Origin of the sequence: Epilithonimonas pallida, assembly GCF_900182975.1 — a bacterium.
GTDB classification, from domain to species: Bacteria; Bacteroidota; Bacteroidia; order Flavobacteriales; family Weeksellaceae; genus Epilithonimonas; species Epilithonimonas pallida.
The window spans coordinates 173015-230685 of sequence record NZ_FXUO01000007.1; the positions used below are offsets into that span (position 1 = coordinate 173015).

The 57671-nt window shown below is 36.5% G+C and carries 61 protein-coding genes (2 of these 61 running past the window's edge); 27 read left to right on the forward strand and 34 right to left on the reverse strand.

Annotated features, from left to right (window positions below; all coding sequences use genetic code 11):
• Nucleotides 1-579: the 3' portion of a Crp/Fnr family transcriptional regulator gene (locus QOL71_RS14170; RefSeq protein ID WP_283417568.1), read on the forward strand. It extends 18 nt beyond the left edge of the window; 579 of the gene's 597 nt are visible here — the last part of the coding sequence; its start codon lies beyond the left edge, outside the window; its stop codon occupies nt 577-579.
• A 279-nt stretch (nt 580-858) separates the two neighbouring features.
• A complete protein-coding gene (locus QOL71_RS14175; protein WP_283417569.1) occupies nt 859-1347 on the forward strand; it encodes a DUF421 domain-containing protein in 489 nt (162 codons plus the stop codon).
• A gap of 32 nt (nt 1348-1379) precedes the next feature.
• On the opposite strand, the gene QOL71_RS14180 is transcribed toward QOL71_RS14175, so the two are convergent.
• From QOL71_RS14180 to QOL71_RS14245, 15 genes are all read right to left on the reverse strand, one after another.
• Nucleotides 1380-1841: a hypothetical protein gene (locus tag QOL71_RS14180; protein WP_283417570.1), complete on the reverse strand. Its 462-nt coding sequence runs from the start codon at nt 1839-1841 to the stop codon at nt 1380-1382.
• A gap of 93 nt (nt 1842-1934) precedes the next feature.
• On the reverse strand, nt 1935-2549 hold the full coding sequence (locus QOL71_RS14185) for a hypothetical protein (RefSeq protein WP_283417571.1): 615 nt from the start codon (nt 2547-2549) through the stop codon (nt 1935-1937).
• Between the two features lie 12 nt (nt 2550-2561).
• Nucleotides 2562-2759, reverse strand: coding sequence for a hypothetical protein (locus QOL71_RS14190; protein ID WP_283417572.1), 198 nt, complete (start codon nt 2757-2759; stop codon nt 2562-2564).
• Between the two features lie 90 nt (nt 2760-2849).
• On the reverse strand, nt 2850-3245 hold the full coding sequence (locus QOL71_RS14195) for a hypothetical protein (protein ID WP_283417573.1): 396 nt from the start codon (nt 3243-3245) through the stop codon (nt 2850-2852).
• A gap of 33 nt (nt 3246-3278) precedes the next feature.
• Nucleotides 3279-3854, reverse strand: a complete 576-nt coding sequence (locus tag QOL71_RS14200) for a YciE/YciF ferroxidase family protein (RefSeq protein WP_283417574.1) — start codon at nt 3852-3854, stop codon at nt 3279-3281.
• A 196-nt stretch (nt 3855-4050) separates the two neighbouring features.
• A complete protein-coding gene (locus QOL71_RS17680; protein ID WP_346772103.1) occupies nt 4051-4212 on the reverse strand; it encodes a DUF6766 family protein in 162 nt (53 codons plus the stop codon).
• The gene (locus QOL71_RS14205) at nt 4196-4708 is read right to left on the reverse strand and encodes a DUF6766 family protein (protein ID WP_283417575.1); all 513 of its coding nucleotides are present in this window, start codon (nt 4706-4708) and stop codon (nt 4196-4198) included. The genes QOL71_RS17680 and QOL71_RS14205 overlap by 17 nt, the downstream gene beginning before the upstream one ends.
• Nucleotides 4709-4723: 15 nt before the next feature.
• Nucleotides 4724-6241 carry an FAD-dependent oxidoreductase gene (locus QOL71_RS14210; protein WP_283417576.1) on the reverse strand — a complete coding sequence of 506 codons (1518 nt, stop codon included), beginning with the start codon at nt 6239-6241 and terminating at the stop codon, nt 4724-4726.
• Nucleotides 6242-6254: 13 nt separating this feature from the next.
• Nucleotides 6255-7742 carry an alpha-amylase gene (locus QOL71_RS14215; protein WP_283417577.1) on the reverse strand — a complete coding sequence of 496 codons (1488 nt, stop codon included), beginning with the start codon at nt 7740-7742 and terminating at the stop codon, nt 6255-6257.
• 17 nt (nt 7743-7759) lie between these two features.
• Nucleotides 7760-8521, reverse strand: a complete 762-nt coding sequence (locus QOL71_RS14220; protein ID WP_283417578.1) for an SDR family oxidoreductase — start codon at nt 8519-8521, stop codon at nt 7760-7762.
• 6 nt (nt 8522-8527) lie between these two features.
• Complete coding sequence (locus QOL71_RS14225) at nt 8528-9325, reverse strand: SDR family NAD(P)-dependent oxidoreductase (protein ID WP_283417579.1); 798 nt, start codon at nt 9323-9325, stop codon at nt 8528-8530.
• 12 nt (nt 9326-9337) lie between these two features.
• A complete protein-coding gene (locus QOL71_RS14230; RefSeq protein ID WP_283417580.1) occupies nt 9338-9844 on the reverse strand; it encodes a CinA family protein in 507 nt (168 codons plus the stop codon).
• Nucleotides 9845-9890: 46 nt separating this feature from the next.
• On the reverse strand, nt 9891-10340 hold the full coding sequence (locus QOL71_RS14235) for a low affinity iron permease family protein (protein WP_283417581.1): 450 nt from the start codon (nt 10338-10340) through the stop codon (nt 9891-9893).
• A 10-nt stretch (nt 10341-10350) separates the two neighbouring features.
• A complete protein-coding gene (locus tag QOL71_RS14240) occupies nt 10351-12495 on the reverse strand; it encodes a catalase (protein WP_283417582.1) in 2145 nt (714 codons plus the stop codon).
• 139 nt (nt 12496-12634) lie between these two features.
• On the reverse strand, nt 12635-12859 hold the full coding sequence (locus QOL71_RS14245; RefSeq protein ID WP_283417583.1) for a hypothetical protein: 225 nt from the start codon (nt 12857-12859) through the stop codon (nt 12635-12637).
• Between the two features lie 148 nt (nt 12860-13007).
• Here QOL71_RS14245 and QOL71_RS14250 point away from each other — a divergent pair, with 148 nt between their 5' ends.
• Together QOL71_RS14250 and QOL71_RS14255 are read left to right on the forward strand one after the other, a co-directional pair.
• Nucleotides 13008-13475, forward strand: a complete 468-nt coding sequence (locus QOL71_RS14250; RefSeq protein WP_283417584.1) for a PA2169 family four-helix-bundle protein — start codon at nt 13008-13010, stop codon at nt 13473-13475.
• Nucleotides 13476-13548: 73 nt separating this feature from the next.
• Nucleotides 13549-13698: a hypothetical protein gene (locus QOL71_RS14255; RefSeq protein ID WP_283417585.1), complete on the forward strand. Its 150-nt coding sequence runs from the start codon at nt 13549-13551 to the stop codon at nt 13696-13698.
• Nucleotides 13699-13711: 13 nt separating this feature from the next.
• Here QOL71_RS14255 and QOL71_RS14260 read toward each other — a convergent pair whose 3' ends face one another.
• Nucleotides 13712-13882 carry a hypothetical protein gene (locus tag QOL71_RS14260; RefSeq protein ID WP_283417586.1) on the reverse strand — a complete coding sequence of 57 codons (171 nt, stop codon included), beginning with the start codon at nt 13880-13882 and terminating at the stop codon, nt 13712-13714.
• Between the two features lie 37 nt (nt 13883-13919).
• Nucleotides 13920-15191, reverse strand: a complete 1272-nt coding sequence (locus QOL71_RS14265; protein WP_283417587.1) for an NAD(P)/FAD-dependent oxidoreductase — start codon at nt 15189-15191, stop codon at nt 13920-13922.
• A 458-nt stretch (nt 15192-15649) separates the two neighbouring features.
• Here QOL71_RS14265 and QOL71_RS14270 point away from each other — a divergent pair, with 458 nt between their 5' ends.
• The 4 genes from QOL71_RS14270 (at nt 15650) to QOL71_RS14285 (ending at nt 20662) form a co-directional block, all read left to right on the forward strand.
• Nucleotides 15650-16186, forward strand: a complete 537-nt coding sequence (locus QOL71_RS14270; RefSeq protein ID WP_283417588.1) for a YceI family protein — start codon at nt 15650-15652, stop codon at nt 16184-16186.
• Nucleotides 16187-16213: 27 nt separating this feature from the next.
• Nucleotides 16214-17500, forward strand: coding sequence for a hypothetical protein (locus QOL71_RS14275; protein WP_283417589.1), 1287 nt, complete (start codon nt 16214-16216; stop codon nt 17498-17500).
• A gap of 62 nt (nt 17501-17562) precedes the next feature.
• Complete coding sequence (locus tag QOL71_RS14280; protein WP_283417590.1) at nt 17563-18063, forward strand: YceI family protein; 501 nt, start codon at nt 17563-17565, stop codon at nt 18061-18063.
• Between the two features lie 457 nt (nt 18064-18520).
• Nucleotides 18521-20662 (forward strand): endonuclease MutS2, encoded by a 2142-nt coding sequence (locus QOL71_RS14285; protein ID WP_283417591.1) that lies wholly within the window; start codon nt 18521-18523, stop codon nt 20660-20662.
• Nucleotides 20663-20690: 28 nt separating this feature from the next.
• Here the strand turns inward: QOL71_RS14285 and QOL71_RS14290 are convergent, their stop codons facing one another.
• From QOL71_RS14290 to QOL71_RS14315, 6 genes are all read right to left on the reverse strand, one after another.
• Nucleotides 20691-21068 (reverse strand): hypothetical protein, encoded by a 378-nt coding sequence (locus QOL71_RS14290; protein ID WP_283417592.1) that lies wholly within the window; start codon nt 21066-21068, stop codon nt 20691-20693.
• Between the two features lie 66 nt (nt 21069-21134).
• Nucleotides 21135-21749 (reverse strand): DUF1684 domain-containing protein, encoded by a 615-nt coding sequence (locus QOL71_RS14295; protein ID WP_283417593.1) that lies wholly within the window; start codon nt 21747-21749, stop codon nt 21135-21137.
• A gap of 179 nt (nt 21750-21928) precedes the next feature.
• Nucleotides 21929-23074 carry an AI-2E family transporter gene (locus QOL71_RS14300; RefSeq protein WP_283417594.1) on the reverse strand — a complete coding sequence of 382 codons (1146 nt, stop codon included), beginning with the start codon at nt 23072-23074 and terminating at the stop codon, nt 21929-21931.
• Between the two features lie 40 nt (nt 23075-23114).
• The gene (locus QOL71_RS14305) at nt 23115-23813 is read right to left on the reverse strand and encodes an SAM-dependent methyltransferase (protein ID WP_283417595.1); all 699 of its coding nucleotides are present in this window, start codon (nt 23811-23813) and stop codon (nt 23115-23117) included.
• Between the two features lie 279 nt (nt 23814-24092).
• Nucleotides 24093-25370 carry a dicarboxylate/amino acid:cation symporter gene (locus QOL71_RS14310; RefSeq protein ID WP_283417596.1) on the reverse strand — a complete coding sequence of 426 codons (1278 nt, stop codon included), beginning with the start codon at nt 25368-25370 and terminating at the stop codon, nt 24093-24095.
• 38 nt (nt 25371-25408) lie between these two features.
• Nucleotides 25409-25849, reverse strand: a complete 441-nt coding sequence (locus QOL71_RS14315) for a low molecular weight protein-tyrosine-phosphatase (protein WP_283417597.1) — start codon at nt 25847-25849, stop codon at nt 25409-25411.
• Nucleotides 25850-25963: 114 nt separating this feature from the next.
• Between QOL71_RS14315 and QOL71_RS14320 the strand changes: the two genes are divergently transcribed.
• From QOL71_RS14320 to QOL71_RS14335, 4 genes are all read left to right on the forward strand, one after another.
• Nucleotides 25964-26290 carry an ArsR/SmtB family transcription factor gene (locus tag QOL71_RS14320; RefSeq protein ID WP_283417598.1) on the forward strand — a complete coding sequence of 109 codons (327 nt, stop codon included), beginning with the start codon at nt 25964-25966 and terminating at the stop codon, nt 26288-26290.
• 70 nt (nt 26291-26360) lie between these two features.
• Nucleotides 26361-26831 carry a DUF6428 family protein gene (locus tag QOL71_RS14325; protein ID WP_283417599.1) on the forward strand — a complete coding sequence of 157 codons (471 nt, stop codon included), beginning with the start codon at nt 26361-26363 and terminating at the stop codon, nt 26829-26831.
• A 20-nt stretch (nt 26832-26851) separates the two neighbouring features.
• Nucleotides 26852-27268 (forward strand): arsenate reductase ArsC, encoded by a 417-nt coding sequence (locus tag QOL71_RS14330; protein WP_283417600.1) that lies wholly within the window; start codon nt 26852-26854, stop codon nt 27266-27268.
• The gene (locus tag QOL71_RS14335; protein ID WP_283417601.1) at nt 27268-27759 is read left to right on the forward strand and encodes a GNAT family N-acetyltransferase; all 492 of its coding nucleotides are present in this window, start codon (nt 27268-27270) and stop codon (nt 27757-27759) included. Before QOL71_RS14330 ends, QOL71_RS14335 begins: the two co-directional genes overlap by 1 nt.
• Nucleotides 27760-27795: 36 nt before the next feature.
• Here QOL71_RS14335 and dnaA read toward each other — a convergent pair whose 3' ends face one another.
• Complete coding sequence (dnaA, locus tag QOL71_RS14340; RefSeq protein WP_283417602.1) at nt 27796-29250, reverse strand: chromosomal replication initiator protein DnaA; 1455 nt, start codon at nt 29248-29250, stop codon at nt 27796-27798.
• Between the two features lie 135 nt (nt 29251-29385).
• On the opposite strand from dnaA, the gene QOL71_RS14345 reads away from it, so the two are divergent.
• From QOL71_RS14345 to QOL71_RS14405, 13 genes are all read left to right on the forward strand, one after another.
• Nucleotides 29386-29796: an acyl-CoA thioesterase gene (locus QOL71_RS14345; protein ID WP_283417603.1), complete on the forward strand. Its 411-nt coding sequence runs from the start codon at nt 29386-29388 to the stop codon at nt 29794-29796.
• A gap of 67 nt (nt 29797-29863) precedes the next feature.
• Entirely contained in the window at nt 29864-30385 is a 522-nt protein-coding gene (locus QOL71_RS14350; protein ID WP_283417604.1) for a hypothetical protein, read from the forward strand.
• A gap of 7 nt (nt 30386-30392) precedes the next feature.
• Entirely contained in the window at nt 30393-32147 is a 1755-nt protein-coding gene (locus QOL71_RS14355) for a discoidin domain-containing protein (protein WP_283417605.1), read from the forward strand.
• Nucleotides 32148-32378: 231 nt separating this feature from the next.
• Nucleotides 32379-33506: an alpha/beta hydrolase gene (locus QOL71_RS14360; protein ID WP_283417606.1), complete on the forward strand. Its 1128-nt coding sequence runs from the start codon at nt 32379-32381 to the stop codon at nt 33504-33506.
• Entirely contained in the window at nt 33499-34905 is a 1407-nt protein-coding gene (locus QOL71_RS14365; RefSeq protein ID WP_283417607.1) for a M17 family metallopeptidase, read from the forward strand. The genes QOL71_RS14360 and QOL71_RS14365 overlap by 8 nt, the downstream gene beginning before the upstream one ends.
• Nucleotides 34906-34948: 43 nt before the next feature.
• Complete coding sequence (locus tag QOL71_RS14370; protein ID WP_283417608.1) at nt 34949-36154, forward strand: ATP-grasp domain-containing protein; 1206 nt, start codon at nt 34949-34951, stop codon at nt 36152-36154.
• Nucleotides 36155-36224: 70 nt separating this feature from the next.
• Nucleotides 36225-36938 carry an alpha/beta hydrolase-fold protein gene (locus tag QOL71_RS14375; protein WP_283417609.1) on the forward strand — a complete coding sequence of 238 codons (714 nt, stop codon included), beginning with the start codon at nt 36225-36227 and terminating at the stop codon, nt 36936-36938.
• A gap of 166 nt (nt 36939-37104) precedes the next feature.
• Nucleotides 37105-38055 (forward strand): ATP-grasp domain-containing protein, encoded by a 951-nt coding sequence (locus QOL71_RS14380; protein ID WP_283417610.1) that lies wholly within the window; start codon nt 37105-37107, stop codon nt 38053-38055.
• 36 nt (nt 38056-38091) lie between these two features.
• A complete protein-coding gene (locus tag QOL71_RS14385) occupies nt 38092-39195 on the forward strand; it encodes a carboxylate-amine ligase (protein ID WP_283417611.1) in 1104 nt (367 codons plus the stop codon).
• Nucleotides 39196-39457: 262 nt separating this feature from the next.
• Nucleotides 39458-40294: a type 1 glutamine amidotransferase gene (locus tag QOL71_RS14390; protein ID WP_283417612.1), complete on the forward strand. Its 837-nt coding sequence runs from the start codon at nt 39458-39460 to the stop codon at nt 40292-40294.
• Between the two features lie 39 nt (nt 40295-40333).
• Nucleotides 40334-41515 (forward strand): hypothetical protein, encoded by a 1182-nt coding sequence (locus tag QOL71_RS14395; protein WP_283417613.1) that lies wholly within the window; start codon nt 40334-40336, stop codon nt 41513-41515.
• 40 nt (nt 41516-41555) lie between these two features.
• The gene (locus QOL71_RS14400; RefSeq protein ID WP_283417614.1) at nt 41556-42509 is read left to right on the forward strand and encodes a Fic family protein; all 954 of its coding nucleotides are present in this window, start codon (nt 41556-41558) and stop codon (nt 42507-42509) included.
• Nucleotides 42510-42582: 73 nt separating this feature from the next.
• Nucleotides 42583-43269 carry a DUF421 domain-containing protein gene (locus QOL71_RS14405; protein ID WP_283417615.1) on the forward strand — a complete coding sequence of 229 codons (687 nt, stop codon included), beginning with the start codon at nt 42583-42585 and terminating at the stop codon, nt 43267-43269.
• On the opposite strand, the gene QOL71_RS14410 is transcribed toward QOL71_RS14405, so the two are convergent.
• The 3 genes from QOL71_RS14410 to QOL71_RS14420 form a co-directional block, all read right to left on the reverse strand.
• Entirely contained in the window at nt 43266-43919 is a 654-nt protein-coding gene (locus QOL71_RS14410; RefSeq protein ID WP_283417616.1) for an HAD family hydrolase, read from the reverse strand. The genes QOL71_RS14405 and QOL71_RS14410 overlap by 4 nt on opposite strands.
• A gap of 161 nt (nt 43920-44080) precedes the next feature.
• Complete coding sequence (locus QOL71_RS14415) at nt 44081-45103, reverse strand: WD40/YVTN/BNR-like repeat-containing protein (RefSeq protein ID WP_283417617.1); 1023 nt, start codon at nt 45101-45103, stop codon at nt 44081-44083.
• A gap of 224 nt (nt 45104-45327) precedes the next feature.
• Nucleotides 45328-46869, reverse strand: a complete 1542-nt coding sequence (locus QOL71_RS14420) for an APC family permease (protein ID WP_229728454.1) — start codon at nt 46867-46869, stop codon at nt 45328-45330.
• A gap of 184 nt (nt 46870-47053) precedes the next feature.
• On the opposite strand from QOL71_RS14420, the gene pnuC reads away from it, so the two are divergent.
• Entirely contained in the window at nt 47054-47716 is a 663-nt protein-coding gene (pnuC, locus tag QOL71_RS14425) for a nicotinamide riboside transporter PnuC (protein WP_283417618.1), read from the forward strand.
• Here the strand turns inward: pnuC and QOL71_RS14430 are convergent.
• The 7 genes from QOL71_RS14430 to QOL71_RS14460 all read right to left on the reverse strand — a co-directional run bounded on the left by QOL71_RS14430 (nt 47702) and on the right by QOL71_RS14460 (nt 57017).
• On the reverse strand, nt 47702-47938 hold the full coding sequence (locus QOL71_RS14430) for a hypothetical protein (protein WP_283417619.1): 237 nt from the start codon (nt 47936-47938) through the stop codon (nt 47702-47704). The two genes, pnuC and QOL71_RS14430, sit on opposite strands and share 15 nt — an antisense overlap.
• A 50-nt stretch (nt 47939-47988) precedes the next feature.
• Nucleotides 47989-48417, reverse strand: coding sequence for a DUF4268 domain-containing protein (locus QOL71_RS14435; protein WP_283417620.1), 429 nt, complete (start codon nt 48415-48417; stop codon nt 47989-47991).
• A 136-nt stretch (nt 48418-48553) separates the two neighbouring features.
• A complete protein-coding gene (locus QOL71_RS14440) occupies nt 48554-49489 on the reverse strand; it encodes an NAD(P)H-dependent flavin oxidoreductase (protein WP_283417632.1) in 936 nt (311 codons plus the stop codon).
• A gap of 248 nt (nt 49490-49737) precedes the next feature.
• Nucleotides 49738-51420 (reverse strand): T9SS type A sorting domain-containing protein, encoded by a 1683-nt coding sequence (locus QOL71_RS14445; protein ID WP_283417621.1) that lies wholly within the window; start codon nt 51418-51420, stop codon nt 49738-49740.
• 126 nt (nt 51421-51546) lie between these two features.
• Nucleotides 51547-52197: a response regulator transcription factor gene (locus tag QOL71_RS14450; protein WP_283417622.1), complete on the reverse strand. Its 651-nt coding sequence runs from the start codon at nt 52195-52197 to the stop codon at nt 51547-51549.
• On the reverse strand, nt 52190-53881 hold the full coding sequence (locus QOL71_RS14455; protein ID WP_283417623.1) for a sensor histidine kinase: 1692 nt from the start codon (nt 53879-53881) through the stop codon (nt 52190-52192). Before QOL71_RS14455 ends, QOL71_RS14450 begins: the two co-directional genes overlap by 8 nt.
• Before the next feature lie 196 nt (nt 53882-54077).
• Nucleotides 54078-57017 carry a T9SS-dependent choice-of-anchor J family protein gene (locus QOL71_RS14460; RefSeq protein WP_283417624.1) on the reverse strand — a complete coding sequence of 980 codons (2940 nt, stop codon included), beginning with the start codon at nt 57015-57017 and terminating at the stop codon, nt 54078-54080.
• 271 nt (nt 57018-57288) lie between these two features.
• Here QOL71_RS14460 and QOL71_RS14465 point away from each other — a divergent pair, with 271 nt between their 5' ends.
• A protein-coding gene (locus QOL71_RS14465; protein ID WP_283417625.1) for a HipA family kinase crosses the window boundary here: on the forward strand, nt 57289-57671 show its beginning. It continues 406 nt past the right edge of the window; the window shows 383 of its 789 coding nt (coding positions 1-383); its start codon is at nt 57289-57291; its stop codon lies beyond the right edge, outside the window.

Here is a 57671-nt window from a genome sequence, read left to right on the forward strand (position 1 = left end):
CTTCTGTTAAATTATGGTGCCGAAACCGAAACGTTTGATTCCGGTGATATTATTTTCAATGAAGGGGAAACTCCCAAATTCTATTACCAGGTACTCTCCGGAAGGGTTAAGCTGAACCATTTCAATGAGGAAGGAAAGGAATTAATTCTGGCTATATTATCCAAAGGTCTCAGCGTGTGTGAACTTTTGCTTTTTATTGATGAAAAATATCCTGTCAATGCAGTTGTCTTTGAACCATGCAGTGTTCTAAAACTTTCCAAGACCAGCTTTACACAGCTTGTAAAAGAGAATCCCGACATATCAAGAGATATTAATAAATTTTTATCCGAACGTCTTTATTACAAATATATCATGCTTAAAAATAATTCCTCTTTATACGCTGATATAAGAATCAAAGGTGTGCTGGATTATCATAAAAGTTTCGATCATAATCAGGAACAATTTTCTTTTGAAGTGCCTCTTACAAGACAGCAATTAGCATCGATGACCGGCTTAAGAGTTGAAACGGTGATAAGAACAATAAAAAAAATGGAGCAGCAAAATATTGTTAAGATAATTAATCGAAAGATTTATTATTAATTTTAATTCTTGCTATGTAGAATAGAACAAAAACTCTCCAAAGAAGTCATAATTAAATAAAAGCGGAAAAGGGAACAACTTCAGTTTTCAACTTTTATCTTAAATTTTAATTTTATTCTCAACAAATAAACCGGAGATCATATTTGAAAAAAGCTAACTGTAACAAATATTATCTTTAAAAACAGCTGCTTTATATAAATGTTTTTATTGTTATTAACAACTAATTTAATTTCCAGTTTTTTATTAATACTGAGGAATAATTTTTGTTCAAATCAAAACATGGAAATTCTTGATGACATTTGGGGAAAAGGCAATACATTAACATCTCTTCAAATGGGATGCAGGGCGATTGTTATCTTTATAATTGCATTATTGTTAATAAGATTATCCGGTCGCCGATCGTTCGGAATGAAAACCGCTTCGGACAATATTATTGTTATACTTTTGGGAGCAATACTTTCAAGAGCAGTTGTTGGCGCTTCTCCATTTTTACCAATCGTAACAGCCAGCTTTATCATTGCTTTTTCGCATCGCTTATTAAGCTATATCAAAGTCATAATAAAAGACTCGGGGAAATGGATTGACGGTAAGAAAATTCTGCTATATGATGAGGGAGAATTTTTGTTAAAAAACATGCATCGCGCATTGGTATCTTACGAGGACATTCTCCAGGCGATCCGCTTATCCGCCGGAAATGAAGATTTTTCACAGATCTCGAAAATCTATATGGAACAAAATGGGGAAATGAGTATCATTAAAAAGATTTGACCGCTCATTGCAAATCCTAAAAAAAAACAGATCTAAAAATTTTTATCATCAACAGTGAAAACAAGCTTGCTTTTAACCACAAATAAAGAATAATATGCATTCTGTTTCCTGTATCTCACGCCATAGCTGGCATTAGAATTCATATTTTCCGAACTCAGTAATAATCTGAATTCCGAAAGCGACAAATCATTTTCTTTTATAATGCCATTATCAAATATTGCCTTCACAAATTGTAAAGATTCATCCGCTTGCATCGAATCAAAATATCTCTTCCATTGATAATTCGCTTTAATATGATTTTCATTAATCTGAAACACAAATATTTCTCCTATCTTACCACTGTTGCTTCTATGCTCTTCTATGCCAATATGATGATTATATAACTCATAAACAATCCGCTGGATACCGGCATCTGAATGGCTGGCCGATGGTTCTGCATTTATAAACCCCTTGAATTCATCAATATTTTTACCATAATAATGAGCATATTTCATAAGCTCCTCATAGCTCTGGCCAAAGCAGAAGGAACTAAAAAAAAGAAAATATAAAATCTTTTTATGCATAAACTAAATTGATAATTAATTGATTCAAAAGTCCAGCAATCCGTCCGTTAAGCTTTTCCACTGGATTTTCGTCAACCTGGAAAAGCCTCCGAGAGAAACCAAAAAGTTCCTGATTTTCGCAAAAATTCCCTTATCGGATAAATTAGCAATCTCATTGCGCCCATACACACCAACTTTTATATAATCCTCACCTCGGGAAATAATGAAAGTGGAAGAAGACTCACGGGAATAGAAATGAGCAACATTTCCATTTCTATTTCTCCCCGGCGGTTCAGACGGCCTGCAGGAAATCAGATATCTTTCCAATTCATCATTATAACAACGATCATCAACCATTACGACCTCCACCCAATCATAACCTTTGGCTTCGGGATCTCCTGGCCCGGGAATATCAATCCTCACAAAATCGCCTATTTCCGGGACTCTGTCAATAGGAAACCCTTGGCTGTTATAAAGCTTGAATTCCGAAGATAAATCTCCGCAATAATCTTTCCAATGATTGATAGAAAAAAAACGTTCCTTCAAAATTCCGAATTGTTGTGCTGCAAGCTCGCTTACAATAAAGTTTTTTTGACTTTCGGTGTCATGGAACGCTCCTTTTTTTTGTTCAGGAACCCCTGGTATTTTCTTAGCTTCCATTGGTAATTTGATTTAGAATAGTTTCTTTCTTCTCATTATGTTGCGTTCTCTAATGTCTTTTGATACTTTGACCGTATCTTTTCCTGCCCGACTGGAAGACATTTTGCCATCTGTCATCATAAGACAATCTTTATTTGTTTCGTGATCCGTATTATTTTTTGAACAACTGAAAATCAGCCCTGTTAAAGAGATGAGTAATAAATTTTTCATTTAATCCATTTCAATATCCTCAAAGCTATAAAACCAAGCCTTTTTAATTTATGATCTTAGTCATAAGGCATTTTCAAAAAAAGAGAGCAATTAATTGCTCTCCACTTTCAATTCTTTTCCAGTCAGTACAAAATGAAGATTTTGCAGCTGATGCAGATAAGGACATCTTATGTAGTTTCCGAAATATAAAAAGCCTTCCAGAATCTTATCTTTTGTAAGATCAAAGTCATACTTTCCAAAATTCGGCAAATCATAACGGATCCTGGTATCTGAACGGTAACTCTCCCGGAAACCAAATTTGGAAAGCCATTCGCTTGTAAGTTTGATCGGCCTCAGTTTTTCCGAATGTATGGGAATTTTGACATTCCCTTGCTGGATCTCCACCAAACTTTGATTCGCTTCTTTATCCAAATTGAATCCCACTACAGGTACTACATCATTCTTATATTGAAGTAGATTGTGAAGTCTGAGTTCTTGTACTTTCATAATTATTAATTTAGCAAGTTTTTATTTTTAAACTTATACTGCTTTGGAATTGAGATTAATATCCGCAAGATTAGTCAAAAGTTCATCGCATTTTTTCTCTTCTTCCAGAGTTTTAAGAAGGATTTTTAATGGTTCTGATTCTTGCAGGATTTTAGCAAACGCTGCTAATGTACCATAAGTGGCAATCTCATAATGCTCCACTTTTTGTGCCGCAGCGATAATGCCAGCATCTCTTACAGTTCCAGGTTCTGTTTCTTCTATGATACTGTTACCTTCGTCCAGAAGACCCTGCATCGCATCACATTTTTTAGCCTGCGCTTTCTTGCCCATAGATTCAAAAATTTCTTCCAAACGAGAAACGTGAGTTTCTGTTTCACCAAGATGTTTCTCGATAGCAGCTTTTAACTTTTCGTTAGTTGCATTTTTCATCATTTTCGGTAAAGCCTTTACTAAAGCTTTTTCTGCCCAATAGATGTCTTTTAAACTATCTTCAAAAAGATCGCTTAGGTCTTTGGCAGCATCTTTTTTTGCAGGTGCTTTCCTTGTTGATGTTGAACTTTTGACAGTTGTTTTTGTTTTCGTAGCTGTAGCTGATTTTGTAGTTGCCATAATTTTTTATTTTTGTATTAATTAATGTTAATAAATCAAATATTACAATCATTATACCAAAACAAAACAAATATATTTTATTATAAATGAATTATTAATAAAATAAACATTTAATTATTATGCATAATGCATCAGAAGTTGTTTTACAAACAACCTCTAAGAAAATAAGGTAAAATAAAAACTCAATTAAAACACATCAGGGTGTTTCGTCGTGAGCCATATCGACAGGTTTGGATTCGGGTGAACCTTTTTCCCTAAGCCATATTGACAAAAGCACTATAGATGCCACAGCCAGAAATTCGCTTTGCCAGTTCTGAAAAGATTCAAACCAAAACCTGGATTCAAAAAAAATAATCACTCACACCAACTGCCGGTTGATTTTTTATCATCTGCTCCGAATTGAAATCTTTATAGCTGCCATAAAAATGAAGAACAAAACTGATCAGAAATAAAACACCAAAAGCCAGAGACAAAGAATGTTTGTAAATCTTCAGCCAAATCCCACCTTTTTTCACAGCCCAAGGTGCGTCTGGATGCGGTTTCGGTTCTTTATCGACATCTTCCTGTTCACTTAAGGATTTGGATTCACTGGAACCTTTCTGCCTTAAAGAAACTGTCAGTAAAACATAAAGCATCATCTGCAGAAATTCGCTTTCCCAATTCTCAAACGTGGCCTGTATAAAATGTCCGCTCTGAACATATTGTCCAAAACTTAATAACCTTCGCCCCTCTTCCGCCAATTCTTTATTTTCAGTTTTCCAACCTGTGAAAAATTGCCCTGCCCAGAAAATCAGCATTAATAAAATCAATACAATACTTAAACTATTCCGGTAAAAGAAACTATTCTTAGACATCATCTCAAATTTTAGTTATAAATCTTTTTCTCTGATTCTAGCAAGATCAGTCACAGAAGGCGCCGTCAAAACTTCGCCATTCACACTGAAGCGAGACCCGTGGCAAGGGCAATCCCAGGAGATTTCCGCACTATTCCACCGCACCTCACATTTGGCATGCGGACAGGTACTTTTCAGCACATGAACCCGTCCGCCTTTTTCTTTATAAATCGCATAGGACTCGCCTTCGTATGCTACAACTTTTCCTTCGCCTTCATTGATTTCCGCCAAAGACGAAACTTTTTCAACAAATAATTTATCCTTGATAAAATCTGTTACAACCGTTGCCGTTTCCCTTACAAATTCCGTAAAACATGCAATTGGTGTAACCCTGGAAAGGCTGAATAATTTTTTATACGGACTATTTCCGGTCAGAATTAATTCAGAAATAATTTTTGACGATATTGTTCCGAATATCATTCCGTTCCCGCGAAAACCCGTTGCCGTGTAAACATTGGACGTTCCCGGCATCTTTCCGATGTAAGGAAAACCATCCACTGGTTCGTAATATTGACTGGACCAACTGTATTTTACAACATCAACATCAAAATATTGTCTGACATAATTTTCCAGATTGGTAAAGCAAACGCCCGTATCTTCGGAATGTCCCGTTTTGTGATCTTCCCCACCAGCAATTAAGAGTTTTTCTCCGTTGATCTCGTGAACTCTGTAATAATGGTAAGGATCCATCAGATCATAGCCAAGTTCCTTGGGATAATTCTGATTTTTTAATGTGAAAGCCATTGCATAACTCCGGTAAGGCGCATTGGTAAAATGTAACATATTGACACCCGGCGGAATGTGGGTTGCATAAATCAGATTTCTGGCTCTGATAGTTCCTTTTGAGGTTTTGACCACAATCCACTCCTCTTCTTCCGAATGATTTTTACAAAAGCAATTATCTACAATAGTTCCACCGAAATTAAGAAAGCTACGACACAACGCATCAATATATTTAATTGGATGGAATTGTGCCTGACCGGGAATTTCCACTGCTCTTACAAAAGGAATCGGAAATGAAATATTATTAATTAAATTCATTTGACAACCGACTTTTTCGGCACCTTCCAAAATATCGTCCAGCTGTTTTGACTGCTTGTCATCCAAAGCAAATAATTGTGCCGTTTTCTTTTCGAAATCACAATCAATTTGATTATCGCTGATATTTTTTTCAATAACACCAATCGCATCAACTGTTGACTGATAAAGAAGCACGGCATCTTCTAGACCAAATTTACTTGTCGCTTCGGAATAGGTAGTATCCAGAAAGTTATTGATGTGAGCTGTGGTTCCTCCAGTAGTCCCGAATCCGATATTAGCCGCCTCGATTAAGATGCATTTTTTTCCCGATTTTTGCAACTGATAAGCTGTAGAAACGCCTGTAATTCCACCGCCAATAATAGCGACATCATATTCGGTTTCAAAATTAATAGCTGCAGGAAAAGGCTTGATCTCTTCCTGCCAGATACTTTTCCTAACGCCGTCTCTGTTCATAACTTTTATTTTTTTAGATTGATTGGTCCTGATTTTTTATCCAGACACTTACCGATGCTGCATTAACCCAAAAAGTTCCTTTACCGTCCTCATCCAACTCAATGGTTTCTTTCCGAAATCCCAGAAAATCTGTAAACTTTGCTGATGCATTTTCTTTTCCAAGATCCATTTCTTTATAACCTTCTTCGCTGTTTGAAATCAGAACAACACAACCCTTGTGATTTTCATTTCCTTTCCTGATCCAGGCAATACAATTCGGATGATCGAAATAATTGACCTGCTCTCCGTAAGCAAATTCCCGACGAGCCCGCATCAAAAGTGGAAGAATTTCTACTTTCGGTATTACAATTTTTTCATCAATGCCATCTGTATTTTTATCGATATATTCCGCTCCGAACAAATCCGGATAGAACACACACGGATAAGCATTCTCTGATAACAAAATAATTGCATAAGCCATCGGTCTGAACCAATCTTCTACTGTTGATTCCAAAGCCTGAAGCTTTTGCGTATCGTGATTTCCTACGAATGACACCGAGCATTCCGGGTTGCAATCGAGGAAAGTTCCTTTCAGTATTTCACTCAGGTTGTAATTCTGCTTTTCCTGTGATGCTCTGAAAAAATTGAAATGTAAAGGCACATCAAAGGAACAGATGCGATGATCCATCTTTTCGGAGAATCCTGTGATCTTGTCAACATTATCTTTCCAGAATTCGCCGACCATAAAGAAATCTTCATTGATTTCGGATTTGATGTAATCGATCCATTCCTTCAGGAATTCGGTTGAGATGTGTTTCAATGCGTCCATTCTCAAACCGTCAACTTTGGTTGTGTCGATATACCATTTGATCCAGCGTTTCAGTTCTTCCACAACATAAGGATTACGGAATTCGACATCAGCGCCCATCAGATAATCATAATTTCCGAATTGATGACTCACGTGCTCGTTCCACACAGTTCCATATTCGTTATAGATTTTGAAAATCCCATTCTGTTCTTCATCTCCGGTCTTAACTTTATCAATACCGCTAAAACACTGATAATCCCAAATGAAATCAGAATATTTTCCATTTCTCCCAGGAAATGTAAACTTGGTCATTGCACCCGCCTGGAAAGCTTCACGAATAACCTCGTTCCGGTTCTCCTCATTCACCTGATGAACCGTTACAGTTTCCATCTCATCAGCTCCCATCCTGTGATTGAGAACAATATCCGCATAAACTTCCATTCCAACCTCGTGTGCTTTTTCTATTGTCCTGAGATATTCTTCCTTGGTTCCATATCTTGTAGGAATCCCACCTTTCTGATCAAATTCACCAAGATCATACAGATCATATACATCATAACCACGCCCTTCTTTTCCTAAAGTACATTTGATTGCCGGCGGAAACCAAACCGATGTGAAGCCGAGGCTTTTTAGATATTCTGCTTTATCAATAAATTCATTCCATAGTTTCCCAGGGTGATACCAATGGAAAAACTGCAAGATAACGCCGTTCATAGTTTTAAAAAATTTAATTAGCCATTTACGATCAATCCACCGTTCGGATGCAAGACCTGCCCGGTAATCTGAGATGAAGCATCAGTCGCGAGAAAAAGAAAGCTTGCAGCTACTTCTTCAGGTGTTGCGTTTCTTTCAAATGGTGGTTTATTTGGATCTTCCTCTTCCTCGCCAAAGGTTTCTTTGGTAAGCGGTGTCGCAACCGGACCCGGCGCAACAGCATTAACACGAATTCCTTTTGGTTTGGATTGCAGAGCTAAAGACCTTGTGAAAGAAACAATAGCACCTTTGGTTGCAGAATAATCCAAAAGTTCTTTATGCCCCTGATAAGCGGTGGCAGAAGTTGTGTTGATTACAGAATCACCTTGTTTTAGATGCGGAAATGCTGCTTTGGTCAATAATATCATCCCGATAATATTAGCATTGAAAGTGGTTCTGATATTTTCCTCCTCAAGATCCAGGATATCATCTGCAGGAAACTGAACGCCGGCATTATTAATCAAGATATCCAATTTTCCGAATTCTGAAATTGTTTTGTTGACGGAAACCTTACAAAACTGGAAATTGTTGACATCACCTGAAAATAAGATCACTTTTCTCCCCAACTGTTCGATTTCTTTTTTTGTTTTTTCGGCGTCTTTGTCATCGCTGTGATAGATGACCGCAATATCAGCACCTTCTTTTGCAAAAAGTAATGCTACTGCTTTTCCGATACCGCTGTCCGCCCCAGAGATCAATACCGATTTTCCTTCTAATTGTAAATGATTTTCCTTCGTCATAATTTTTTATTTTTCATTGACAGGTTTTTGCATTTCTGACATCCTGTACGCAGCCATGCTGTCGGTTGTCATGTTTGCCATTGCCACAGTTAATTTGTTATTGAGACCAGAGATGACTTTATCGTCACCATTCATCATTGCATCATACCCATCTTTTGCAACATCCGCAGGATTAGCGAGATCATCTCTGTCTTTTAAGATTTTACTTTGATTCATATCCGCTTTGTTAAAAAAGTCCGTATCAGTCGGACCTGGTAATAATGCCGTAACAGTGATTCCGGAATCTTTAAGCTCCTCACGGATTCCTTCTGACCAGGATTGGATAAATGCTTTGGTACCGTGATAGACAGAATGCCAAGGTCCGGGCGATTTACTGGCAACAGAAGAAAGATTGAGAATTTTCCCACCTCCTTTTTCCAGTCTGTCTTTGATAAAAAGCTTAGTTAAAATTATCACCGAAATAATGTTCAGGTTGATAATATCAATCTCACGATGAATATCTGTATCCTGAAATTTCCCATACACACCCTGCCCAGCATCATTTACAAGAATTTCCGGACTAATGCCATTCAAGGCAAGATCAGCGTAAAGAGAATAAACATCACCAGCCTGGAAAAGGTTTTTTGCCATAACAATGACTTCTATTCCATACGCTCGAAATTCTTTTTCCTTGACATTCAGTTCATCATGATTCCTGGCAACAATGACAAGATTATAGCCGTCTTGTGCGAGAAGCTTAGCGAGTTCGTAGCCAATACCGCTAGTTGCTCCTGTTACCAATGCATATTTGTTATTACTTTTCATTAGATTAAATATTTAAATTGTGATATATTCCAAATGCCTTTTTACTTCACATCTGAGACAACCCAGAATGTACTCCATGAAATATTTCTGTGCATCCAGGGCTTTGGTCATCGGATGTAATTCTATACGGTCACTTCTTATGATCTTTCCGCGGTAAGCAATACAGTAATAGGCGAATATTTCATTATTGGATTCTTCAACCGGCGTTGCATAGCCTGTGGTAGCTATTGACCATTCTGTATCAAACAGTAATGCTACATTTTGAGCCATTACTTCAGAAATGTGTCTTGAAACACAATTAACAGCTTTCGCTTCATCATAATCCAGGTTAAGATGCCTGACTTTTTCTTCAAGCGTATATGCAGTAATTCCACCCTTATAAAAACTCTCTGCGTTAGGCATTTGAGAAAATGCAAGCTGCAGAAATCCTGACGTCACACTTTCCGCAATAGAAATCGACTCATTTCTTTGCCTCAAATTATAACTGATTTTATCTAATAATATCTTGGGAAATTCCATGATTCTTCTTTTTATAAATGTTTATTGATTAGCGGTAATAATCTTACTATGCTTTCCTTTTTGGCTTCTTTCCTTCAATGTTTTCTTCTGCACGGTCTATTGAATGCGAGCTATGGATATCCTCGTCATTTTCACATTCCGAAGAAATTTTCTCATAAAATGTATGTAACGTATCGATGTCTTCTTCATCCATATCTTCCACATCCACAAGCCTGTTACTTGCTTCTTTGCTGGCCGCAATCAGTTCGTTTAATTTTAATTGAATAGCTTTGGAATCTTTGTTTTGAGATTTCTGGATAACAAAAACCATCAGAAAAGTAATGATTGTTGTACTTGTATTGATAACCAATTGCCAAGTGTCCGAATACCTGAAAACAGGTCCGCAAATTAGCCAGACTACAATCATCCCTGTTGCAACACCAAAGGCATAAGAGCTACCTGACCATTGCGTCACTTTATCTGCAAGCCATTCAAATTTATTTTTCTTCTGCTCCATATCATTCTTTTTATGCAGGATTATTTCTTTGCTGTTCAAATTCCCAAACCCTATGATTGGCAACAGCTTTTATAAATAATTTATCATTATTTTTTTCCGTAGCGTGAATAATGGCAGAATCTTCGTGCTGTTTCAGACTGATGTTACTTTCGATATAAATCTGATCCGTATCCGAACCGAAATAGATCGCTTTACAATGCTTGTAAGCCTCGTTCACAAAGAGTAATGTTCCAGCTTTGTTTTCCGGATTGAGTAGATTTTTTGCTGACTCTTTTCCACCACAGATATACAACGCATCGAAACAAACACTGGCAGTACTGGTCAAAGAATGCTTAGGTTCGAAAACCGTTCCGTCATCCGCATTTACAGGCGCAAGACTTCCGGAAACTATCTGAATCACAGCACCTTCTTTTTCTAATTTAGATTGTAATTGATTCACTTCTTTTCCATTCACGCCCTGCTCCATAATAAAACCGATAATTCTGCTTTTAATGGTATCTTTAATAGTATTAGCCATACTCAGAGCTTCGGAACTTGGAATACTCGGTTCTCTTTCTTTGCTCTGTAAAGTTTTTGGATCAGCATCTGCAGGAATACTGCCGTTTGGTTGTTTTAATTTGATCACATCAACACCCACTTTTTTGGCTACAACTGAAGCTAATTCCTTATTAATAAATAACAACTGTCCCACCAGTCTTTCTCTGATCGCGGGAATTGTTACTTTGGATAATTCAAAAATCAATGCATTTTGAAGATGAACTTTTTCCGGCTCGGATTGGCTGTTATAAAATAATTTGGCCTGAGAATAATGATCTACAAAACTCTGGCTTCTTGCACGGACTTTGTGTCCATCTACACGCTCAGCTTGTGATACAAATCCGCCTTCTTTCATCATTGCCTGGAAAGGACATCCGCCACCGATAGAATTCGGTTCGTAGCTGACCTTGCCTTTAACAATCTGTTGTCTCATATGGCCGTCCCGTTGGTTGTTATGAACCGTATTAATCGATCTGTTGATTGGAATTTCGTGGAAATTTGGTGACCCCAATCGTGATAACTGAGTATCGGTATAAGAAAATAGCCGACCCTGTAATAATGGATCATTACTGAAATCGATTCCCGGAACCAGATGTCCCGGATGGAAAGCCACCTGCTCTGTTTCAGCAAAAAAATTATCTGGATTTTTATTAAGGGTTAATGTTCCTATAATCTGAACGGGAACCAATTCCTCAGGAACAATCTTAGTTGGATCGAGAAGATCAAAATCAAAATCATTTTCGTTCTCTTCAGGAATTAATTGTACTCCAAAATCCCATTCGGGGAAAGCACCATTTTCTATAGCTTCCCAAAGATCTCTCCGGTGAAAGTCAGGATCTTTACCTGAAATTTTCGTAGCTTCATCCCAAGCAACGGAATGAACGCCAAGCTTTGGTTTGAAATGAAACTTCACAAAATGAGAATCGCCTTCACTATTGATAAATTTGAAAGAATGAACGCCAAAACCTTCCATCATCCTGTAGCTTCTTGGGATCGCTCTATCACTCATGAGCCACATAATCATATGCATACTTTCCGGCATCAATGAAATAAAATCCCAAAACGTATCGTGGGCAGAAGCAGCCTGCGGTATTTCGTTATCAGGTTCCGGCTTAACCGCGTGAACAAGATCCGGAAACTTAATCGCATCCTGAATAAAAAACACAGGCATGTTGTTCGCTACCAGGTCATAATTACCTTCTTCCGTATAGAATTTAACCGCAAATCCCCTAACATCTCTTGCCAGATCTGTACTGCCTCTGAATCCCGCAACTGTTGAAAATCTCACAAAAACTGGTGTCTCCTTTCCTACTTCAGTTAAAAATTTGGCTTTGGTATATTTTTCCAGACTTTGATTTAGTTTAAAAACACCGTGAGCCCCGGAACCTCTGGCATGAACAATTCTCTCCGGAATTCTTTCATGATCAAAATGAGTAATTTTTTCTCTGAGAATAAAGTCTTCCAACAAACTTGGTCCCCGCTCTCCTGACTTGAGAGAATCCTGATTATTATTAATTCTGAGGCCTTGATTGGTGGAAAGTTTTTCTCCTTCATTATCAGTAATATGATCCTGAAGTTTTTGCAACTTTACATTTTTGTGCGAATTATTTTCTTTCATGATGTTGGAATTATTTGAAATACAGATTACAAAAACCATTCCAACAAATTGATTATCAATTAGTTACATTTAAACCAAAAATACCTTGCTACAAAAATAGCAAGGTTGATAAGTAAAAAATTCTATAAAAAATATAATTTTATCGCCTCTGAACAGAATCTCTTTTCAAAGATGAAGTGTCTCTTGTTGAAGAATTATTAGCAACACTATCAGTAGCAGAATTATTGTTTTGAGAAGATACAATCACAGAATCCGACGCAGTGTTATCTACAGAGATGGAATCGCTTTTATAAACTTCGGCAGATTTGTTATCCTTACAACTGAACAGAAGCACAATTGTTCCAGATAAAATCATTTTTTTCATAATATTTATTTTTTGGTAATCCAAAGTTATACAGAAGTTTACCCAAAAAATTATGACCTGAATCATAAAAAATAAAATATTCCACCCCCAAAAAAAAATAATATTTGAGGGCATTATAATTGTTGTAACAAAATAAAAATATTACAAAATGGACAATCAAAAAATTATCAGTATCCTGAATGACCTTCTTCATATTGCCAATGACAGACTGGAAGGTTTTGAGAAAGTAGAAGGTAAAATATGGGAAATGAACCACGACTTGCAGGATTTTTATGAACATATGACTTCTCAAAGCAAAATCATGAAAAATCAGCTAATTAATCTTATATCTGAAAAAGGTGGTAAACCCGATGATTCAACATCTGTTGCCGGAGGATTTCACCGTGCATGGATCGATATCAAAAATGCCTTTCTGCTGGGCAGTCTTGAAAGCTCTACCCTGGAAAACGTTTTATTTGGAGAGAACGCAGCAATACAGGCTTATCAGGAAGCATTGGACAGTGGCGACCTGGACGATAAAAGCGCAGAAATAGTTGCAGAACAATTAAAAACCATCAAAGACTACACGCATCAGTTTAAAGGTGTTCTTGATAATAAAAGAGACGCAAGATTATAATTAACTTTTTCTTAATATTAAAATGCCAGCGAGGAATAGTATTTGGATTGATGCGTTCGAAAAAAAATAAATTATGAATTATTTTGATCAATACATCAGAAGAATCTATTTCGTCGATGGAAAAATCGGCCTGATAAAATTGTCATGGAAACTACTTCTTTTTGGTATTTTTAATTTCCCTTTGCTTGTTTTCTGGCTGTTATGGAAAGGTTTGTGGTCATAATTCACCTCTACAATTATTCAATCTGTTTTAGCAGAACGTCGTAATCCTCGATGGAATTCAACCTCACTCCAGTATCAAGAATGAGTGAACAACCACGATTTGAGTTTCCGGGATTAATGTAAACAATATGCGAAACATTAACCAGAACGAAAGTATTGGGCGCAGTAAAAACCTTAATAAACATATTAATAATATTTGGGATTTCAGGATTTTTAGAAAAATTATTTTTTTGAGGGATCGATGATCATACGCAGGGGCTGATCCTTTGTAATGTAGGAATTAAGCCAGTTAAAGAAAGTTGTTATTTTATTTCTTACATTGATCAATGACATAAGATGTACGAATATCCAGATCAGCCATGCAAAAAAACCATTAAAATGTTTAAATGGCCCGGGAAGATCTGCAACAGCTCTGTTTCTTCTGATGATAGCCATAGATCCTTTATCATTATATATAAATGGTTTTCTTCCTTTTCCTTGATGCTTAGCAATAATATTCCTAGCCAGCAATTTGGCCTGTTGAATTGCAACCTGCGCCAATTGAGGATGTCCTTGCGGAAATGCAGGATCTGAGGTCATAATACAAGTATCTCCTATGGCATAGATTTCAGTTGCGCCAATCACCTTATTAAAAGAGTTTACAATCAGGCGGTTTCCTTTTCCGTATGATTCTTCAGGAATACCATTGAACTTCTGCGCTGTAACACCAGCCGTCCAAATGAGATTCTCACTTGGTATGGATGTTCCATCAGCCAGATGAACGACACCATCAATATAATCTTTTACAACTTGTCCCAATTTTACTATAACGCCACTGCCCTCAAGAGTTTTGCGGGCATATTGCTGAGATTCCTTACTCATAGGTGCAAGAATATTCGGTAAACCATCAATCAAGTAGATGTTAAATGCTGCATTCTTCAGTTCAGGATAATCTTTAAATAAAATATCCTTTCTTAACTCACTGAGCATGCCAGCCACCTCAACACCAGTTGGTCCGCCTCCAGCGATGACAAAGGTTGTAAGCTTAGCTCTCAATTCTTCATCAGATATTTTGGAAGCTTTTTCCAATCTCTCCAGGATTTTGTTTTTGAGATCAATTGCATCTGAAATGGTTTTCATGGGAAGCGCATTTTCCTGGATGCTTTTGTTGCCAAAATAGTTTGTAATCGTACCAGTTGCAAGAATCAGTTTCGTATAAAAGACCTCGCCGCAATTCAAAATGATTTTATTATCTCCCGGAACAATCTCTTGCAATTCTCCCATAATAAAGGAAAACTTTTTTTCTGACCTAAAGTGCTTTCTGAATGGATAACTAATATTAGAAACATCCAAAAAGCCTGTTGCCACCTGATATAACAATGGTGGAAAAAAATTATAATTATTCTTGTCCACCAGGATAACTGATGCATCATATTCCGATTTCAGCAAACGTTCAGCCAACTCTATGCCGGCAAAACCGCCGCCTATAATTACGATAGTTTGTTGATCTTTCATTTTTTTAAATATTATATAAATCAACATTCACAAATCAAGCCATTTGTTCGATCAAAGAATGATATTAACAACCGAGAGTAATCATACATCCGTCACTTGTTCAGACATGACATCGGTCATCTATTTTTATTGAATCTTTAATAATTTAACATTTTTTATAGATAATCAAAAATATAGACACTGACTTTCATCAGTATTTATTAACCTAACAAATGTCATCTCTGATTTTTTGTTATCATTTATGAATAAAGAGCTTTTTATCATCAATCAAATAAATTGAAATAAGATAAAATCAATAAGTATTATTTAAAATATTTATCGATTTAATAACTGAAGCCATTGATAAGATTTTTGTCATAATAAAAAAATAGCAATATAATTAACACAATTATACCTTTGTCCTATCAATAATGAAATATAATTAATTATAACAATTAAAAATTACGAAAATGAGAACAATGAAAAATCTACTCAAAATGACATTGGCAATTGGAACATTATGTTTAGCTCAATTATCAAATGCTCAAAAATTATCCTCTCAAAGTTCTAATATAAAAATTGATGGGACTTCCACTTTGCATGATTGGAGTATGGCTTCGGCTCAGGCTACATTTTCCGGGAACGCGAGCGGATCAACAATCAGTGATGTAAAGTTTGTGATGAAAACAACTTCTCTTAAAAGCAAAGAATCTGCGATGGACAAAAATGCTTATAAGTCCTTAGAATCGGGTAAATATCCAGACATCACTTTTACAACTGCATCACTTCCAGCAAGCGGAACAGCAACAGTCAGCGGCAACTTAACCATTACAAATGTTACAAAAGCCATCAAATTCCCGGTAACTGTAACCAAAAGTGGAAATACCTACATCATCAAAGGTAGCACAAAATTAAAAATGTCCACTTTCGGCATCAAGCCACCAAGCTTTATGATGGGAACCATTAAAACAGGTGACGAGATCAATATTAACATCAACATCAGTGCAACAAATTAATTCTATAAATATTTAAATTCTGTTATCATGAAAAGAAATCTATTAAAAGCCGGCCTAATCGCTGCTTTAGCAATCTCAAACTTAGGTATTGCACAGGAACACCAATTAGATAATTTCAATCCCAGCGACAAAAGATCTATCAATGCTTTTGAACCAAAAAAGGATTCAGTAACAACTTTTGATCATTTACGAGTTAAAGTAGGCGGTGCATTTGCATTACAATTCCAAGGACTTAGTCACGAAAATACCGCAACTCCCGTTATTGTTAATGGTGTTAATCAAAATCAGTTATATAAAATCAGCAACAACTTCAATCTTCCAACAGCCAACTTAGATATAGATGTTGCTTTATACGATGGTGTTAATTTACACCTGAGAACTTTCCTATCTTCCCGACACCACAATGAGACTTATGTAAAAGGAGGATATTTACAAATTGATAAGTTAGACTTCATACAAAAAGACTTCCTTAAAGATTTTATGAAGTATGCAACGATCAAAGTAGGGCAAGATGAACTTAACTACGGTGATGCGCACTTCAGAAGAACAGACAATGCCTATTCACTTACGAACCCATTTATAGCAGGAAATCTTTTGATGGATGCTTATGCTACTTTTCCTTTCATGGAAGTGTATTATAGAAGAGACGGTTTCATAGGAATGGTTGGAGCTTCAAACGGAAGACTGAACCAGACCGCAACCAGCGGAACAGCGCCTTCACTATATGCAAAAGTAGGTTACGATAAACAAATCAATCAGGACCTCAGAGTAAGGTTAACCGGATCTATCTATAATAATGCTAACAGTTCAAGGTTAGATTTCTACAACGGAGACAGAGCCGGATCCAGATACTATTTTGTAATGGAAAACACGGCAGCAACCGGCGCAAGCAGCTTAAATTCAGCAAAAGTAGTTCCGGATTTTGTCAATAAAATGACAGCAGTTATGATCAACCCTTTCGTCCGTTACAAAGGATTAGAATTCTTCGGAACTTATGAAACAACATCTGGTAGAAACCTAGCAGAAACAGACAGAAGAACATACAGTCAATATTCAGGAGAATTACTATACCGTTTTGGAAAAGAAGACAGCTTTTACTTTGGCGGACGATACAACCAGGCTGATGGAAAATTAATCTCAGGAGATAAAATTACCGTTAAAAGATTCAACATTGGTGGTGGCTGGTTTATGACAAAAAACATCCTGGCCAAAGCAGAATATGTTAACCAGAAATACGACGGATACCCCACTACAAGCATCTATAATGGTGGTCAGTTCAAAGGATATGTAATAGAAGCAGCCATAGCTTTCTAGATATTCAGTTAACAGAAGCAGAGGAAATTCTCGGGTTTCCTCTGTTTTAAAAAATTAAAAAAATGAAACTTCTTTATTTACTTTTCGGTTTTATAACGCTTTTCGCGCAGGCTCAGGAAAATTTTGTTCAGATTAACGGAAGCACCAACGTAAATAAATTTCAATGTGTGAACAACAAATTCAAAGCAGAAACCGGTGTTTACGCCTTCACAGAGAGAAACCTTCCGAATATCATTTTAAAAGTCAATGAGTTCGACTGCGGAAACAAGATGATGACCAAAGATTTTCAGAAAATCCTGAATTCTGAAAAATATCCGAATATGACTATCAAGTTCATCAACTTTACCAAAGTTCAGAAAAATTATATCGCCGTTGTAGAAGTCAAAATGATGAACCAAAGCAAAAGATACAACGTAGAATTTGAAATAGAAAATAATAAATTAATAGGACGCAAGAATGTAAAATTCAGTGATTTCAACATCACGCCACCGAAAAAAATGGGCGGAATGATTGTCGTGAAAGATGACCTGAACCTCGTCTTCAGTTTAGCAACAAAAATTTAAACAAATAACTTTTTCATATAATTAGATTTTTCAGTGTCACGATATCACGCTAGAAAGATATTGTGAATCGAGGGAACTTGCAGGCTCAGCTGTAGGTTCCTTTTTATTTAACTTCACCAAACCATTCATTAGGTTTTGGGCTTTATCCGGCTCCGGCTCCCACTTTTTTCTGTCATTGCGAACAAAGTGAAGCAATCTGCAGAACTTTTGTACATCGCAATAACAAAATCTTTGCCTGGACGCGCTTCGCTACTATTGATGATTCAACTTTCAAATCAAACCAATCGCAGACAAATAAAAACTTAATTCTAAAGAAGTTACCATATAAAGTATCGCACAATTTAGCAAACTGTCAGTCTGAGGCTCTCGAAGACAAATAAAAAAATCAATTTCTGAAAGAAATTATCCATCAAAAATTTTCAAAATTTAAAACATTTCAAATTCGTAAATTTGTATTGTGAATATTAATCAAACCGATCTTAACGAATTAGAATTCCCGGAACTTCTTTCGGAAATCGCCCCTTTCGCTTACTCGCCGAAAACGGCAGACCAAATCATGGAACTTCATCCGATGGAAATAGACGAGGCAGAAATTTCTTTAAAAAAAACCTCAGAATTCCTCACTAGTTTCGAAAGTTCCAACGCCATTCCCTTTGATGAATACGAGGATATCGAAGAGGAACTGAAGCTGATGCCGATAGAAAATTACCGATTAGAGAACAAATCGTTCATCAAAATCAAAACTATAACGGAACAAGTTGGGAAACTGCAGAAGTTCTTTCCACAGTTTGCAGAAAACTTCCCAACATTGTTGGACGAAATCAAAGATCTGGAATTCCGGAAAGAAATCATAGATAAAGTAGACAAAGTGTTCAACCGCTTTGGAGAAGTCAAAAGCGAAGCCTCTACAATTCTGAAAACCTTAAGAACAGAAATCCAACACGCCAGAAAAGCAATTGATGAAAACTTCAATCGCTCCTTGGCAACTTATTCGGATTTTTTGGAAGATATCAGAGAAAGTATTATTGAAGATCAACGTGTTCTAGCTGTCAAATCCGGTTTCAAGAAAAGAGTCAACGGTCGTGTTTTAGGTATTTCCAAAACAGGTTCTATCACTTACATTCAGCCGGAAAGTGTGGTGAAACATTATTTCAAACTGAGAGAAAATCAGGAAGAAGAGAAAAAAGAAATCGATAAAATATTACGTCAACTGACTGCGGAATTGGCAGAATTCCAGCCACAACTTTCGGATTATCAAACCTATATTTTCGATTTGGATTTAATTCGAGCCAAAGCTAAATTTGCTGAAAAAGTTAACGGAATTTTACCAAAGATCAACAGACATCAGACCTTACGTTTGAAAGATGCCTTTCATCCATTGCTTTGGATCAGGAATAAAAATGAAAACAAGGAGATTTTTCCGCAAACTTTAACCTTAACAGAACACAACCGAATCATCTGCATCTCAGGACCGAATGCCGGAGGAAAATCCATCACATTAAAAACTGTTGGATTGTTGCAATTGATGATCCAGAGTGGAATTTTAGTTCCTTGTCATCCAAAATCCGAGATGTTTTTCTTTGAGAAGATAATGACAGACATTGGCGATAATCAATCCATAGAAAATCACTTGTCAACTTATTCTTCCCGACTGAAAAAAATGTCCGGAATGATTCGCGAAGCCGACAACAAAACGTTGTTGTTGATTGACGAGTTCGGAACCGGTTCCGACCCGGAATTAGGCGGCGCTTTGGCAGAAAGTTTTATGGAATATTTCTACGACAAGAAAAGTTTCGGAATCATCACAACGCATTACACCAACATCAAATTAGTTGTGGAACAGCTTCCTGCAGCCACCAACGCTGCAATGCTTTTTGATGAGAGAACGCTTGAACCACTTTACAAGCTGGAAATCGGACAAGCCGGAAGTTCTTTTACTTTTGAAGTTGCCGAGAAAAATAAGATTCCGAGATTCATTATCAAGAATGCAAGAAAGAAAGTAGAACACGATATTGTCAACCTTGATAAAACCATTGTGAAACTTCAGCAGGAAAAATTTGAAGTTGAAAAACTGAAATCCAATCTTGCAGAGACCAAAGAATCTGTAGAAGACAAGCGTGATAATCTCCAGAAATTGAATGAACAGCTTCAGCAAAAGTTATTCAATTTTCAAAAGCTATACGAAGAAGAACACAGAAAACTGCAATTTGGAAACAAGATAGAAACGTTCATCGACAGTTATGTAAAAGGCAAATCGAGAAAAGATGTGGTTAAAGATTTCGTGAAAATTCTGGAACAGGAAAAATTCCGAAAATTAGGAACTGACAAAGATGAAACAAAACGTTTGCAGGTGGTGAAACGTAAAATCACACAACAACTTAAGAAAGAAGAGGTTATTGAAAAAATTGCGGAAACCAACGAGAAACTGGAGCAAAAACGCCAAGCCGAACGGGCAGTCTGGATGAAAGTCGGGCAACGCGTCCGGATCGCCGGAAGCACAAGTGTCGGCACTATTGAAAAAATTACGAAAAACAAAGTCATTGTGAATTACGGAACCTTCAAAACAACGATTGATTCCGGAGAATTGGAGAGAATATAAAAAGCGCAGAAATTCTGCGCTTTTTTCTTTATGAATTGAAATGTTTTTTCACTTCTTCCAGTACATGTTCTTCGCTTAGTTGCGAATCTGTTCCCAATTTGATATTCAGGTTTTTATACTGAGGCGTTTCCAAAAGATGATTTCTCAATTCTTCCTGAGACGTTCCTGGTCCTGTTATATACAAATCAGTACTGTTTGTAATCAGCTTTTCGATTTCTTTGTAAAACTTTGAACGGTTGGTCTGTTCCACATTGTGCGCAGCATTCTCGTTGGAGTTGCCATGCTGCACGTCAGCTTTTACAACTTCTCGGACTGCAAAATCTGTCACTTCCTGAGCATTATGATTTGTCACTACGATTGCTTTTCTGCCGTCTATCCAAAGTCCGGCTACTTTTTTATCAGTCATAATTTTTTAATTTGACCAGATAAATTTCAAGGATTGTGCAAAAGTGATGTTAAGGTAAGTTAAATCTTAATGATGATACACATCCTCATACATCACGCCCGCCTCAATTCTTATTGGTAACTTATTTTCTTCCGGAACAATCGGGCAGTTATAATCGAAAGCATTGTAGGCGCAATACGGTTGATAAGATTGATTAAAATCCAAAACTATTTCGTTTCCAGTCGGGATTTTCAAATCCATATATTTTCCGCCGCCATAAGTTTCTTTCTCATTTGTCAAATCCCGGAAAGGCAAGAAAAGATAATCTTTATATTTTTCCATTTTCATGAGATCCAGACTTTGGTATAAAGTCAATGTGAAAGATTGTCCGTCCAACTCAAAAGTTGCTTTTCCATATTCCTGATATTGTTTGAATTTCCCTGAAGAAGTCGGCAATTCAAATGGAACAGGATTTTCCGTTCTTATAAATTGTGCAGTAACTCTATATTTCAAATTGATTGGAAAGAACGGATGTTTTTTAAATTGCTTAAGGTTATTACCTCGCAAAGGCGTTTCTTTTGGGTTTAGATATTCTGCGTTCAGTTCTTTCTGAAACTTTTTGATTGCCGCAATATTTTCTTTTTCCGTCTGCGCATTTAGAAATACAGATAATATAATGAACAGAAAACTTAATTTTTTCATAGGTTAATTTAATTATTAGGGCAGCTTTATCCACCTGTAGTTTATCCTGAGCTTGTCGAAGGGCTCCCAAACCTAACGAAGTGGTTCGACGTAGTCAATCTTTCACTTCACTACGTTGCGTAAAAAGGATTTCCGCTCAAGTCGGGCTGCTGTTATTCGCTGGTAATATTCGGAAACTATTATTCCTGAGTTTCGTTATCAGAATCCGCAATTATTTTATCAACTTTAGCTTTTTTAGTGTAGAAATATTTATCAAAAGTCGATTTGAAAACCGGAACTTCATCATCTTCTCCCATCAGGAATCCCCAGGATTGAAGGCCTTCTACTCTATCAAAAATGATTTTCAGAATCGCCAAAACCGGAATTGTCAAAAACATTCCTGCAATTCCCCAAAGCATTTCGCCAACTACTAAACCGATAATCACTATCAAGGAATTGATTTTCACTTTAGAACCCACTACTCTTGGCATAATGATGTTTCCGTCAATCGCGTGAATTACAACAATTGCAATCACAATAAACAAAACGTGACTGATTCCCGAGGTTGCAAACGTAATCAAAGCGCCAATCAACAACGCGGTAAAAATTCCGATGTAAGGGAGAATATTAAGGATACCTGTGAGAATGGCGAGCATAAAATTATATTTGACACCAATTATAGTGTAAGCTATAAAAGATAAAATCGTTACAATAATCATCTGCAGAAACAATCCTACAAGATATTTTTTCACCATAAACTGGATATTCTCAACAATCTCGAATACCGTTTTATGATAAGTTTCTGTAAAACTTGCAACTAAGAATTTCAGAAGATGCGTTCTGTACAACAGAAAAAACAAGGTGAATAAGAAAGTAAAACCTGTCAACATCAGAACATAGCCAACGGAAGTCAATGTTTTCTCCAGAATTGCCGTTCCTGTACTGATTGACTTTTTCAAGGTATCATTCAGATATTCCAGTTGGTCGTGTCTTCTGACTCCAAAAGTTCTGGAAATCCATCCTTGTAAATTGTCGATCAGATCGATAAACTGCTTTTGAAATTGCGGCCAGTCATTCGCCAGTTTAGCCACTTCCATTGACATCATATAGATCACGCCTCCGATAATAGCCAGAGCCAGAACACTTGCCAATACAGATGACAAGCCTCTGGGAAATCTCAGTTTTGTTTCCATAAAACGGCAAAGTGGTATCAGCAAAATGGCAATAAGCAATCCCAGCACCATCGGCACCAAAATCTGCTGTCCGATAATTGCCAAAAATCCTAAAATAATGATGCTGATAAGAATGCAAGACAGTTTGATGTAAAATGGATAAGTCTGATTCATATGATTGGTTTTTAGAAGTTAGACTGATAATCTTATTGATTTATTTTCCGATGAGAAAAACTGCCGGAATCTTATGCAATTCAGGTTTATTCTTTTTCCAATCAGAGATTGTTTTTGTTTGGATCAATTCGGCTTCCGGGTCGTTGATATTGGCAGCGATACACAATTTCGTATTTGGATTCAGGAATTTGACCAAATCTTCCAAAAGTTGATTGTTACGATAGGGTGTTTCCATAAAAATCTGTGTGAATCCTGTTTTATTAACCACATTTTCCAGGTTCTGAATTTCTTTTTTCTTTTTCTCTTTATCAATAGGAAGATAGCCATGAAAAGAAAACTGCTGACCGTTGAATCCACTTGCTATTAAAGCCAGAACGAAAGAGCTGGGCCCGTTAACAGGGATCACTTTGATGTTATTATTGTGAGACCAGCCAACCATAATATTTCCTGGGTCACCGATGCAAGGCAAACCGGCTTCCGACAACAATCCGAAATCAACACCTTCTTTCATTAGTTTTTGAGCTTCTTTCAAATCTGCTGTTTCGGAATACTTGTCGAGTAGAAACAATTTGAGTTCTGGCTGTTTTTTTTCCGGCGCAAAAAATTTGATGACTTTTCTGGCCGTTTTTTCGTTCTCCACAAAATAATGATCGACATTCATAATAATGTCTTTGATTGATGGCGCAAAATATTCTATCGGTGAATTTTCTGAAAGATAAGCAGGGAGAAGGTATAGCATTTCTGTCGTATTAATGTAAAATGTATAAAGTATTTACAATTTTTGTCATCAGGTAAGAATTTCAGCATTTCAGATTCCTACGGAAAAACAAAATTATGTTTTTATGTTGACTATTATTTTATGTTGAATTTGCAGCCCGACTTGAGCGGAAATCCTTTTTTGCTCGTAATTTAGGTTCTATCCTGTTGATAACTTTCTGCAAAAAAGATTGACTACGTCGAACCACTTCGTTAGGTTTGGGAGCGGAAGGTAGATTAAGCTGCCAAAATCATTACAAAGTTAATTCAAAACTTCTTTTAACCGGTCTTTGTCCAACCGGTTTTCCCAATTAGAGACGACAACAGTTGCGACGGCATTCCCAATGACATTGGTCAATGCACGGCATTCTGACATGAATTTATCAATCCCGAGAATCAAAGTCATTCCGGCAATCGGAACTTCGGGAACAACTGCCAAAGTCGCTGCCAACGTAATAAATCCTGCGCCTGTAACACCAGCCGCACCTTTTGAACTCAACATTGCCACCAAAAGCAAGCCGAGCTGATGTTCCAGAGTCAAATCGATATTACAAGCCTGCGCAATGAACAGCGCTGCCAAAGTCATGTAAATGTTCGTTCCATCGAGATTGAAGGAATAACCTGTCGGAACGACCAAACCCACAACACCTTTGTCGCAGCCTGCATTTTCCATCTTTCTCATCAGCCCGGGAAGTGCGGGCTCAGAAGAACTTGTTCCTAAAACCAGAAAAATCTCATCTTTGAGATATCTCAGAAATTTGAAAATATTAAATCCGTTATACCAAGCTACACTTCCCAAAATCAAAATAACAAACAAAGCCGAAGTCACATAAAATGTTCCGACAAGCATTGCCAGATTTTTAAGCGACTCTACACCATATTTACCAATCGTAAAAGCCATTGCTCCGAAAGCGCCAATTGGTGCCAATTTCATTAAAATTTCTACAACCTTGAAAATCGGAATAGTCAAAGCCTGAAGAAAATCGAAAACCGGATAACTTTTCTCTGAAGTCAACGCCAAAGCGACTCCAAATAAAATTGCAACCAAAAGTACCTGCAAAATGTTATCACCAGTTAACGGACTGAACAAAGTTTCCGGAATAATATTGTAGATAAAACTGACCAAAGAGTTGTCGTGCGCCGCTTTGACGTATTTTTCAACTTCTGCACCATTCAGAGTAGTCGGGTCAATATTAAGGCCTTTTCCCGGCTGAACAATATGGCTGACAATCATACCGATAACCAAAGCTAAAGTTGAAAATGTGAAAAAATAAATGAATGCTTTACCAGCTACTCTGCCCACTTTTTTGAGGTCGCTCATTCCGGCAATTCCTGTGGAAACAGTCAAGAAAATAACCGGCGCAATAATCATTTTGACCAGCTTGATAAAGCCTTCGCCGAGAGGTTTCATTTTTTCACCCAAATCGGGATAAAAATAGCCGAGAGAAACACCGAAAACAATCGCAATCAGCACCTGAATATAAAGAAGTTGATAGATTTTTTTCGGTTTTACAGGTTTTTGTTCAATGTCCAAATTCATAAAAAGACTTATCTTACAAATTTAGAATTGTTTGTGACTTATATCATATTTTTCCTGATTTTTTCTGCAATTATTTCGCAGGAATCGTCTAGCATTTTGTAAACTTTATCAAATTCGTCTATTCCGCCAAAATATGGGTCCGGAACTTCTAATTCATTATCGAGGATTAATCTAATTTTGTGCTTTTGAGAATCGTCAGCCATTTTCAGAACATCTTTGTAATTGTTCTTATCCATACAGAAAATCAAATCAAACTCATCCAAATCCGACTTTTTGATCGGTCTTGATTTTTGCATCGAGATATCAATTCCGTTTTTGAAAGCAGTTTTTACAGAACGCTCATCCGGACCACTTCCTTCGTGGTAATTGATGGTTCCAGCGCTGTCAACAAAATAACTATCATCAAGTTTAGATTTTAAAATCCCCTCTGCTAAAGGACTTCTGCAAATATTTCCGAGGCAGACCATTAGTATTTTCATTGTAAAAATATAAATTATTGTTCCAAAGCTCAATTTATCAATTTTAGAATTTAATCCCAAAAATTATGACTAATAAAATATTAATCGTAATATTGCAATATTAAATTAATAAAAATGGGTGCCACCAAAACTGAACATTTCACAGCACAACAAAACAAAATTGCCATTATTGCCAAAGCACTTGGACATCCTGCGAGAATTGCTATTATCGAGTATCTAATTAAAGTCAACGAATGCATCTGTGGCGATATTGTGAATGAACTTCCGCTTGCACAACCAACTGTTTCCCAACACCTTAAAGAATTAAAAAATGCAGGCATCATCAAAGGAAATGTTGAGGGAAATTCAATATGTTATTGTATTGACGAAAAGACGATTGAAGTAATCAACTCTTATTTTTCACAAATCATCGAAACCGTTTCTAAAGGAAAATGTTGCTAGGCATCTTTTTTTGAAAACATTATCGCAATATTGCAATAAAACAGAATAATGTATATAAAAGCTTATTAATATGACTCTTAATCAAATCAAAGAGATTCTACCAACATTGGAAAATGTAGAATTTCAATTGGAAAATGGAACTTTAGTGCCCAAACATTTTCATGTCACAGAAGTAGGAATCATCCATAAAAACTTCATTGATTGTGGCGGAACTATCCGAAATGAAAAGGTTATAAATTTTCAACTTTGGAATGCGAATGATTATGAACATCGCTTAAAACCGAATAAATTATTTAATATCATCAGACTTTCCGAAGAAAAACTAGGAATAGAAAATGCAGAAATCGAAGTGGAATATCAGAGCGAGACTATCGGAAAGTATGATTTGGAATTCAACGGTAAGAATTTTATTTTGAAAAATAAAACAACAGCTTGCCTGGCTCAGGATGTTTGTGGGATTCCTGCAGAAAAACAAAAGTTAAATCTTGCATCACTATCTAACAAGCAATCTTGTTGTACTCCAGATTCTGGATGTTGCTAGGATTAAATTCAAAAAAAATCATGAATAAAAAAATATTAGTACTTTGTACAGGAAATAGCTGTAGAAGTCAGATTGCGGAAGGTTATCTGAGATATTCCGCCAATGGGAAAGCAGACATCTTCAGTGCTGGCATAGAAACACATGGCGTGAATCCGAAAGCAATTGCGGTAATGCAAGAAGACGGAATCAACATTTCTAGTCAAACGTCCAATAAAACAGAAGAATATCAAAACATAGATTTTGATTTTGTAATTACTGTTTGTGACAATGCAAAAGAACACTGCCCGCACTTTACTTCAAATGCTAAAAAGTTACACTATAATTTTCCGGACCCGGCGAAAGCTATTGGGACTGACGAAGAAATCATGGCTGAGTTCAGAAAAGTCAGAGACCAAATAAAACAATATTGCTTTAAATTTGTGGAAGAAAATCTTTAATGAAATACAAAGTGTCTCCCTTAGAACCGAAACACAAGAACGAAGTTTTGGAAATCTACAAATTGGGAATCGAAACCAAAAATGCAACTTTCAATACTGTTGTTCCAACTTGGGAAGAATGGGATAAAGGTCATCTTCAGCATTCAAGATTGGTGATAGAAACTGATGATAAAATTGTTGGCTGGATAGCTCTAAGTCCTGTGTCATCAAGATGCAATTACAATGGCGTTGCAGAGGTCAGTGTTTACATTCATCCAGATTTTAGCAGATTAGGTTTTGCGTCGGAATTAATGGAAAAGATGATTTCTGAAAGTGAAAACAATGGAATATGGACATTACAATCCAGTGTTTTCCCAGAAAACGAAAGCAGCATAAAGCTTCATGAAAAGTTTGGATTCAGAGAAGTCGGTTATCGGGAAAAGATTTCCAAAATGGATGGCATCTGGAGAGACACAATTCTCTTGGAAAGACGAAGTCTGAAAATATCATAAATAAAAAAGTCTGAAAAAAATTTCAGACTTTAAATTTTATTGGGCAATTTTTTCTTTCAGATCTTTGATATACTTCTTCAACTCCTTATCAATTTTGGAAACATCCCTAATTGTATCGCAGGCATACATTACCGTCGAATGGTCTTTTCCACCCATTTCCTCACCGATTTTAGTAAACGTCGCATTGGTATATTCTTTAGCAAAATACATAGCCAGTTGTCTTGGCAAAGCGATTTCTCTTTTTCTTGTTTTGGATAACAGCTGCTCTCTCTGAATTCCGAAATAATCGCAAACAATCTCCTGAATATAAGGAATATTAATGGTTTTTTTCTGAGTAGTTGCTAACTTATTGATCGTATCTTTTAAAAGATCAAGACTGAAATCAGATTTATAAACGGTTGAGTAAGCAATTACTGCATTTACAACACCGATCAGTTCTCTTACGCCGTTGGTTTTAACTTCCGAAGCCAGATAATCCAGCATATCATCCGTTAATTCGATACCGTCACGGCTTAATTTATCAACGATAATTTTTCTTCTCGTCTCGAAATTAGGGGATTTGATTTCTGCAGAAAGTCCCCACTTAAAACGGGAAATAATTCTTTCCTGAGTATCCAAAATATCAGCCGGCGCTTTATCAGAAGTGAGGATAATCTGTTTCCCGTTCTGATGAAGGTAATCGAAAATATGGAAGAAGCTGTCCTGAGTCGCAGCTTTTCCGGAAAGGAACTGGATATCATCGATAATCAAAACGTCAATCATCTGATAATAATTCTGGAAATCCGTTTTGTTTTGAGATTTAGCCGCTTTTACAAAATCCTGAATGAATTTTTCTGAAGATTGGTAAAGAACCACTTTCTCCGGAAAAGATGCTTTCACTTCCAGTCCAATTGCTTGTGCCAAATGCGTTTTCCCAACACCATAGCCACCGTAAACAAACAATGGATTGAAAGCTGTTGAGCCTGGTCTTTTTGCAATCGATTTCGCAACGGTACAGGCAAATTTGTTACTCTCTCCTTCTACAAAGTTATCAAAAGACTGATCCGCTTTCAGGTTAGAATCAATATTGATTTTTTTGATTCCCGGAACTACAAACGGATTAATGTTGTTTTCCTTGATAACCGGTCTTGCTTCCTGGATTTTTGGTGCCTGTGTGGAAATCCCTTTTACATTGACTGTAATTGGCTTCTCTTTTCCTGCAGGCTTGTTTTCCATTACAGAATACCACAACTTCACCCCTTTACCGATATTTTTTTTAAGCGCAGCAGACAGTAAAGACAAGTAATTGTCCTCGATATATTCTTTGTAAAAATCACTAGGAACAAGCAACGTAAGATTATTGTTCACCAAAGAAATTGGCTGAACTTTATCAAATAATAAGTCAAAAGAATTCTCTAACTTTTTGAGGTCTGTATTATCCTCCGCTGCGTTTAGATTATCCCGCATAAACTGGATGCATCTATCCCAGATCAATACTAAATTTTCATTCATTTTACTGCTGCTATTTCCGGTAAGATTTTAGTTTTTTTAGAAGAAGACAAATATCTAATTATTAATTTTCATAAAAAAATTTTTTAGCTATTGATTATTTAAAAATATATTTGTATGAATTATTAACGACTTAAAATGATACACACAACACACTCAATAAGAGTACGTTACGGAGAAACAGATCCAATGAAATATGTCTATTACGGAAACTATGCAGAATATTTTGAAGTCGCCAGAGTTGAGCTTTTTCGTGAACTCGGGATGTCATATGACGAGATCGAAAGGAAGGGAATTTTCTTACCCGTTTCCGAATATAAAATTAAGTATTTGAAACCAGGACTTTATGACCAGCTTTTGGAAATTCACACCTATGTAAAAAAAATTCCGGGGGTTAAAATTGAATTCGATTATGAAATTTATAATGAAGACAAAATAAAAATCACCGAAGCTTCAACCACACTTTTTTTTCTGGATGCTGAAACCAATAAAATCGTGAGATGCCCTGATTTTTTATTGAGACTGATAGAAAAAAACTGGAAAATATAATTTTGCGTAAAATTTGCATTGCTTCATTAGACATGATAAGTCACAAAAATCAGTAAAGCTTATCCTAATGAAAAAATTAATTTTATTACTCGCCTGCGCATCCTTACTTTCCTGTATAAGAACAGACATGGATCTGAAAACCCTTCAGGACATTATCAGCAAAAGCTATTATACCAATAAGCTGAACATCAATGATGAAATGAAATTTTATCGATCTGATGGGAAAAGAGACATCAATTTTGAAAATTATTTAATCAAAAACAATGCACTGACTTTAGTTTCAGGAGATTTTAACCATGACGGAGAAGAAGATTATATGGCTAATGTCAGCAATAATTTTAATAAAACGTCCATTGTACCTTCACAATATTTTCCTATTATTATAACCTTGAAAAGCGGCAGGTATTTTATATATAAATTAGACAAATTTTTTGATGCAAAATCTGTTGGGGCAAAGATAAACATCCAGGACAAAGATTATATTCTGCTTTTATCCAAAGACCCGGAAAACGAAAACAGGATCACAAAAGATACCTTCAGGTTTGAAAATAATAATATAATGATGTTTGACAAAAACACGATAAAATAAATATATAATGAAGAAACTATTATTAACACATTTAATACTTTTATTCAATCCAATTTTCTCTCAACAAAAAACGTTCTGTAACCCGATCAATATAGACTACGGTTACACACCTTTCGAAGTTTTTTCCAAACAAGGAAAGCATCGTGCAACGGCTGATCCTGTCATTGTCAATTTTCAGAAAAAACTTTTTCTGTTTTCTACCAACCAGGAAGGTTATTGGTATTCTGACAATATGTTGGATTGGAAATTTGTCCACAGAAAATTTCTCTTAGATAACAAATACACTCACGACCTGAACGCACCCGCAGTTTGGGCAATGAAAGATACGCTTTACGTTTTCGGTTCAACTTGGGAGCAGGATTTCCCGATTTGGAAAAGTACCAATCCCACAAAAGACGATTGGAAAATTGCTGTTGACACTTTGAAAGTCGGCGCTTGGGATCCCGCATTTCATTACGATGAGGACAAAAATAAATTATACCTGTATTGGGGTTCCAGCAACGAATGGCCTCTTCTTGGAACCGAAGTCAAAACCAAAACTTTACAGTCGGAAGGTTTCGTAAAACCTGTCATCAGACTAAAACCTGAAGACCACGGCTGGGAAAGATTTGGAGAATATAATGACAATGTTTTTCTTCAGCCATTTGTGGAAGGTGCGTGGATGACCAAATATAAAGACAAATATTATCTTCAATATGGTGCGCCAGCAACGGAATTCAGTGGTTACTCAGACGGGGTTTATGTTTCAAAAAATCCATTGGAAGGTTTTGAATACCAACAACACAATCCTTTTTCCTATAAACCTGGAGGTTTTGCAAGAGGCGCCGGACACGGTGCAACATTTCAGGACAACTTTGGAAACTGGTGGCACATTTCAACCATTTTTATTTCAACAAAAAATAATTTCGAAAGACGATTAGGAATTTGGCCGACTGGATTTGATAAAGATGATGTGATGTACACCAACACTGCTTATGGCGATTATCCAACTTTGTTACCACAATATGCGCAAGGAAAAGATTTTTCAAAAGGATTATTTCCGGGTTGGATGTTGTTGAACTATAACAAACCCGTTCAGGTATCATCGACTCTAGGTGGTTATCATTCTAATTATGCAGTGGATGAGGATATCAAAACTTACTGGTCTGCAAAAACCGGAAATTCCGGAGAATGGTTTCAGACGGATTTAGGAGAAGTTTCCACAATTAAAGCGATTCAGGTGAATTATGCGGATCAGGATGTGGAGTTTATGGGAAAAACATTGGGCAAAATGCATCAGTATAAAATCTATGGTTCTAATGACGGCAAAAACTGGAAAGTGATTGTCGATAAATCTAAAAACCAAACCGACGTTCCTCACGACTACATTGAATTAGAAAATCCTGCAAAAGCAAGATTCCTGAAAATGGAAAACCTGAAAATGCCGACAGGAAAATTTGCTTTAAGTGGATTCCGAGTGTTTGGAAAAGGCGCTGGAACAAAACCCGAAAAAGTTCAAAATTTTGTTCCACTGCGAGCTGACCCGAAAAAATATGGCGAAAGAAGAAGTATTTGGATGAAGTGGCAGCAAAATTCTGATGCAGACGGTTACGTTATCTATTGGGGAAAATCGCCGGAAAAATTATATGGGAGCATTATGGTTTACGGAAAAAACGAATATTTCTTTACCGGCGCAGATAGAACAGATGCCTATTATTTTCAAATTGAGGCCTTTAATGCCAACGGAATCTCTGAAAGAACAGAGGTTATAAAATCAGAATAAATTTTAAAGTTTTACAGACAAAAATTCAAGCTTTCGAAGTCTTTCTTCGAAAGCTTTTTTATTTTTCATGATTATTATTTCGAAATATTAAATTCCTATTAATTCAATGATTTTAAAAATTAGATTAATATTCATTAATAAACTCAAATTTTAAAAGAAAAATACTCAACATTTTTTCATTAATTGAAATAATTTTATAAATTTATAAACAGTAAAAGAATTTAACAGCGAATGGAGTTTTTTCTGACATCAGAAGATAATGATGACCGACCGATTTTTATTACCGGCAATTTTAACAAGTGGAATCCGAAAGATTCAAAATTCAGACTGGAAAAGATGGATGAAAACAACTATTACATCAATATTCCTGATGAATTACTAAACGATGAGATAGAATATAAGTTTACAAAAGGTGGCTGGGAAAATGTAGAGATCGACAAATACGACAACATCACACCGAACAGAAAGACAAAAAAAGAAAGACAAAAAACACAAGATAAGGTTGAAAAATGGAGACTGAATTGGGGACCTTTCAAACAAGAATTTTTCCCTATTGTAGAATTGGTGGATGAAGAATTCTATATTCCCCAGTTGGACAGAACAAGAAAAGTCTGGGCGCTTTTGCCTTACGATTATTACAACTCGGAGAAGAATTATCCGGTTTTGTATTTGCAGGATGCGCAGAATTTATTTAATGATGGTTCCGAATATGGAAATTGGGAAATCGATAAAAAGCTAGCTCTTCTTGCAGAATATGGACGAGGCGATTTGATTGTCATTGCAGTAGAACACGGAAACGACGACCGAATCAAGGAATATATTTTTGATAATGAAGATGTAACGAAAAATGCAGAAGGTAAAAAATATCTGAGGTTCATTACTGATACTTTGAAACCTTGGATTGACAAAAATTACAGGACTAAAAAAGATAGAGAAAATACAGGAATTGGCGGAAGCTCTTTGGGTGGATTGATTAGCATTTATGGCGGATTTCTTTATCCGGAAGTTTATTCCAAATTGCTGATTTTCTCACCTTCGCTTTGGGTAGAACCGGAAAACAATTTTCCGATGATAAAGTTTGATAACCCTTACAAACTGAAGGTTTATCTCTATGGCGGTAAAAAAGAAGGTTCCCGAATGGTCGGCAGAATAAGATTATTTGAAAAAGCTTTGAAAAAATTAACAGCGCAGAAATCCTTCGATTTTGAAGTCAGGACCAATATCAATGACCAAGGAACACATCAGGAATTTTTCTGGTCGCAGGAATTTCCAAGAGCCGTAGAATGGCTTTTCATAGACAGTCTGGAAAGTCCTGTGAAAGCCAAAAATGAATTAGAAAAGAACGAAGCAAATGATTAAAATTTACAATAAAAAAGAATCAACAACTCAAAACATATATCTGTTCAGCGAAGCCGATTGGGAACAGGAAAAAAACTCACATCCAAATGTTGAATTATTCTTCAATGGAAAAAAGAACGAGGTTTTCATTAAGACCAATTCAGATGAAATCAGTTTTTTCATTGGAATCGGAAAAGACGCAAAAGGATTTGAAATTCAATCCATTGCGAACAAATTCACGAATGATTACAAGAAAAATCTGCAAGCAGTTCCAACTTCAGTTTATTCAAAGTTAGGATTAGATTTAACGGAAGAATTGGTAAAAGGTTTGTTCTTGGGAACTTATCTCTACCCTTTTGAAAAATCTCATCCGTTTTGGCAGGAGAATTTTGAACTTCATTTTGAAAATATTTCTGAGGAAGAAGCGAAGAATTTAGCTTTAAAAACAGAAGCACTTTGCAATGGACAATTCGCTGGAATGGAATGGCTGAACAAACCAGCTAATCATAAAAAAGTGAATCAGATTTCAGATTTCCTGAAATCAACAGCAGAAAAATATGGCTTAAAATATAAAGTCTTCAACAGAGAAGAATCGATCAAAGAAGGTTTAGGCGCATTTGTAGCGGTTAATCAGGGAAGTTCGCAGGAAGCTGCTTTCACCATTTTGGAATACAATTGCGGAAAAGAAAATGTGAAAACTTTCGGTTTAGTCGGAAAATGTGTGTTGTTCGACACAGGTGGAATTTCCATCAAACCATCGGACAATATGCATTATATGAAAAGTGATATGGGCGGTGCAAGCGCATTGATTGGCGCTTTGATAACAGCTTCTGAACTGAGAATGCCAATCAACATTATTGCAATTCTCCCGATCACAGACAATGCAGTTTCTGAAAAGGCGTATTTGCCTAGTGATGTAGTAACGGCTTACAACGGAAAAACAATTGAAGTCTTGGACACCGATGCAGAAGGCAGAATGACTTTGGCAGACGGACTTTCTTATCTATCAAAAAACTACAAAACCGATGTTCTGATAGATTTGGCAACGCTCACTGGAAGTTCGGTCAGAATGTTTGGTTACACTTGCGGTGCATATTTTTCCAATAATGACGAGTTGAAGAAAAAGCTGGAACAATCAGCAGACAAAACCAATCAGCGTCTTTGGAATCTGCCGCTTTGGGATATTTGGAAAGATGATTTCACTTCGGATGTTGCAGATTTTAAGAACATTTCGATGAAACCCTTCGGAGATTGCATTATTGCTGGAAAATTCTTGGAACAGTTTATAGAAGGTCACGAGAATTGGGCGCATCTGGATATTGCCGGCGTTGCGTTTGGGAATGTCGGTTATGCAAAGGATAAGGCAGCGACAGGTTACGGCGTTCAGCTTTTATTAGACTTTATAGAAAATTATAATTAAATCATCGGGCATCAGTCATCTGACCTCCGTCAAAAAAATGAATATGGAAAAAACTATTGTCTGTATCTCTTGTTATTACAAAGGTTATGACTTTATGGACGAGTGCAAAAAACTCGGCAACAAAGTCATTTTGATTACTTCCGAAAACCTGAAGGAAAAACCTTGGCCTTGGCATGCCATAGATGAGATTTATTATATGCCAGAACTTGAACCATCGGTTTGGAATCTCGACCATTTGGTTCAGGGATTTGCTTACCTGATGAAGAATCATCAAATCGACGCCGTCATTGCTTTGGACGATTACGATGTAGAAAAAGCAGCGATGATTCGTGAAACTTACCGTATTCCAGGAATGGGACAGACAACGCATCGTTATTTCCGGGATAAATTGGCAATGCGTCAGCAGGCAAAAGACAACGGCATTTCTGTTCCAGAGTTTTCTTCCATTTTCAATGATGCAAAACTTCACCAGTTCACACAGGATGTTCCCGGACCTTGGGTTTTGAAACCTCGCTCCGAAGCTTCGGCAAGTGGTATTAAGAAAATCAATTCTGTGGATGAACTTTGGCCGGCTGTGGAAAATCTTGGCGATGAACGTTACAAATTCCTTTTGGAAGCTTTTAAGCCAGGCGATGTTTATCACGTGGATTGCTTGGTTTATAACAAAGAAATCGTGTTTTCCTGTTTTTCGAAATATCTTTCTCCACCAATGAAGGTTTCTCACGAAGGTGGTGTTTTTCGCACCAAAACTTTGGACAAAAATTCGGAGGAAGCAAAAGGTTTAGATCAAATCAACAAACAAGTCTTGGATAAATTCGGAATCCAAAACGGCGCAACTCACAGTGAATATATCAGAGGAACAGACGGACGATATTATTTCCTTGAAACATCTTCCAGAGTTGGTGGTGCTCATATTCCTGATATGGTTGAAGCTGCAACCGGCGTCAATATCTGGCGAGAATGGGCAAGGCTGGAAAATGCGTTATTGGAAGGAACTCACTATTCAGTTGAGGAAACTCAAAAATTATATTCCGGATTGATTGTGGCATTAGCAAAAGATAAGCATCCCAATACTCAGAATTTACAAAGTGACGAAGTGGAAAAATTTTTACCAATCGATTATCATATTGGAATTGTTTACAAAGCAAAAACTGCAGATATCATCGAGGAAAGACTAGACCAAGCAGCAGAAGTTGTCACAGAACAAATCCTGAATATTCTTCCTCCAAAAGAAAAACCAACGAGTTAGATTCTGTCTTTGAAAACCTCACAATTTTAATTAATCTTTTATCAATTATCATTCATCAATCATAAAAAAGATGCCTCAAATCACACATACAGATTATTATTCACATATTCTTGGAATGAGCCTTCAGGTCGAAGTTACAGGACATTTCGGTTATCCGATTATTATGTTCCCGACTTCGCAAGGTTCTTATACTCAGAATGCCGATTTCCATTTGAACGGAAGTATTTCACATTTCACTAATAACGGAATTTTAAAATTATTCAATGTTCAGACGATTGATAAATTCAGTTTTTATGATAAAGGAATTTCTCCTTACGAAAGAATCAGAAACTACGAGATGTACGTTCAGTTTCTCGTTCAGGAATTCATTCCTTATATCCAGAGAACTCACAACACACATCGCGTAGCTATTGCAGGCGCAAGTTTCGGAGGTTATCACGCTGCTAATTTTGCGTTCAGATTTCCAGATTTGGTTTCGCATCTTTTCTGTTTGTCAGGCGCTTTTAACATCAGGAATTTTATGGACGGTTATCAAGACCAACTGATTTATTTCAATTGCCCGGATGAATTCGTGAAAAATGACGAAGCCTGGAAATATAAGCATATGCATATTGTTCTCAGCACATCTGACCGTGACATTTGTTTGGAACCAACTAGAAAAATGGCAGGAATCTTAACTGAAAAAGGAATCAATCATTGGTATAATGAGCAAAAATGGATAGATCACGATTGGGTACTTTGGAGAATGGTTTTTCCGAAGTTCATTGGAAGGTTTTTCGGGTAAATCTTAAAATAAATCTCTCACAGATTTTATTGATTTAGCAAATATACAATCGTTAAAAATCTGCCTAATTTGCTTAATCAGCGAGGCAAATAATTTTAAATTAATAAAACAAACATACAAACTTCAGACATCCAACATCAGGACTTCTGACCAAAAACAAAACATTATGGCAAAAAAAATTGGAATTTTATTCGGGATGGAAGACACTTTTCCGTGGGCATTCATCGATAAAGTCAATGAATTAGGAAAAGGAGAATATATTGCAGAACCTGTTCAAATTGACAAACTGGAACAAGGTGCAGATTATGGTTATGCCGTGATTATCGACAGGATTTCACAAGACGTTCCTTTTTACAGAGCTTATTTGAAAAATGCTGCAGTTAACGGAACTTACGTTATCAACAATCCATTCTGGTGGAGCGCAGATGAGAAATTTTTCAATAATGCATTGATGTCCAAAATTGGAATTCCGTTGCCGAAAACCGTTTTACTACCTTCACACGAAAGACCAACAAACACTTCTGAAACATCTTTCAGAAATTTGAAATTCCCTCACGATTGGGAATATATTTTCAACTATATCGGTTTTCCTGCTTATATGAAACCTCACGACGGCGGCGGCTGGAGAAATGTTTACCGTGTGGAAAGCCCTGAAGATATGTGGGCAAAACACGCAGAAACCGAACAACTGGTAATGATGGTTCAGGAAGAGATTGTTTTCGAGGATTATTACCGGGTTTATTGTCTGGGTAGAAAATATGTTCACATTATGCCTTATGAACCAAGAAATCCACATCATTTGAGATATGCAACAACACATAAAACTGAAGGAAAAGAACTCGAAAAACTGTTAAAAACTATTACGGATTATACTATTAAAATGAATGAAGCTTTGGGCTACGACTTCAACACTGTGGAATTTGCTGTGAGAGACGGCATTCCTTATGCGATTGACTTCTGTAATCCGGCTCCTGATGCTGACAGAAACTCTGTCGGTGAGGAAAATTTCCAATGGATCGTGGAACACGCTGCAAAACTAGCAATCGAAAAAGCTAAAGATTACAAGCCTGGAAAAATCAATATCGATTGGGGAAAATTCGTAACCAATCAGCTTTAAAACTTAACGACTAACTTAATTAACACAAGAAAAAAAATGCACAAATTCACAATAGGTGTTGAGGAAGAATATCAAATCATAGATGCGGAAAGCCGTGATCTGGTTTCACACGTTTCCAAAATAATAGAAGGAGGAAAGGCTGTTCTCAGCGAAAATCTAAAACACGAGATGCACGAGTCGGTTGTTGAAATGGAAACAGGCATCTGTGAAGATATTCAGCAGGCACGACAGGAATTGACCGATCTTAGAAGACATCTTGTAAAAACTGCTCACGAACAAGGTTTACGAGTTTCGGGAGGCGGAACACATCCGTTTTCTCATTGGAAAGATAATATCATCACAAAAGATGCGCGTTATGACAAAATCGTCAGTGATATGGGCGATGTGGCAAGGTCGAATCTGATTTTCGGATTGCACGTTCACATCGGGATTCCTGATCGTGAAGAAGGGATTAGAATCCAAAATGTGATGCGCTATTTCTTGCCTCACGTTTACGCACTATCCACCAATTCACCGTTTTGGGTTGGAAGATTAACAGGTTTTAAATCTTACAGACAGGAAGTTTTTGCTAAATTCCCAAGAACAGGATTACCAAGTTATTTCAGTAGTGTTGCAGAATTTGATGCGTATGTTAATCTGATGGTGAAAACCGGCACGATTGATAATGCCAAGAAGATATGGTGGGATCTGAGAGTTCATCCGTTCTATCCTACGATTGAATTTAGGATTTGTGATATGCCTCTGACTATTGATGAAACGGTTTGTCTTGCGGCAATCATGCAGGCTTTGGTTGCAAAAGTTTACAAAATGCACCAGCAAAATACGAGTTACAGAAGTTACAGAAGACTGCTTCTGACGGAAAACAAATGGCGCGCTTCCAAAGACGGAATTGATGCACATCTGATTGATTTTGGTAAAGAAGCCAGTGTTCCTTATAAAGATTTGTTGGAAGAATTATTACTTTTCATCGATGATGTTGTTGATGATTTAGGTTGTAGAAAAGAAGTTGAATATGCAAGAGAAATTATAAAAAACGGAACCGGTGCTGACAGACAATTGAAAGTTTTTCACGAAAGTGGCGGGGATATGAAGAAAGTCGTGGATTATATGATTTATGAGACAGAGAAAGGGCTTTTGTAATTATTAATTTTTAGTGATTAATGCATTAATTATCTCCGAACCGTACGCAATAGGGATTGCAGTGGAAATCCTTTTGCTTTTCTTTCACATAAGGAAAAGCAAAAGATTGACTTCGTCGAACCACTTTGCTAGGTTTGCAACGGAAAGCCCGACCCGAGCTGGGATTTTGCACTGGTGAGGGAATTGCCCAAACTATTACAATAAGAATTTTGTTCGCTTTTTATAAATTTCAGATTCCGTATTTTTGTAAAAATTTATGAATATGAGTAAAAATGATGTAAGAATTGCACTTTTGGATATGAATAATAATCATCCGAATCAAGGGATGAGAAACATAAAAGAGCTTTCGAAGACCTTTCAGGAACAGTCGGAATATGAAGTTTCTGTGGATGTTTTTGATGTTCGTTATAAAAATGAAATGCCCAACATTGAAGATTTTGACATCTTCATTTCTTCCGGAGGACCAGGCAATCCGCATCGCGAAGGTTACGAGTGGGAACAGAAATTTGCTGATTTTTTGACACAGATTTGGGACCATAACAAATCCAATGAGCAGAAAAAATATTTGTTTTTGGTTTGCCATTCTTTCCAGCTGGCGGTGATCCATTTCGGAATTGCGAATGTCTGCAAGAGAAAATCCTATTCTTTTGGTGTGATGCCAATCCATAAATCGGAAGACGGCGAGCAGGAATTTTTATTCAAAAATCTGCCAGACCCTTTTTACGGCGTAGATTCCAGGGCGTATCAATGTATTGAACCCAATCAGGAAAAATTGGACGAGTTGGGAATGAAAATTGTGGCTTTGGAAAAAATCCGTCCAACAGTCCATCTGGAAAGAGCAATGATGGCGGTTCGTTTTTCTGAGGAAATTTTCGGAACTCAGTTTCATCCGGAAGCGGATCCGCTTGGCTTCATCAAAAACCTGGAAGACGAGAAAAATAAGGAAGCGATGATTGAAACCTTCGGAATGGAAAAATATCTTGAAACGATCGACAGAATGGACGATGACGACAAAATCGTGTTAACCAAAGCGCAAATCATCCCAAGATTTTTACAACTTGCTTCTGAACAAATTACTAAAAACTTAGTATTGGGTTAAATACAACTTAAACCAATATCTATTAACCAAACACAAACTATGATCCCAAAATACAGAACTCTATTTAACAAAGAATTTTCTCACGAAAAATACCAAAAAGTTAATGAATTAATAAAAGAGAAATGCGGTCACGAAGCCGCGTTTCGACTTTCTGAGAGTCCAATATTTCTTACCAAAGAATTTTGGAAAAAGCTGGATGATGCTTCCCAGTCGATTATTTCTCAAATCAAAGAAATGCCTGACGAAGAACTGAGAAAAGCTATTCCTACGAATTGTAATGTTCCGAATGATACTCAAAAGCCTCATTTTATAGCGATAGATTTTGGAATTTGTCAGGATGAGAATGGAAATGTTATTCCGCAGTTGATAGAGTTGCAGGCTTTTCCGAGTCTGTTTGGTTTTCAGAAATTGTTTGAAGAAGTGATTACCGAAGTTTATCCTTTTCTGAATGAATTGAAAAACTCACTTCCGAAAGATGAATACATCAAAAAACTGAAACAAGTTATCGTAGGAAACGAAAATCCAGAAAATGTAATTCTTCTGGAGATCTACCCTGAAAAACAAAAAACCGCGATTGATTTTGCTCTGACTGAACAATATCTTGGAATCAAAACGGTTTGTCTGACCAAAATTAAAAAAGAAGGCAAAAAGTTATTCTACGAAAATGGTGGAAAATTAGTTCCTATTAACAGAATTTACAATCGTGTCATTTTTGATGAATTGGATAAGATCGAAGGTTTGGAAACAGAATTTGATTTCCGGGAAGATGTAGATGTAGAATGGATTACACACCCGAACTGGTTTTTCAAAATCTCAAAATATATTCTCCCAAAACTAAAGCACGAATTTGTTCCGAAAAGTTATTTCTTGTCTGACTTTCCTGAAAATGAACCATTGGAAAATTTCGTTTTGAAACCACTTTTTTCTTTTGCCGGAAGCGGTGTGAATCTAAATCCTACACAGGAAATCATCAATAAAATTGACGATAAAGAAAATTACATTCTTCAAAGAAAAGTGACTTACGCACCTCTTTTTGAAGACATCAACGGAGAATTTTCTAAAGCCGAAATCCGTTTGCTTTTTGCGTGGAATCCTGATGAAGAAAACCCAGAATTACTCGTCAACCTTGTCAGAATGACGAAAGCAGCAATGGTGAATGTGGATTTTAACAAGAAAGATGCGATTTGGATTGGAAGTTCTATGGCGTTTTTTGGCAGCTAATTTTTTGTACCTTTGATACTATCAAATGATACTATCAAAAATGAAACCGCCTTACGATATTACATCAGAAATATTAAAATATATTGCATCGATTTCAGAAAAAATCGGAGTCGTAAATGCTAAATTTCTGACTAAAACAAATCCTACTCTTCGAAAGCAAAATCAAATCAAAACGATTCATTCTTCTTTAAGTATCGAAGGAAACACTCTTTCTGAAGAACAAATCACGGCAATCTTGGAAAACAAACGTATTGCGGGACCTCAAAAAGACATAATCGAAGTTCTGAACGCTTTGAATGTTTATAAAAATCTGGCTCAACTAAAATTTGATAAAGAAAAAGATTTTCTCAAAGCACATCAATCTCTGATGAAAGACCTCATAGAAAATCCCGGGAAATATCGAACGAAAAGTGTTGGAATTGTAAAAGGTTCGAAAGTTGAACATATTGCACCACCAGCGGAAAATCTTTCTTATTTGATGAAAGACCTTTTTGCATATTTGAAGAATAAATCAGAATTAGCCTTGATAAAAAGCTGTGTGTTTCATTACGAAATGGAATTCATACATCCATTTATGGATGGAAATGGCAGAATGGGAAGACTTTGGCAGACTTTGATTTTGATGAATGACTATCCCATTTTTGAATTCATACCTTTTGAAACTTTGATTTCAAAAAATCAAGATGAATATTACAGTGCTTTATCGGCTTCTGACAAGGAAGGAAAATCGACCAAGTTCATAGAATATATGTTGCAAATCATAGATAAATCCCTTTCTGAACTGTTGGAAAATTCGACAAAAAAACTTTATGAAAATGATAGAATTTTGATTTTCATGGAGAATATCAATCAAGAATTCACAAGAAAAGATTACATCAATTATTTCAAAAATATTTCTTCGGCAACTGCGAGCAGAGATTTGAAATCAGCTGTTGATAGTAAAATCATCACAAAAACAGGTGACAAAAAAATGACTGTCTACAAAAAAAATTAAATATTCTACCACTCATGCTTCAATTCAAAGCTAAATTCTCTGGCTTATTTTTTGGACATAGCGATAAAAAACTATGTTCGATTTCAAACAAATTCTATTAGGTTCAGAAGAGTGGATTTTCCTTCTGGAAACAGTTCTCCGAACCGGAATAATGTTTCTGGTGATTATTTTTGGGCTCCGTCTTTTGGGAAAACGAGGCGTAAAACAACTTTCAGTTTTTGAATTGGTTGTGATTATTGGACTTGGTTCTGCTGCCGGTGATCCGATGTTTTACAAAGATGTTGGAATAATGCCAGCGATTGTTGTTTTCACAATGATAATCAGCTTATACACCATTATCACATACTTTATTGGCAAAAGCAAAAAATTTGAAAAACTGGTTGAAGGCAAACCGATTTGCTTGATTCAGGATGGTGTTTTTTGCATTGATGATTTCCGAAAAGAATCACTTGGAGAAGATGAATTCTTTGCGGAACTAAGACTGAAAGGCGTTTCACAACTTGGTCAGGTTGAAAAAGCTATTGAAGAAATCTCTGGCGAAATCAGTGTTTTCTATTATGAGGATAAAGACATCAAATTTGGTTTACCGATATTTCCCAACTCATTAGAAAACCCGTTGAAGACATTCAGTAAAGACACTCATTATTCCTGTACTTTTTGTGGCTATACTCAGGAATTCAAATCTGGAGAACACAGCAATTGTAAGGTCTGCAAAAATGATGAATGGGTAGAATCTTCCAATAAAAAAAGAGTCTCTTAAATCAACTCCAATTCTTCTACTTTCAGTTCATCAAAATGTTGAATGACTAAATCTGCGGTTTCGTAATTCTGATTTTTGCTATTTACGCTTTTATAACCAACACAAAATATCTCTGCAGCATTTGCAGCCTGGATTCCGTTGGTGCTGTCTTCTATTATAATGCAATTTGATTTATCATTTCCTGATAATCTTTGAGCTTCGATAAAAATCGCAGGATTTGGTTTAGATTCCGGGAAATCTTCGCCACTTACAAGATGTGAGAAATAGGGAAATAAATGGAAACGTTTGAAAACTCTGTCAATCGTAGATTTGGCTGCAGAAGAAGCTAATATCAATTGGAAATTAGAAGAATAAAGATTTTTTATTAATACTTCTACTCCATCAAGCAATTTCAAAGCTGGGTCAGAATCGAATAAGTCGTAAAATAGAGTTCTTTTTCTTTGGATTAATTCTTCAACATTGGTTTCGATTCCGAAAATCTCTTTAATCATCTGGTAAACATTTCGGGTCGATTTTCCTGTAAATCTTGAGAATAATTCTGCATCTACATCGATTTCTAATTCTTTGAAATGTTGATAGTAAGCTTTTTTGTGAAGTGGTTCTGTATCTACAATCACGCCATCCATATCAAAAATAACCGTATTTTTCATTAACCTATTTCATTAATTTCGGTGCAAAAATAGGGATTATGTTTTTAACGTTTAATTTTGAACGCAAAGTCCACTAAGATTTTTGAATTTATTGAAAATACTTTTAAGTTCACAAAGACGCTTGGTTCAGCTAAGAAATACAAATTAAATATCTTGAAATTTTACTGGAAATTCAACTTTATTATTTTGTCTTTTCCTGCTAGAATCAGAGTGTTTTTATCGAGCCATTCACAGGCGTATAGATTTTTTTCGTCGGAGATTTTTGTCCAGGTTTTTCCGTAATCTGATGAGAAACTTATGTGTTGGTCTCCAACTGCGACTATTTCTTTCCCATTGGTTTTTGGTCGAAATTTCACGCAAGTCATATAGCCTGCATTTTGTCCGCTGGCTTGGATTTTCCAGGTTTGCCCACCATCATTGGTTGTTGCAATATTGTTTATGTTATCGGATTGTTTTGTGTAATCTCCGCCGACAGCAATTCCATTAGTTTCACTGTAAAAGTCAATAGAATAAATTCCTTTGGAAGAAGTTCCTTGTGTAAAAGGTGTTTCAAAAATTTTCCAATTACAATCTTTATACCTCATACGATATATTCTGGATTTCATTCCGCCTGTTGCAATCCAAATAACATTTCCAAAACTTGCGATATTGGTATTACTAGCAGCAAAAGCAGCTTCGCCTTTTTCTAAATAAGGAAAATCTTTACAATCATTGCAATGAATCCATTTTGAACCACCATTTCGGGTTTGAGAGATATTCAATCTTTGATTGGCTGACGGGTCGCTAAATGCTAATCCAAAATTATTATCCGTGAATTTCAAGGCATCATAAAAAGCCGTCGGATCATTATCATTGAACACAACTTTGAAATCTAATTTTTTTTTATCAATTTCAAAAAAGTAAGCTGGACTTTCTATATTAATTGTGTAAAAGCTTTTTTTATTTTGAGCAAGTGTCCGAAACTGTAGCTTTTTATCTGAAAGTTTAATCTGCTTTTTATCTGATTTATTTTTTATATTGACATAACCGAATTTTGAATCTGTTCCGGCATACCAGACTTTTCCGTCCCAGATTTGGATGGCTCTGATGCTGATTTTATCTGTCAATAGAGTATCGATCGTGAATTTCTGAGATAGTAGAAATGATGAAATAATCGTGAGTGAAAATAGTACTAGTTTTTTCATTTTATAAAAATAATGAAAGTTGGGTAATGTTGATTATTACTGAGAAAATTTTTGTTTTACAGACAAAATCCATAGCCCCGATAGGAACGGCATCCTTTTTTGTTATTGCGATGAGTGAATGGTTCAACAGATTGTTTCACTTCGTTCGCAATGACAAAAAAGATATAGTGGATAGCGGGATCAAGCTCCAAAAAAAATTCCGCAAAAGATGCGGAATTTATATTTTAATGCTTGTTGTCGATATCAATATCAACATCTTCCAAAGGTTCTTGCTCTGCTTTGAACGTCTCTCCAAATCCTCCGTTCTGAAGTTTTGAATTTCTTTTACTGTACAAGAAATAAATGAAGAAACCGATGACCAACCAACCTAAAGAATACATTTGTGCTTCTTTGCTCAGGTTGATGATCAAATAGATGTTAATTGCAATTCCTAAAACCGCAATGACCGGCAATGCAGGCACTTTGAAGTTTCTTTGAAGATTCGGCTCTTTAACTCTCAAAACCCAAACTGCAACACATACCATTGTGAACGCGAACAAAGTCCCGAAACTGGTCATATGTGCCAAATCATTGATTGGCGTAAATGAAGCAATGACTGAAATCACACCCCCTAAAATAATTAAGTTTTTTGATGGTACACTTGTCGTTGGGTTTACTTTTGAGAAGGTTTTTGGAATTAATCCGTCTTTTGACATTCCCAGGAAGATTCTGGATTGTCCCATAATCATTACCATCAGTACGGAAATCAAACCAACTGTTGCTGCAATGGTGATGATATAACCAGCCCAAGCCTGTCCGGCAATATCGAAGGCGTAAGCAACCGGCGCTTTGATCGCGTCCGGATATTTTCCTAGTGGATTGAAGTCTGTATAATGCATCATTCCTGTTAAAACCAATGATACCAAGATGTATAATAATGTACAGATTACCAAAGATGCGATGATTGCAAATGGCACATCTTTTTTAGGGTCAATTGCTTCCCCAGCCTGTGTGGAAACCGCATCAAAACCAACATAAGCAAAGAAAATGGCTGATGCTCCGGCAACAACTCCTGCATAACCATAAGCAGAATGCGAAACTCCGTTTTCTGTAATCGTAGTAGCAGCTGGAATGAAAGGTGACCAGTTCTCAGGATTGATAAAAAATACGCCGGCAATAATCACGAAGATAATAGCAGAAACTTTTAGCATCACGATGAAATTATTCGCTTTTGCAGCGCCTTTTGTTCCTCTCAAAAGAATCCCTATCACTACCCATACAATTAAAAATGCAGGTAGGTTCATAGAAAATCCAGAATTACCTGCAGCAAGATATGTTTGTGGGTCAGTCGTTAACCAAGCCGGTAAATGCAGCCCAAACATCTTCAGTAATTTTCCAAAGTATCCGGACCAGGAAACAGCAACTGTCATAGAACCCATTGCATATTCCAGAATCAGTCCCCAACCAATGATCCAGGCGAAGATCTCTCCTACTGTTCCATAAGCATAAGCATAAGCTGAACCCTCTACCGGAAGTATGGATGCGAATTCTGCATAACACAATGCCGCAAAAACACAGGCAATCCCAGCAATGACAAAGGAAAGTGCTAAAGCAGGACCAGCATTATAATACGCACCTGTACCTGTTAAAACAAAAATACCACCTCCAATGATGGCACCAATCCCGATAGCTGTTAAACTCCATTTTCCCAATACACGCTTTAGCTGACTCTTTTTAATGTCCGCTTCATACGCTTCCATCGGCTTTTTAATCCAAATGTTTGCCATAATTTAAAATTTTTTTTATCCCCAAAAATTCAAAGGGGCCTTTTCTTCTATATTTATTTTTGAATTACGAAAATATTAAAAAATTGCTTTCATTAACTTTTTTTAACTAATTAATTTTACTTATCTGTATTAATTATCAATAGCGTTTAACATTTTTAGGAGATTAATAATTATCTTTGAGACTATGAATTTCTTCGAATATCTGACTGCACAATACAGTTCTTACGAGACTTATCTTATTGTTTTAGAAATTGTTGCCGTATTGTTTGGGTTGATGAGTGTCTATTATTCCATCCGAAAAAACATCTGGGTCTACCCGACAGGAATTATCTCCACCGTGCTTTTCATTTATATTATGTTTGTCTTCGGACTTTTGGGAGATATGCTCATCAATGTTTATTATACTGTGATGAGTATCTATGGCTGGATTCTTTGGTCCAAACATTCTGATGACCACATCCACGTAGAAGTAAAGAAAGCCGGCAAAAAAGACTGGCAGGTCGGAAGCATGCTATTTGCAGGAAGTTTGCTTTTTGTCGGATTGATTTACTATCTCAAACCGTATATTGATAATCAGTTTTCAATGCAAGGCGTCAAACTCGGACTTTACCATCTGGATTGGGCTAATTACACCGATATTCTAACCACTTCCCTATTCCTTGTCGGGATGTATTTTATGGCTAAACGAAATCTCGAAAACTGGATTTTTTGGATTGTTGCCGATTTTATCTGCATCCCGATGATGTATTACAAAGGCCTAGGATTCACTACTTTGCAGTATTTTGTTTTCACCATTATGGCGATTATCGGTTATTTTGAATGGAAGAAACACTTAGTTAAGTCCTGATAATTTTTCTGAATACTCCTTCGCAAAAAGCGTTTTATCCTCTTGTAGTTTTTCTATAGTTGTTGGCAAAACGTAGTGGAAAAGATATTGATTCTCATCATTCAGGAAAACGATCTCTTTCTCTTCGCCATCAATCATTGATGCAAAAACATCCCACATCGACTGATCTCTCAGCTTCAGTAATTCAAAAAAATCGTTGGCTTTTATTGTAATATTTTTCATTGTTATCGTAGTAAGCATATTAAATAAACAGTATTTTCTTGCTTCAGATTCTAAACATCTTTTATAAAATCCTCATATTCATAAAAGAACCGTTCAAAACCATCCATTTTCTCAACAAAAAACTCGAAGATATCTGGCCAGGTTTGTTTGTTGAAAATGCTGACTCCGGTTTTCTCAACCCAAATTCTGCTGATGATTTTCCCGTTGTCCAAAGCATAAAATTCATCTTTTGTAAATCCACCTATAAAATCTTCGAGGATTGATTCCAAAGACCAAATCTTCTCGTAATAAGCATTTCTGAACAGTTCATCTTTCATCTCGATATCAATCGAAACCTCAGCTTTTTTGTTATCTGCATAAAACTTGAAAGAAAAATCCTTGATTTTGGTATCATACAACAGCCATTTTCTTGGGAAAGCTTTTCCGAAAGCTGTCCAGAATTCTGTTTTCAATTTTTGAGCTTCTTGTTTTGAGAACACGTAGTTAATTATAAATGATTAATGATGAATTATAAAAGATGAGCAATTAGGCTTCTTTTGGTGTAATGTTAATACTTGTCAGGCTGAGGATCTCGAAGCCTTTCAAATTTGTCTCATCTGTCTTTAAATTTGTTTCTTACAAACTCAAATCGACTTTTGCTTCATTAAATTCCTTAATTAAGTTTTCGAAGACTTTTTCAACAGGAAGAATCTCATCTATCAAAGCAGAAACCTGTCCGATTTCCAATTCGCCTTCTACCAAATCACCTTCGAACATTCCGCGTTTTGCACGGGCTCTTCCGAGCGTTTCTTTCAGAGCTTCGATATTTCTGCCCGTTTCGTAAAGATTTTCTAAGTCGTGAAAGAATTTATTTTTAACTAATCGAACCGGCGCTAATTCCTTTAATGTTAATTGCGTATCACCTTCTTTCAGTTCAACGATTTTATTTTTGAAATTCTCGTGAGAACTTGCTTCGACTGTTGCTGCAAAACGGGAACCGATCTGAACGCCGTCAGCACCCAAAGTCATTGCTGCCCTCATCTGGCTTCCTAAACCAATTCCTCCCGCAGCAATCAAAGGAATATCGATATGTTTCCTGACATTCGGGATCAAACAAAGTGTTGTCGTTTCATCTCGTCCGTTATGTCCGCCTGCTTCAAAACCTTCTGCTACAACTGCATCAACTCCAGCTTCCTGACATTTTATGGCAAACTTCACACTCGATACAACGTGAGCGACTTTGATGCCTTCTTTTTTCAAAGTTTCGGTATAAGTTTTCGGATTGCCAGCCGATGTAAAAACGATTTTTACGCCTTCTTCCAAAATAATGTTGATGATCTCTTCAAGATTCGGGTAAAGCAAAGCGACATTCACTCCGAAAGGTTTATCCGTCGCCGTTTTACATTTTCTGATATTTTCTCTCAGAATGTCGGGATACATACTCGCCGAACCAATCAATCCCAATCCGCCATTATTAGAAACCGCCGAAGCCAGTCGCCATCCGGAATGCCAGATCATTCCACCTTGAATGATTGGATATTTTGTTCCGAAAAGCTGCGTGATTCTATTCATTCTGTTGTATTGTTTTTGAGCGATTCCGAAATCTATGAAACTGGACATTTTATATTTTTTCCAAAAATAGCGATTCGGATTGAGAATAAAAAAAGCCGGAAGAAAATCTCCCGGCAAAATCAACTTTTATTGTTCGTCTATTTTTTGATAAATTTAGAATCCATAGTTTTATCTTGTGTTTTCAGTTTTGTGATATAAGTTACTATTGACGAGTGATTACAAATAAATCAGGCCGATTATCAACTTTATTATTTCTTGATGAATTTCATGGATTGTATTTCCTTTTCAATAGAAATATGAATGAAGTAAATCCCTTTTGGTAATGATCTCAAATCTAATTTCGTTTCATTATCAATATTTCTTGTCAATACTTTTTTTCCATCCATAGATATGATTTCTACCCTGGAGATTTTTTCTTTAGTTTTCAGATTCAGAATATCCTTCACCGGATTTGGATAGATCACAATATTCTTATCTTCCACAATATCTAACGCTGATAAAGTCGGCTGTAGTTCAAAAGCCCCAATATCAATGGTTGTTTCTTCGATTCTGCTTTTATCCAAAAGATCAAAACTGCCATATTTTGAAGCATCATAGAAAGAATTATTTCCTTTATTAATGCCATTGCTTGAAGTTTGCAACGTAAAATCTTTTGCAGCAATATCTTTGAATAAGGGATCTGTCGTATAATTATCAGAGCCTGTCAAAGTGGCATTGTACTTGGGAAGAATAATGGAATTGTTTGCTGTAACCGTTGTTCCCAAACCATCAATTGTGTTAGCAGAGTTTCCACCCATCCAAAGAATAGAATTCTGTATGGAATTCAGAACCGGAGTTTGCGTCGATAAGATGGTTCCACCATCCGGATTGTAAACTGTGGAATTAATTATATTGAGAGTCGCACCATTGTTGAATAGAGGAATATAAATGTCATCAGAATAAATCAAGCTGTTGACCAACGTTACTTTCGCTGTGCTTCTTGCAGCAATAGCTGTCCCTTTGTATGTTCCAGCGTATTGGGTATAAGTGCCAATTTTGTTGTTCACAAACCGACTTGTGTTAATCAGTACGTTATTAGTTCCATATGCAAATACTGCTGCTCCTATTCCTCCGTTTGCCCCGCTCTGGGAAGCATTATCAACAATATTAGCTTCGAAAAGACAATTTTTGATTTCGATGTTCTGAGCCGTTCCATAATGATTATAAACATCAAGTGCTCCACCTGCATATTTAGAATAATTATTATAGAAATAACAGTTTTCTACGCGCGTAATATTAGCCCCTGAAGTATTGGCTTCAATGGCTAAGGCTCCTAACTGAAACTGAGAATTATTCCTGAAAATATTATTTTTTATTAAAGGAGAATTATTGGCAATCGAAGGATAGATCAGAATCGCACTTCCGGTATATCTTGGAAAATAATTATTTAAAATAGATCCGGCGCTTGCATTCCCATCCTGAAATGTAAATCCGTCTATCTGTGTAGAGTTATCAATTGCCGTATCATACGCATCGATAACCATTATATGGTAACTATTATCATTAGCAGAATTTACTGCTCCAATATTACCACTCAGAATGGTTTCATTGCCCTGGATATCTCTTTCTGATAAAGATATTTCTGCTCCTGAAAAGCCCCCATAAACCTTCAGATCATTTCTGGTGATATAGAAAAAGTCATCTCTGTTGGAAGTCGTAGACGGATAATAAGTTCCCTTACCAACCCAGATTTCCTTAATTGCTGGATTAGAGTTAGCAGTCGTAATGACTTGTTTTAAATTTTTAGAAGCATTGGACCACGAAGAACCGGTTTCTGCACCACCAATTACAGCCGCATTGACATACACAATACCATTAAGACTTGGCGAAATCTGTGCATCAACAAAAACAGGAATCAACAAACAAGAAAGAAAGAATAGAAGTGTTTTCATAATTTCAGTTTTAACAGATTAGAATTGAATGACAATGATTTAGCATTCATTCATTAAAAATAGAAACGTTGAAATTCTTACCCGAAAAAATGTTCTGAAACCCTCGGTTTTTGTTCTAAAATAAAGTTAGAAATGCTTGGAGATCTTAAAAATCTTGTCTTCCAAATACAATTTATCACTGATGATTTTCAAAATATGATAAGGATTGACAGCCACACTTCGGTTGATTCGTTTGAAATATTTGGCCGGAAAAATCTCTTCCAGATGTGACAAGGTGGTTCTGAGAATTTGATTTTTACCAGATTTCAGGAACAATTCCACATAGATGTGATCCGCTTCCGCATACAAAAAATCCTTAGATTGGATGTAATAGCTTTGCTTTCCAATCTCGATCTTGATTGCAAAATCAAAGTTGGCCAATGCGAGATCAATCGCTGTGATAAGATTAGCCCTTTCAACAGGCTTGGAAAGATAAGCGGATGGTTTCGCCGATTTCACTTTGTCTAATGTTTCAGTATCCGTCAAAGCGGTTGTAAAAATAAAAGGAATCGAAAATTGTTCATTAATCAGCTTTGCCAGATCCAATCCCGTATTATCGCCAGGCAATGTAATATCAATAAGAACCAAGTCAAAATCTTTATGTGTTAAGAGAAGTTTTGCTTCGTCAAAATCATTTGCCATCTCGGATGAGAAAAACGGCTCCAGCATTTTTTTGAGAGAAAATGCAATCAGCACTTCATCTTCTACAATCAATATTTTTTCTTTGTTTTCAGACATCGGGAAAAGTTATTTTGTATTCTGAACTGGTTCTTCTATAGTGTCCACGCAACTGTTTTATCATTCCCTCGATAATGAAAATACCCAGCGAACTTTTACTTTCATCAAAACTGAAAACCTTTCCATTATCCTGGTATCCAATCTCGATATTATTTTCCACTTTTTTTAGATTCAAAGTCAGCCTCAAGTCACCATCAGATTGTGCGTGTTTCAATGAGTTTGTAATTAATTCATTTAATAACAAACCCAATGGTAGCGCTTTATCCACCTTCAACAAGAGATTTTCTGATTTCAAATCACACGTAAATTCTCGGCCGGAGCTATTTTTATGAGTCTCAAAAATCTTATGCGTGTAATCCTGAATCTCGATATAAGAATGATCACTGTGATTGATATTATAAGAATACAATTCGTGCGCAATCATAATGGTTCTGATCCGTTTGTAAAGATCCTCGAATTTCTTTTTATGAAGCCCATTTTCTGCCTCGTCTTTCTGAAAATCAATAAGACTGAGAATAACGGAAAGATTATTTTTCACACGATGATTAAGCTCCTGAACCAAAAACTGTTTTTCTTCCAAATTTCTCTGGAGCGCATTGTTATTATCAGAGATTTCCTTTTTTTGAACCTCGATTCTTTTTTTGCTTTTCAAAATAAACCAAATGAAACCAATTAAAACCACCAGAAGTATAAACAATGTGATATTAAGCTTTCGAGTTCCCGCAATGTTCTTTTGTAGTTGTTCTTTCTCTGTTTTTTCCTTCTGAAAATTAAACTGAATTCCCAGTTCTTTAACTTTAAGATCTCTTTGCTGATTGTTGAACTGATTGTACAGGCCTGAAGCCAGTTTGTAATAGTGTAAAGCGGAATCAGGTTGATTTTGCTTTTCCATAATTTCGCTTTTCAATTGAAAAATATCGGCTCTGTAATTCAAAACTTTGGAATTTTTGGAGTTGGCAATTGCAGAATCTATATAGATATTGGCCATTTTATAATCCTTTTTGGATAGATATAAAAACGAAATATTATTATACATCGAATTGATTGCCTCATTATGGTGCAGTTTTTTATACAGATAAAGCGCCCTCTGAAAATGTTCCAGCATCTTTTCCGGATTCTTCCGGTTCCCCAATCCAAGGATTAATTCGACATCAGGAAGATTTTTTTGATCGTTAACGAGAAGTGCATATTTTTTAGCTTCATTGGCAATTTTAAAAGCCAGCTCCCGATGACCATTAACTCTGTAATAAGAAGATTTTCTGATGAGGAAATGACTGTAATTCTTAGATTTGAATTCAGGATGATCTTTGAGAAGCTGTTCTGCTTTATCGATTTCAATTTTACAGGATTTTTCATCATTATTAATTTCAAAAATCAATTCTCTTTCGATATGGATTTTGATTTGCTGTTCAGGTGTCAGTTTAGAATTGATGAGATTTTGCGACAGTTTGAAAGCCTCATCGTAGAGTCCCAATTCCGTCAGGATTTTTACTTTCGAAACATCCAGATCTGTCTTTTCCTCGGGATTATAATGTTCCCTATTTTGATTGATCAGTTCCAAAGCAGTTGGATAATCCGAATTTTGAATCTTATTATCAAGTTCTTTCCGTAATGCGTGGAAAGCATTTTGCCCGGAACAAAAAACCATCAGAAAAAGTAGGAAAAAACTAGAATATTTTCTCATAATAACAAAGATAAACAAATGCAGTTTCTGTTTTTTTTTAAAATTATTAATGGCATTTTTCATCAAATTCAAATATATAATCTTCCTTGACTGCCTTGTTAAAAATGTTATGAAAGCGTTGATTTTTGTTCTGAATATCATAAAAACAAAAGCCATCACAAATTTGTGATGGCCCTTACAGAATTATAATTTAAGTTTAGTTTTTGATAAACTTAATGGTTTGAATACCTTTATCTGTAAAGATATTAATCAGATAAGTACCTTGTATCAAAGTATGAACATTCAGTTTTCTTTCGCCATACATTGTTTTCTCTGAGACTTTCTTACCATCAATTGACATAATTACAATCTTATTGATTTTCTCTTCGCCACCGAAGTGTAAGACTTCTTTAACAGGATTTGGATAAATTTGGATTTTGGTCTTACCATCATTATTTATCACACCCATATCTTCATTCCAGGCTAAAACTGCCAATGATGTTTTAGATTCGCATCCGCCAACAGTTTGCGTTGCATAATAAGTTGTATTATTAACAATCAAAGTACTTATTGGTAAATTATTAATATGATTGGTTGCATCACCTGCTGTTGCATACCATTTGATATTCTGACCATTAGCAACTAAAACACTTAGTGTATCTCCGGCATTGAAGCTTTGTGTTGCCGCACCTGTAGGAGCAATTACCGCTTCTGCTTCTGTAATTGTAAATGATTGTGTTGTCTGACACTGGTTGGCATCTTTTACCGTTACAATATAAGTACCTGCAGCCAATCCTGTCGCCGTCATCCCTGTCTGTTCCGGTGTTGTATTCCAGCTGTAAATATAATTACCCGTTCCGCCAGTAACATTAACTGTTGCTGAACCCGTCGCGCTACCATTACAAGCAACATTAGTTTGTGCTCCTGCCGTAGCAACCAATGCATCTGGCTCCGTAATCGTTACAGAAGCAGATCCTGTACAACCATTAACATCTTTGATAGTTACTGTATAAGTTCCTGCTGCAAGACCTGTTCTATTTTGAGTATCTGCCCCATCATTCCAAACAAAAGTGTAAGGAGATACGCCACCAGAAGGTGTAAGGGTTATCGTTCCATTAGAACTTCCATTACAAGTAACATCAGTTTTAGTTGTCGAACCACTTATTGATGATACGGTCAAGACTGCACTGTTTGAAGTTGCAACCGGTGTACACAATCCTGTTACCACAACTCGATATACATTACCATTCAAGCCAGCTGTTGCGCCGGTAATAGTCAACGTAGCTGTCGTTGCTCCGGAATATGGTGCGGTGTTGCTGATATTCGTAAAGCCGGAGCCTGAATCAACCTGCCATTGATAACCGGTGGCATTGCTTGCAGCAGCGGTAAACGTAGCGTTAGAACCTGCACAAATCGTACTTGCAATCGGTTGGGTCGTAATTGACGGAGCAGAATTAACTGTTAAGGCTGCACTGTTTGAAGTTACAACCGGTGTACACAATCCTGTTACCACAACTCGATACACATAACCATTCAAGCCAGCTGTTGCGCCGGTAATAGTCAACGTAGCTGTCGTTGCTCCGGAATATGGTGCGGTGTTGCTGATATTCGTAAAGCCGGAGCCTGAATCAACCTGCCATTGATAACCGGTGGCATTGCTTGCAGCAGCAGTAAATGTCGTATTAGAACCCGCACAGATCGTACTTGCACTCGGTTGGGTCGTAATTGACGGAGCAGAATTAACGGTCAAGACTGCACTGTTTGAATTTTTAGGATCGCATCCCGTAGAGCCTGAAATTACTACACGATAAACATAACCGTTCATTGCGGCAGTCGCTCCTGTAATAGTCAGCGTAGCCGTCGTTGCTCCGGAATATGGTGCAGTGTTGCTGACATTTGTAAAGCCTGAACCAGTATTAACCTGCCATTGGTACCCTGTAGCATTGTTAGCTGTAGCACTGAATGTTGTATTAGCACCCGCACAAATTGTGCTGGCACTTGGCTGGGATGTAATATTTTGTTCAGGATTAACTGTTATAGTTTTACTCATGGAATGCGCACAGCCATAAGCATCTGTATAATCGTAAGTAATAGTTTGCGTACCTGCAGCCGGATCAAATTTGCCTCCACTCACTCCCGTTCCACTGTATGTCCCGCCTGCGGGAGAAGCTTCTGTCAAAGTATATAATCCACTATTACTACAAAGTGTTGGAAAATTAGCTATAGTAATCGGGTTTGACGGACATAGTACAGTAATAGAATAATTCTGAGAACCTGAGCATCCACTAGCATCACTCACCGTCGCAGTAAAATTAAATGTCCCTGTAGCAGTCGGTGTTCCCGAAATAGTTCCTGAGGAAGATAAAGTTAATCCCGGAGGAAGTGCACCTGCTGTAATGGCAAAACTAGGAGTTCCTAAAGCCCCTGTCTGCGTAAGCGTTTTACTGTAAGGACTGCCCGCAGCACCAGCTGTTAAAGCTCCGCCAGGTGTCATAGTAAACGCCGGACAAACATAAGGCGTGTAAACCACATTATCTATTCCTATATAATCTGAATTTGTTCCAGTTGGGCCTCCACTTGTTACAAAATACCTGAATGCTATACGTCCCGATGTAGGCGCAGGCAAACCGGAAATTGTAATAGTAAACTGCGTCCACACCTTCGGATAAACTCCTGTTGTCAAGTTTGGATTTACGCTTAACAGCAATGTTGTAAAATCTCCAAGTCCGGTTGGACCTGTTCCAACATTTACACTGGCTCCATTTGTACTCATACGAACTTCAAGGCGATCAGGATATTCTGTCGGGGCTGGGGTTGGTATTCTGGTATAAAACGTAAAGACATCTCCGTTCCGCAAAGTTCTGTTCGGTGCGACGAGCCAGTTACTGATCGTATTATTGCCGGTTGTTGAGTTATAATTTGCACAAATGTACGAGTTTGCTGCACCATTATAAGAATCGAAAGGACCTGTGGGAGTGGGTACACCTTGAATCCAATTAGGATTGGTTCCAATTGTAGAACTATTATTCTGCTGATACCAACCACTCGCGGTGAGTGTGGCAACATTGTCAAAATTCTCTGTAAAGGCTTGGGCAAAACTTAATTTCGCCCAAAACATAATTAAGAGAATACAAATTTTTAGGTAAAAATTTCTCATATATATTATTTTTGAGGTTATTCATAGTAGTTTTAAAATAAATTCAACAATAACAGCATATACAATCATTCCATTCACAAATATAACTTATTTTTTAACACAAATAAATTAAATAACAACAAAAAATAAAGATTACGTATTTATACTTAATCACATATTAATATCAAATACGCATTAGAAAGGCATTTATATTTCGAATTGATAAATGTTAACATTTTGCAGATAGCACTCTTTTTCTTTCCAAATACCTATTTTTACAAAAAATTATAAATTGGACTTATCTCTAAGAACAGTTACCGTTACACGGTACATCCTTCCTTTGCGGGAAGGCGGCTCTCTACCGGCGTTAGCAGAAGCAGATGACGATTTCAAATATGTACTGAAATTTCGTGGTGCAGGTCATGGCGTAAAAGCGTTGATCTCTGAGTTGATTGGCGGGAAAATAGCACAGGTTTTAGGATTCAGAATTCCAGAATTAGTGTTTGCAAATTTATCTGAAGACTTTGGACGAAGTGAAGCCGATGAAGAGATTCAGGATCTTCTAAAAGCCAGCTGCGGGCTCAATCTGGCTTTACATTATCTTTCCGGTGCCATCACTTATGATCCGGGCGCAGTGAAAATCGATTCAAAACTGTCTTCTGAGATTGTCTGGCT

Coding starts and splice junctions, on each gene's coding strand:
- QOL71_RS14175 (WP_283417569.1), top strand. CDS start 859: ATGGAAATTCTTGATGACATTTGGGGAAAAGGCAATACATTAACATCT.
- QOL71_RS14180 (WP_283417570.1), bottom strand. CDS start 1,841: ATGAAATATGCTCATTATTATGGTAAAAATATTGATGAATTCAAGGGG.
- QOL71_RS14185 (WP_283417571.1), bottom strand. CDS start 2,549: ATGGAAGCTAAGAAAATACCAGGGGTTCCTGAACAAAAAAAAGGAGCG.
- QOL71_RS14190 (WP_283417572.1), bottom strand. CDS start 2,759: ATGAAAAATTTATTACTCATCTCTTTAACAGGGCTGATTTTCAGTTGT.
- QOL71_RS14195 (WP_283417573.1), bottom strand. CDS start 3,245: ATGAAAGTACAAGAACTCAGACTTCACAATCTACTTCAATATAAGAAT.
- QOL71_RS14200 (WP_283417574.1), bottom strand. CDS start 3,854: ATGGCAACTACAAAATCAGCTACAGCTACGAAAACAAAAACAACTGTC.
- QOL71_RS14205 (WP_283417575.1), bottom strand. CDS start 4,708: ATGTCTAAGAATAGTTTCTTTTACCGGAATAGTTTAAGTATTGTATTG.
- QOL71_RS14210 (WP_283417576.1), bottom strand. CDS start 6,241: ATGAACAGAGACGGCGTTAGGAAAAGTATCTGGCAGGAAGAGATCAAG.
- QOL71_RS14215 (WP_283417577.1), bottom strand. CDS start 7,742: ATGAACGGCGTTATCTTGCAGTTTTTCCATTGGTATCACCCTGGGAAA.
- QOL71_RS14220 (WP_283417578.1), bottom strand. CDS start 8,521: ATGACGAAGGAAAATCATTTACAATTAGAAGGAAAATCGGTATTGATC.
- QOL71_RS14225 (WP_283417579.1), bottom strand. CDS start 9,325: ATGAAAAGTAATAACAAATATGCATTGGTAACAGGAGCAACTAGCGGT.
- QOL71_RS14230 (WP_283417580.1), bottom strand. CDS start 9,844: ATGGAATTTCCCAAGATATTATTAGATAAAATCAGTTATAATTTGAGG.
- QOL71_RS14235 (WP_283417581.1), bottom strand. CDS start 10,340: ATGGAGCAGAAGAAAAATAAATTTGAATGGCTTGCAGATAAAGTGACG.
- QOL71_RS14240 (WP_283417582.1), bottom strand. CDS start 12,495: ATGAAAGAAAATAATTCGCACAAAAATGTAAAGTTGCAAAAACTTCAG.
- QOL71_RS14245 (WP_283417583.1), bottom strand. CDS start 12,859: ATGAAAAAAATGATTTTATCTGGAACAATTGTGCTTCTGTTCAGTTGT.
- QOL71_RS14250 (WP_283417584.1), top strand. CDS start 13,008: ATGGACAATCAAAAAATTATCAGTATCCTGAATGACCTTCTTCATATT.
- QOL71_RS14255 (WP_283417585.1), top strand. CDS start 13,549: ATGAATTATTTTGATCAATACATCAGAAGAATCTATTTCGTCGATGGA.
- QOL71_RS14260 (WP_283417586.1), bottom strand. CDS start 13,882: ATGTTTATTAAGGTTTTTACTGCGCCCAATACTTTCGTTCTGGTTAAT.
- QOL71_RS14265 (WP_283417587.1), bottom strand. CDS start 15,191: ATGAAAGATCAACAAACTATCGTAATTATAGGCGGCGGTTTTGCCGGC.
- QOL71_RS14270 (WP_283417588.1), top strand. CDS start 15,650: ATGAAAAATCTACTCAAAATGACATTGGCAATTGGAACATTATGTTTA.
- QOL71_RS14275 (WP_283417589.1), top strand. CDS start 16,214: ATGAAAAGAAATCTATTAAAAGCCGGCCTAATCGCTGCTTTAGCAATC.
- QOL71_RS14280 (WP_283417590.1), top strand. CDS start 17,563: ATGAAACTTCTTTATTTACTTTTCGGTTTTATAACGCTTTTCGCGCAG.
- QOL71_RS14290 (WP_283417592.1), bottom strand. CDS start 21,068: ATGACTGATAAAAAAGTAGCCGGACTTTGGATAGACGGCAGAAAAGCA.
- QOL71_RS14295 (WP_283417593.1), bottom strand. CDS start 21,749: ATGAAAAAATTAAGTTTTCTGTTCATTATATTATCTGTATTTCTAAAT.
- QOL71_RS14300 (WP_283417594.1), bottom strand. CDS start 23,074: ATGAATCAGACTTATCCATTTTACATCAAACTGTCTTGCATTCTTATC.
- QOL71_RS14305 (WP_283417595.1), bottom strand. CDS start 23,813: ATGCTATACCTTCTCCCTGCTTATCTTTCAGAAAATTCACCGATAGAA.
- QOL71_RS14310 (WP_283417596.1), bottom strand. CDS start 25,370: ATGAATTTGGACATTGAACAAAAACCTGTAAAACCGAAAAAAATCTAT.
- QOL71_RS14315 (WP_283417597.1), bottom strand. CDS start 25,849: ATGAAAATACTAATGGTCTGCCTCGGAAATATTTGCAGAAGTCCTTTA.
- QOL71_RS14320 (WP_283417598.1), top strand. CDS start 25,964: ATGGGTGCCACCAAAACTGAACATTTCACAGCACAACAAAACAAAATT.
- QOL71_RS14325 (WP_283417599.1), top strand. CDS start 26,361: ATGACTCTTAATCAAATCAAAGAGATTCTACCAACATTGGAAAATGTA.
- QOL71_RS14330 (WP_283417600.1), top strand. CDS start 26,852: ATGAATAAAAAAATATTAGTACTTTGTACAGGAAATAGCTGTAGAAGT.
- QOL71_RS14335 (WP_283417601.1), top strand. CDS start 27,268: ATGAAATACAAAGTGTCTCCCTTAGAACCGAAACACAAGAACGAAGTT.
- dnaA (WP_283417602.1), bottom strand. CDS start 29,250: ATGAATGAAAATTTAGTATTGATCTGGGATAGATGCATCCAGTTTATG.
- QOL71_RS14345 (WP_283417603.1), top strand. CDS start 29,386: ATGATACACACAACACACTCAATAAGAGTACGTTACGGAGAAACAGAT.
- QOL71_RS14350 (WP_283417604.1), top strand. CDS start 29,864: ATGAAAAAATTAATTTTATTACTCGCCTGCGCATCCTTACTTTCCTGT.
- QOL71_RS14355 (WP_283417605.1), top strand. CDS start 30,393: ATGAAGAAACTATTATTAACACATTTAATACTTTTATTCAATCCAATT.
- QOL71_RS14360 (WP_283417606.1), top strand. CDS start 32,379: ATGGAGTTTTTTCTGACATCAGAAGATAATGATGACCGACCGATTTTT.
- QOL71_RS14365 (WP_283417607.1), top strand. CDS start 33,499: ATGATTAAAATTTACAATAAAAAAGAATCAACAACTCAAAACATATAT.
- QOL71_RS14370 (WP_283417608.1), top strand. CDS start 34,949: ATGGAAAAAACTATTGTCTGTATCTCTTGTTATTACAAAGGTTATGAC.
- QOL71_RS14375 (WP_283417609.1), top strand. CDS start 36,225: ATGCCTCAAATCACACATACAGATTATTATTCACATATTCTTGGAATG.
- QOL71_RS14380 (WP_283417610.1), top strand. CDS start 37,105: ATGGCAAAAAAAATTGGAATTTTATTCGGGATGGAAGACACTTTTCCG.
- QOL71_RS14385 (WP_283417611.1), top strand. CDS start 38,092: ATGCACAAATTCACAATAGGTGTTGAGGAAGAATATCAAATCATAGAT.
- QOL71_RS14390 (WP_283417612.1), top strand. CDS start 39,458: ATGAGTAAAAATGATGTAAGAATTGCACTTTTGGATATGAATAATAAT.
- QOL71_RS14395 (WP_283417613.1), top strand. CDS start 40,334: ATGATCCCAAAATACAGAACTCTATTTAACAAAGAATTTTCTCACGAA.
- QOL71_RS14400 (WP_283417614.1), top strand. CDS start 41,556: ATGAAACCGCCTTACGATATTACATCAGAAATATTAAAATATATTGCA.
- QOL71_RS14405 (WP_283417615.1), top strand. CDS start 42,583: ATGTTCGATTTCAAACAAATTCTATTAGGTTCAGAAGAGTGGATTTTC.
- QOL71_RS14410 (WP_283417616.1), bottom strand. CDS start 43,919: ATGAAAAATACGGTTATTTTTGATATGGATGGCGTGATTGTAGATACA.
- QOL71_RS14415 (WP_283417617.1), bottom strand. CDS start 45,103: ATGAAAAAACTAGTACTATTTTCACTCACGATTATTTCATCATTTCTA.
- QOL71_RS14420 (WP_229728454.1), bottom strand. CDS start 46,869: ATGGCAAACATTTGGATTAAAAAGCCGATGGAAGCGTATGAAGCGGAC.
- pnuC (WP_283417618.1), top strand. CDS start 47,054: ATGAATTTCTTCGAATATCTGACTGCACAATACAGTTCTTACGAGACT.
- QOL71_RS14430 (WP_283417619.1), bottom strand. CDS start 47,938: ATGAAAAATATTACAATAAAAGCCAACGATTTTTTTGAATTACTGAAG.
- QOL71_RS14440 (WP_283417632.1), bottom strand. CDS start 49,489: ATGAATAGAATCACGCAGCTTTTCGGAACAAAATATCCAATCATTCAA.
- QOL71_RS14445 (WP_283417621.1), bottom strand. CDS start 51,420: ATGAAAACACTTCTATTCTTTCTTTCTTGTTTGTTGATTCCTGTTTTT.
- QOL71_RS14450 (WP_283417622.1), bottom strand. CDS start 52,197: ATGTCTGAAAACAAAGAAAAAATATTGATTGTAGAAGATGAAGTGCTG.
- QOL71_RS14455 (WP_283417623.1), bottom strand. CDS start 53,881: ATGAGAAAATATTCTAGTTTTTTCCTACTTTTTCTGATGGTTTTTTGT.
- QOL71_RS14460 (WP_283417624.1), bottom strand. CDS start 57,017: ATGAGAAATTTTTACCTAAAAATTTGTATTCTCTTAATTATGTTTTGG.